We start from the raw sequence: 56238 nt of genomic DNA, 5'->3' as shown, positions 1-56238 counted from the left end.
GGTTCATTTCCGCCACCACTTCGCGGCCCATGCGCGTCAGGCCGGTGTCCTCGGCTTCGTAGCACCCCGAAGCCAGCAGCGACTGGTTGTTGTAGGTCAGTTGCATGAAGCGCAGGCCAAGACGGTGCAGAACCTCGACCAGACCGATGTCGTCCTCGATGCACGATGGGTTCTGCGCGCCAAAGAAGATTGCCGTTCGGCCGGTCTGGCGGGCGCGGTCGATATCCTCGGCCGTGAATCCCTGAAAGATCAGGTCTGGATGACGCTCGAACCAGCGGTTCCAGGCCTCGATGTTCAGCACGGTTTCACGGAAGTTCTCGTGATAGGTGATCGTCACGTGAACTGCGTCCACACCGCCCGCGCGCATCTGCCGGAAAATCTTCTCGGACCAGTTGGCGTATTGCAGCGCATCGATGACGGGCGTCATTCCGGGACTCCCGCGTGAACATAGGTGGTCTTGACGACCGAATAGAACTCGACAGCGTACTGCCCCTGCTCGCGCGGGCCAAAGGACGAGGCGCCGCGCCCACCGAATGGCACGTGATAATCGGTGCCGGCGGTCGGAAGGTTCACCATCACCGTCCCGGCTCGCATATTGGCGCGAAAATGGTTGGCGCGGGCAAGGCTGCGGGTCATGATCCCGGCCGTCAGCCCGAATTCGCTGTCGTTTGCGATGGCCAGCGCCTCGTCGTAGTCACTGGCCTTGATCACGCAGGTAATCGGCGCGAACATCTCTTCGCGGTTGATCCGCATGGCGTTCGTTGTCCCCGCAAAGACGGCAGGTGCCATGAAATACCCCTCGGTCGGCCGCTCCAGCCGGTCGCCGCCACAGATCAGTTCGGCACCCTCGGCCTTGCCGGCCGCGATGTAACCGAGGTTGCCCTCCAGCTGCGCCGCACTGACAGCCGGGCCGATCTGGGTGCCTTCCTCGAGTGCATGCCCCACTTTCAGCCCCCTTGCCGCAGCAGCCAGCTTCTCGACAAAGGCATCATGCACCTTTTCGTGCACGATCAGCCGCGACGCGGCGGTGCATTTCTGGCCGGTGCCGCCAAATGCCGCGTTGCTGCAATGGCTGACCGCCAGGTCCAGATCGGCATCATCCAGCACGATGATCGGGTTCTTCGACCCCATCTCCAGCTGGACCTTGGTCATGTTGCGCATCGCGGCAGCGGCAACCCCGCGCCCAACCGGCACCGAGCCGGTAAAGCTGATCGCGTCGATGCCCGGATGTTCGACCAGCCGCTGGCCGATCTCTCCACCCGGCCCCGCGAGCATCGAAAAAAGGCCCTCGGGGATATCCTGCCGGGCAATGATGCCCGCCATCGCCGCGGCGCTTGCCGGGGTCAGGTTCGCGGGTTTCCAGACAACAGCATTGCCGAAGGCGAGCGCCGGAGCGATCTTCCAGGCAGGCGTGGCAACTGGAAAGTTCCAGGGAGAGACAATAGCCACCACGCCCACGGGCTCGCGCCGTACATCGATCTCGATACCGGGCCGGACGCTCTGGGCATGATCACCGATCTGCCTGAGCGCCTCGGCTGCGAAATAGGTAAAGAACTGCCCCGCGCGATAGACCTCTCCCTTGCCCTCGGCAAGCGGCTTGCCTTCTTCACGGGAAATCAGCTCTCCGATCTCGGCCGACCGCGACATCAGCTCGGTACCGATCGCCATCAGGACATCGTGCCGCTTCTGAATTCCGGCGTCCCACCACAAACGCTGTGCCTGACGCGCAGCTTCGACAGAGGCGTCCAGTTGCGCAGCGCTGGCCTGTGCGTGCCTGCCGATGATATCCGAAAGATCCGACGGGTTCACGTTGGCGATGGTCGTTTCGCCGCCTTCCCAGCGTCCTGCAACAAGGTTTCGTGTCTCGATCGCCATTCCGTCCCCGGCCTTTCCGCTGGTGTTCATTTCCTTGTCAGCGCCTCGATCCGCTCGAACAGCGCATCATCAACCCCGACGCCCTCCTCTTCGATGCGGCGTCTGTTGTCCGCGCGCCGCCTTCCGGGCAGGCGTGCGCCATCCTGGGCCGTGATCGAAGCGCAAAGCCGCGTCATGGACGCCGCAAAGGCATCCCCGCCAAAAGCTTGCGGATCGATGGCGACAAAGAACTGCCCGGTGCCCGGAGGTCCGCCCTTCGTGCCGGAAAACGGGCTGGCCTCGGTGCTGAGATTGGCGCCGGACAACGCAGCGGCAAGGATTTCCGCCAGAAGCCCAACGCCGAAGCCCTTGTAGCCGCCTGCCGGCAGCATCGAACCCGCAAGAGCCGCGACCGCATCGGTGGTTTCGTTGCCCTCGGCATCCAGAGCCCAGCCTGGCTCGATCGGTTCACCTTGCCGGCTGCGCAAAAGGATCTCGGACTTGGCCACGACGCTGGCCGACTGGTCGATGACCAGAAGCGCGCCGCCGTCCCCGTCCGGCACCGCCACCGAGAACGGGTTTGTGCCGATCACTGGTTGCTTGCCGCCGGTCGGTGCAATCGACGCCGGTGCATGGGTAAAACAAAGACCGACAAGTCCCGCCTCGGCAATCCGTTCGGCGTGATGGCCCAGAACGCCGCAATTGTAGGAGTTGTGCACGCTCATGGCGGCGATTCCGCACCGCCGGGCCGCATTGGTGAACGCCTGCCACCCCGCGTCTATCGCGGCATGCGCAAATCCGTTGGCGGCGTCCACCCGAACCGCACCCGGGCGGGTTTCACTGACGGCGGGTGCGGCGTCCTTCGCGACTTTCCCACACTCCAGATGCTCGGCATAGATCGGTACGTAGAGCAGACCGTGGCTGCGGATTCCGTCGCGTTCGGCGAGCCGTGTCGACCGGGCCACAGAAGCCGCTGCCGCCATCGAAGCGCCGGCACTGGTCAATGCCAGTCTGGCCAGTTCCTCAACCTCATCGAGTGACAGCTTTCGTCTCATGCAGATTCCCCCGTGAGCCCTTTAGAAAGGATTGATCAGTTTAAGGCTATCGAATATTTTTTAATCCAATTTCAAACTTTCTGAAATATAAGGCGCCCGATGGTAAAGATAGACACTCTGCGGATCTTCGTTGCAGTCACCCGTCACGGAAACCTGCGCGACGCGGCTGACAAGGTTGGCCGGACTCAATCTGCGCTGTCGATGGCATTGAAACAGCTCGAGGCCGACCTCGGTGGTCCGCTCTTCGAAACAGACCGCAAACGCGACCTCACCGATCTGGGGCGTTTCGTGAGGGATGTCGGCGAGGATCTTGTACGGGAGCATGACAAGGCGATCGATCTGATCCAAGGCTATGCGCAGGGCCGCGTCGGACGCCTTCGCATCGCGTCGGTGCCCTCTGTCGCCGCTCTCATCCTTCCCGATCTTCTGCGTGCCTTCATGGAGGCCCATGAGGGCGCACAGATCGACCTCATGGACAGCGACAGCAGCAACGTCCGAACGATGGTTGCGTCCGGTGTCGCCGATCTCGGCATCGCCGGGCCAGCGCCCCAGGGCCAGACGCTGGAAGCGCGTCCGTTGTTCAGCGATCACCTGCATGTGATCTGTCGCGCGGATTCCGTTTACGCGCAGGCCAAGGCGGGGTTGTCCTGGAACGACTTGGCCAATGCGCCGCTTATCGCGAACCAAACCTTGGCGGTGACCGACCTGCCCGAGGCTGCGGCAATTGTCGCGAAAAGCCGACTGTCGGTCCGCAACATACTCTCGCTGCTTGCAATGGTTCGGTCCGGCATCGGGATAACCCTGCTGCCAGGCCTTGCAACCAGATCGCTGGATCCACCGTTGGTTGCCATCCCGATGACAGGTGCAGGCTGCACGAGAACGATCAGCCTTCTCTCGCGCAGCGGACGCGCGGAAAGCCCTCTATCCCGCGCCTTCCGGCAACACCTTGACGCGACAATCCGCAAGGTCGCACCTGACCTTGGGTTGAAGCCAAGGCTCTGAAGTCGAAAACCCGTGTGATTCATCGGGTAACGGCCACTCTCGGTGCGTGAAACTCCGGAAAGCGGGAACGCCGCCTCTGGTAGACATCGTACGTGCAGACCAGGGTCAGCGGGCTTGAGTGCAACCGTGACACCCCCTGCGCAAAGAAAAAGCCCCGCGTCTTGACGCGGGGCAGGAGGTCTTGCCAAGGGAAGCAAGCGGGAGGTTTTACCAGTGCATCGGGCCCTTGTCGTCAAAGGCATGGACCAGGAAATCGATAAAGGCCCGGACCTTGGGCTGGGTGAACCGGCCCGGCGGATAGACGGCATAGATGCCCTGGACCTCGTCAGGCAGCGAAGGCATTGCATCCTCGACCAGCCCCTTTTCCATCGCATCCGCGAACAGGTAGCAAGGCAGGTACGCGATCCCCAGGCCCGAGATCGCGGCGTTCAGCAGCGATTGGCCATCGTTCACGCTCAGCCATCCGGCGGTGCGCACCTGCCGCTTTTCCCCCGAAGGCGCGGTCAGTTTCCACACATTGCCCGATGACTGACTGGAATAATGCAAGAGCTTGTGCTCGTTCAAATCGTCGATCTTCTGCGGGCGGCCGTATTTCTCGAAATACTTAGGGCTGGCGATCATCCGCTTGGTGGTCTCGGTCAGCTTGCGGGCGCGCAGCGTGCTGTCCTCCAACTCGCCGATCCGCACCGCCATGTCGAACCCTTCGGAAATCAGTTCTACGTAGCGGTTGTTCAGCACCATGTTCACGGTGATGTCCGGGAATTCCGCCAGGAAGTCCGACAGGACCGGCGACAGGTGATTGACCCCGAAATCGGTTGCCACCGAAATCCTCAGCAGACCCGAGGGCGCCGATTGCATCGAGGTGACCAGCGCGTCCGCCTCTCCGGCATCGTTCAGCACCCGCCGGGCGCGGTCGTAATAGGCCAGCCCGATCTCGGTCGGCGACACCCGCCGCGTCGTTCGGTTCAGCAGGCGGGCGCCCAGACGGGCCTCCAGGCTGGACACATGCTTGGACACGGCCGACTTCGAGATACCCATCTTCTTTGCTGCATCGGTGAACCCGCCCTGGTCCACGACATTTGCAAAGGCTTCCATTTCTGTCAGTCGGTCCATTCCTGGTTCCTCGGCTGATTGCTGTACTTCAAGAGCCGTTTATCATTGGCAATCTGGGCGAGATCGGGGCAGAGCTGGGATAATATCGCGGTTTTGTCGCGGATCGTTTGCGTCGGGGAAACACGGAAACAATCGGGAAAAACCCGGGATCCTCAGAAACTGACGCTGATCAGATAGATCCACAGGGGCAGCGACACCGCGCTCAGCAGGGTCGATTGGGCAATCAGCGTGGCCACCAGTTTGCGGTCGGCGCCAAAACCCGACGCCAGCACATGCGCCGCAGATGCCGTCGGCAGGGCCGCAAACAGGATCACCACCGCAGCAAGACCGGTCTCGGCCTCCAGCAGGCGACACGTCAGCCAGACCACCGCCGGGGTCAACACCAGCCGCACCGTACAGAAATAGCCGTTGAACAGGTCCATCCGCGTCAAGGCACGCCAGTCCATGGTGGCGCCGATCGACAGCAGGGCGATCGGAATGGCGGCCTGCGCCAGCATCTGCGCCGGGGCGAGAATCGGATCCGGGATCTTGTACCCCGACAGGCCCACGCCCACCCCGGCGACCGAGGCCAGCAGAAAAGGGTTGAGGGCAACTTTCCGCACCGTGGCCCGCAGTGTAAGGTTTCCCCCCCGCGACAGCGCCGAGACCGCCAGCAGGTTGGCCACCGGAACCGCCATGCCGATGGCGACCGCCATCTGTCCGACATCGGCCAGATGCAGCGTTGGCATCGCGACAAAGGCCATGGCCGTGTTGAACCGCCAGCAGGTCTGCCAGGCTCCGGCAAAATCCAGAAACCGCTCGGGCCCGAGTCGACGGCCCAGATACCCCAGAATCAGCGCCAGCCCCAGCACCGCCCAGACGGCCGGGCCTAGGCGGATCACATCCTCTATCGCAATCGGCCGGTTACAGGCGGCAAAGAACAGCAAGGCGGGAAACAAGATCTCGAAATTGAGCTTGTCCAGCCCTTGCCAGGCCGCTGACGCCAGCCTGTCCCGGACTGCTCCACCCAGACCAACCATCAGAAAGCTGGGCACCAGCCCCATCAGGATTGTCGTGATCATGCCTACCCTAGCGCCCCACCGATTTGCGTGACCTTGCGTCCGCTCCCGCCGCTGCGCAAGCCCCCTCGCACGCGATGCATGGTCGATTCCACAGCGGCCTTCAGCTAGAATGAAACCAGTGTCCCAGCAACGAGGATCTGGTTATGAAGAGCTTTCTGGCAGCGCTTGGCATCGGCCTTCTGGCCACGACGGCCCTCGCCGGCGGCGATACGTCCGCCAACCCCGAGGCCAGCGTCTATTTCACCAATCTCGCGGACGGCGATACCGTCTCGTCGCCGGTTACGGTGATCTTCGGGCTCAGCGGCATGGGCGTCGCCCCCGCCGGGACCGAGGCCGAGAACACGGGTCACCACCACCTGCTGGTCGACCGCCCCCCGATGGGTCAGGGCGTAGACGGGGCCGAGGAATTGGCCAACCCGCTCCCCGCCGATGACCACCACCGCCATTTCGGCAAGGGCCAGACCGAAGTGACGCTCGACCTCGCGCCGGGCAAGCATACGCTGCAACTGGTGATGGGCGACCATTCCCACGTCCCGCACGCCACCCCGGTCGTGTCCGAGGTGATCACGATCGAGGTCAAGTAACGTGCAGATTTCGACGGGAGACGAATCGTCACCCGCAGACCTTGCCCCAAGCCCGGGCTCCACGCGACTCCTGCCTCACGCCAGTTCGCTGCAGAGGCAGAACCTTGACATCGCACAATCCAAGAAGTTCATTGCGCGCGCAGACCGGGCATGGCGCAAACCGGCTTCGGCCCCGCATGGAGACCCTACATGATTGCCATCATCTTCGAAGTGGAGCCCGCCCCAGGGCAACAGGACGCCTATCTCGATCTCGCTGGCCGGATGCGCGCCTTGCTCGACGACATGCCCGGCTTCATCTCGGTCGAACGATTCCAGAGCCTGACCAATCCCGGCAAGCTGCTGTCGCTCTCCTTCTGGGAGGATGAAGAGGCGGTCGCGCGCTGGCGCGAGCTTGCCGCCCATCGCGGCGCGCAGACCCGCGGCCGGGAGGTGCTGTTTTCCGACTACCGCCTGCGTGTCGCAGGCGTCATCCGCGACTACGGGATGACCGAACGGGACGAAGCCCCCGAGGACAGCCGCGCCCGCCACGGGTAACGCAAACGCAGCCAGTGCAAAACAAGGGTCAGGCAGGACGGGGCGCGGTCCGATCCGTGTGCCAGTCAATCCATGCCGGCATCGGCGCACAGCCTGGCCAGCACCGTCGGCGAATAATTTTTTACGCCGCCGCGTGCAAACATGTATTTCGCGATCCGCTCGGGGCCAGGCGCATGTCCCGCAGCGCACAAGTGAATCCGCGTACGCCGATTTCCATCTCGGGCCGCGACAAGCCCGGTTGCGCCTCGGCTACGATATTGGCAACCGAGCCTTGCGAGCCGGACTTGAAACTGGTGGCCTCGATCTTCGGCAGGACAGCAACCCGATTTCAACCTGCCGGCCGCTGACCGTACGCCGCTGGTCTCGCGGGGAAAGGGGACCGCGCACGCGTAATGCTGGTCCCTGGCCGCCGGATCGCCCGGTCGCAGACCGCCATCGCCGGTCAGGTCCAGATCAAAACCTTCGGTGTGCGATTAGGCCGGATCGCTGATCCGGAACCGGTAATCCGAGAACAGCGGAGCGCTCGACGACAGAGGCTCGTATTCAGCCCTATCCGACATGTTCTCGTCCAATTCTTGCACCCTACGGGAGAAATCCACCACGCAGCATCTGGCGCACAGTTCGATTCCGGCGGCGTTTGCGCTTCATCTTTTCCCAAATACTCCCGCCGGAGGCGAAGATTTTTCGTCGAAAAATCTTTCCCCCGCCCGGATCAGAAGGTCAGCGCCAGCCGGGTCCCCTGGTTTATCGCGCGCTTGGCATCCAGTTCGGCAGCGACATCCGCCCCGCCGATCACGTGGCAGGACACGCCTTTCGCCTCCAGCGCATCCGCCAGCGAGCGATCCGAAACCTGACCCGCGCACAAGACCACGGTGTCACAGGCGATCACGGTTGGATTCTCCCGCGCCTCGCCAAAGCTCACGTGAAGACCCGCGTCGTCGATTGCCTCGTAATTCACGCCGCCCACGAAATTGACGCCCTTCATCTTCAGTGTCGCGCGGTGGATCCAGCCGGTGGTCTTGCCCAGATCCCTGCCATGCGCCTTGGCCTTGCGCTGCAACAGCGTCACCTCGCGCACGGGCTTCGCGGGCTGTGGCCCCTCGGGCGCCAGGCCCGAGCGGTGCTGGGCCGGATCGGTCACGCCCCATTCCTTCATCCAGAGCGGCAAGTCGGTCGCCGGACTGTGACCCTCTTCCAGCAGGAACTCGGAGACGTCGAACCCGATGCCACCCGCGCCGATCACCGCCACCCGCTTGCCCACCGGCTTCTTGTGGCGCAGCACGTCGATATAGCTCAGCACATTGGCCCGATCCTGCCCCGGGATCGCCGGATCGCGCGGGCTCACCCCGGTGGCGATCACCACCTCGTCAAAACCCGCCAGATCGTCGGCGCCCACCGCACGTCCCAGTTCGACCTTGACCCCCAGATCGGCCAGCATCACCCGGTACCAGTCCACAAGGCCCCAAAACTCTTCCTTGCCCGGCACCTGCTTGGCCATGTTGAGTTGGCCGCCGATCTCGTCGGCCTTGTCGAACACCGTCACCGCATGGCCGCGCTGGGCTGCCGTAATCGCAGTCGACAGACCCGCCGGACCCGCACCCACTATGGCCACGGTTCTGGGCGCCGCCGCCTTCACCACGACCAGTTCCGTCTCATGACAGGCGCGCGGGTTCACCAGACACGAGGTCAGCTTGCCGCCGAATGTATGATCCAGACACGCCTGGTTGCAGGCGATGCAGGGCGCGATCCTGTCGCCCAGACCCGCGGCCGCCTTGTTGACGAAATCCGCATCCGCCAGCATCGGCCGCGCCATCGACACCATGTCGGCGCAGCCACTGGCCAGCACTTCCTCCGCCACTTCGGGCGTGTTGATCCGGTTCGAGGTGATGACCGGGATCGACACCTGGCCCATCAGCTTCTTCGTGACCCAGGCAAAGGCCGCGCGCGGAACGCTGGTGGCAATGGTCGGAATCCGTGCCTCGTGCCAGCCGATGCCGGTATTGATGATGGTCGCTCCGGCCTTCTCGATTTCCTTGGCCAGTTGCACCACCTCGTCAAAGGTCGAACCATTCGGCACCAGGTCGATCATCGACAGGCGGTAGATGATGATGAAATCACGCCCCGCCGCCTCGCGGGTGCGGCGCACCACCTCGATCGGCAGGCGCATCCTGTTCTCGTACGCCCCGCCCCAACGGTCGGTGCGCTTGTTGGTATGGGTGACCAGGAACTGGTTCAGGAAATACCCTTCCGACCCCATGATCTCGACCCCGTCATACCCCGCCTGCCGCGCCAGCACCGCGGCATTGACGATATCGCCGATCTGCTTCTCGATCCCCTCTTCGTCCAGCTCGGTCGGCGGAAACGGAGAGATCGGCGATTTCACCGGGCTGGGGGCCACGCATTTCGGCCCATAGGCATAACGCCCGGCATGCAGGATCTGCATCGCGATCTTGCCGCCCGCCTCGTGCACCCGCGCGGTGACGATGGAATGGTTCGCGACATCCTTCTCGCTGGTCATCATCGCGGCCCCGGGCAGGACCGAGCCTTCCATGTTCGGACCGATACCGCCCGTCACCATTAGCCCCACGCCGCCCCGCGCGCGGTCGGCATAGAATTCGGCCACCCGGTTCCAGTCGCGGGTCTCTTCCAGCCCGGTATGCATCGAGCCCATCAGCACGCGATTCTTCAGCGTGGTGAAGCCCAGGTCGAGCGGGGCCAGAAGATGTGGGTATGCAGTCATCGGAAAACTCTCCCTGTCGGATCTGCCGGCAAGAATTGCCGCCACCGCGCCGCCCTGTCACGCGAAACCCGACGTCACCCCCTTTGCCGCCGTAACGTCCCTTGCTAGAGAGGGACAGCCGCAAGGAAAGACACCCGATGACACCCGAAGAAATCGCCAGACTGCCCTATCGCCCCTGCGTCGGACTGGTGCTTATGAACGCCCGGGGCCACGTCTTCGTCGGCCAGCGCATGGATCAGAATACCGACGCCTGGCAAATGCCCCAGGGCGGCGTCGATGTCGGTGAAGACCCGTTCGAGGCCGCCCTGCGCGAGCTTTGGGAAGAAACCGGCGTCACCGCCGACCTGGTCGAACTGGTGGCCGAAACCGAGGGCTGGCTCCCCTACGATCTGCCGCAAGACCTGGTGCCACGTATATGGAAAGGACGCTATCGCGGGCAGGAGCAGAAATGGTATTTGTTCCGCTTCCTTGGCCGCGACGATCAGATCGACATCGCAACCGATCATCCCGAATTCAGCCGCTGGAAATGGCAGTCTCCCGACCGGCTCGTGGTCGAGATCGTACCGTTCAAGCGCGAGGTCTATCGGCAGGTGCTCCAGGCGTTCTGCACTTACTTGCAATAGCAGGATCGCAGACCAGGCCGCTGCGTTTAGATCGAACAGTGCGCCTGCGGCGCGCATTTTTTAGTTTTCTGTTGAGGGACGCTGTCCCTCAAACTCCCTGGAGTATTTTCGACCAGAAAGAAGCGAATGCCATTTTCCTGCTTCTTTCTGGTCGAAAATACTCCGGGGTGAATTGCCCGCAGGGCAAGAGGGGCAGCGCCCCTCCGCCGACACCGGGGTCAGAGCAGCCCATGTTCCCGCAGCAACTCCACCATGTTCGTCTCCGGGCGCGGTCCGATATGGCCGATCACCTCGCGGGCGCAGACATTGCCGATCCGGGCACAGGTCTCGTAATCGCGGCCCTGGGCCATGCCGAACAGGAATCCGGCAGCGAACTGGTCGCCCGCGCCGGTGGCATCGACCGGCACCACCTTTTCCACCGGAACGTCGATGCGTAGCGTGCCATCCATCACCGTCACCCCGTCGCCCGAGCGGGTACACACCACCAGCGGGCAGATGCCCGAGGTCAGCATCAGCGCATCGTCCAGATGGTCGGTCTCGAACAACGACTGGATCTCCGCCTCGTTGCCGATCACGAAATCCAGGTCGTGCTGGATCAGCGACAGGAAATCGGCCCGGTGCCGGTCGACGCAGAACGGGTCGGAAATCGCGATCCCCGCCTTGCCACCCGCCGCACGGGTTGCCCGCGCCGCCTCGCGGAATGCGGATTTACCGGCGTCATGGTCGAACAGATAGCCTTCGAGAAACATCAGCCTCGCATTGCCCGTCACCTCGCGCGGCACATCGGCGGAACTGAGCGTGGTCGAAATGCCCAGGTAGGTGTTCATCGACCGCTCGCCGTCGGGCGAGACGAAGATCATCGAGCGCGAGGTCGCCAGGTCGCCTGCCACCGGCGGGTTGACGAAGTCGATACCGCCCTCGTTCATCGCATCGGCATAGAAATGGCCCAGCGCATCGTCGCGCACCCGCCCGATGAACGCGGCATCCAGACCCAGCGCCCCGGCGCCCGCGATCGTGTTGGCAACCGAGCCGCCGGGCGTCTGCACCCGGTCCTTCATCGAGGCGTACAGCACCTCGCCCCGCTCCTGCTCGATCAGTTGCATGATCCCCTTCTCGATTCCCATCAGGTCGAGAAAGCTGTCGTCGGCTTGCGAGATGACATCGACAACCGCGTTGCCGATGCCGACGATATCGTAGGTCTTCATAGGGTCTTGTCCTCATATAGGCACAGGTCGCGGATGATGCAGGTGCCGCACATGGGCTTGCGCGCCTTGCAGTGATAGCGGCCATGCAGGATCAGCCAGTGATGGGCGTGCAGCTGGAAATCGGCCGGGACGTTGTCCTCGATGGCGCGCTCGACCGCGTCGACATCCTTGCCCGGGCAGATGCCGGTGCGGTTGCCGACGCGAAAGATATGGGTGTCCACCGCCTGCGCCGGCATTCGCCACCACATGTTCAGAACCACGTTGGCGGTCTTGCGCCCGACGCCGGGCAGCGATTGCAGCGCGGCACGGGAATTCGGCACCTCGCCGCCATATTGCTCGACCAGGATCCGGCTCAGTTTGATGACGTTTTTTGCCTTCTGCCGGAACAGGCCGATGGTCTTGATATGCTCGATCAGTCCCTCTTCGCCCAGCGCCAGCATCTTCTCGGGCGTATCGGCGATCCGGAACAGCGCGCGCGTGGCCTTGTTGACGCCCGCGTCCGTGGCCTGCGCGCTCAACGCGACCGCCACCACCAGCGTATAGGCGTTCACATGCTCCAGCTCACCCTTGGGTTCGGGATCGGCGGCCTGGAACCGGGTAAAGATCTCGCGGATCGTGTGGTAATCGAGTTGCTTTGCCATCCGGGCCTTAATGCCGCCCGTCGCTGCACCAGACAAGCCCAAAGATCGGTTTTGCCCCGCGTGGTACAAAACGGCAAGACCGGTCACCGGGGCGGGTACAAAACAGCACATTCCGGGTCGCTGACCGGTACAAAGACGCCTACATTCGATCTCGAAGGATGCGAGGTGTGCCATGAACGTCAGAACCGGAGAAGAGGGCTATCACTATGGCGTCATCCGCCGCGCGATCGAGTTGATCGACGCCGGTGGCGAGACGCTGTCGCTGGAGGATCTGGCAGCCCGGATGAACATGAGCCCCGCGCACTTCCAGCGTGTATTCTCGCGCTGGGTCGGGGTTTCACCCAAGAAATACCAGCAATACCTGACGCTGGGCCACGCCAAGGCGCTGCTGGAGGAACGGTTCACCCTGCTGGAGGCGGCCCAGAACGTGGGTCTCTCGGGCACCGGGCGGCTGCACGACCTCTTCGTCCGGTGGGAGGCGATGAGCCCCGGCGACTATGCCCGTAAGGGGGCGGATCTGACGATCTATTGGGGCTGGTTCGAAAGCCCCTTTGGCCCGGCGCTGGTCATGGGAACCGAACGCGGCATCTGCGGCATCGGCTTTGCCGCCGAGGCGGGGGCAGAGGCCACGATGGAGGATCTGCTGTCGCGCTGGCCACAGGCGGAATTTGTCGAGGACCCGATGCGCCTGCGCCCCTGGGCGCTCAGCGCCTTTGGCGCCGCCAGCGACCGGCTGGAGCCGGTACCGCTCTACCTGATCGGTGCGCCCTTGCAAATCAAGGTCTGGGAGGCGCTCTTGCGCATCCCCTCGGGCCAGGTCACCACCTATGGCGAACTGGCCCAATCCATTGGCCAGCCCCGCGCGGTACGCGCGGTGGGCACGGCGGTGGGACGCAACCCGGTCAGCTGGCTGATCCCCTGCCACCGCGCGCTGCGCAAATCCGGCGGCCTGGGTGGCTATCACTGGGGCCTGCCGGTCAAACGCGCCATGCTTGCCTGGGAGTCGGCGCGCAGCGAAGCGTGACGGGCCGGGCTTGCGCCAGAACGATGCGAGTTTGGGCGATGTTTCGCCGATTTTACCGCATTGCTGCTTGTTCGTACCGGACCCGGCGGTGATATACTGGTCCCAAGCATCACATCCCGAGCCAAACGGGAGCAGGAGCAGAAAGTGAACCCATGACCACTAAAAAACATACACTTGCAGCAGGGATGGTGGCCGTTCTGGCGCTGGGCGCCTGTACCGATCCGACTTCTCTGAGCACCAATGCCGACCCGAACAAGAATACCAAGACCGGTGCCATCGCGGGCGCCATACTGGGCGCCGGCGTCGGAGCAATCGCCAACGATTCCAATCCCGCGCTGGGTGCGCTCGCCGGGGCGGCCATCGGCGCCGCGGGCGGTGGGCTGATCGGAAACCAGCTGGACAAGCAGGCGGCCGAGTTGCGCCAGGAACTGGCCAATGACGGTATCTCGATCATCAACACCGGCGACCGGCTTGTCGTCACGGTGCCCAACGACATCACCTTCGACACCGACAGTTATACCGTGCGCCCGGCGCTGCAATCGGACTTGCGCAAGGTCGCGACGCATCTCGTGCGCTATCCCAGGTCGAACGTCCAGGTCATTGGCCATACCGACAGCGACGGCGATGCCGCCTATAATCAGGGCCTTTCCGAACGCCGCGCAAACGCGGTAGCCGACATCCTGCAATCGGGAGGCGTGACCTATGACCGGATCTCGACCATCGGCATGGGCGAGAACAATCCGATTGCCTCGAACCTGACTCCCGAGGGCAAGGCGCAGAACCGCCGGGTCGAGATCGTGATCATCCCGAAGTGATCCATTCGCAGGACTTGGAAAGGGGGCGCAACTGGCCCCTTTTTCGATTCTGGAACCTCCGCGCATATTCACACAAGGGTTGCGCGACGGCAAAGGTTTGGCAGCTTGGCCGCCCGCTCTAGGTTGAGGACGAGGAAATCAGGAGACCGACATGACCGACCTTACCCTTCTGGGCATCAGTGGCTCTCTGCGCCGCGAGGCCACCAACCGCAAGCTGATGCGCGAGGCAGCGCGCCTGTTCGCGCCCGACCGGTTCATCGAGGCCGATCTGAACCTGACGCTCTATGATGGCGACAATGAAAAGGCCGATGGTATCCCTGCCGAGGTGCAGGCGCTGGCTGACCAGATCGCCGCCGCCGATGCGGTGGTGATCTCGACGCCGGAGTACAACAAGGGACCTTCGGGTGTGCTCAAGAACGCGCTGGACTGGGTCAGCCGGACCAAGGGCAAGCCCTGGGCCGACAAGCCGGTTGCGGTGATGTCGGCGGCAGCCGGCCGATCCGGAGGCGAACGTTCACAGGCGGCCCTGCGCAGTTTTCTCGTGCCGTTCCAGCCCCGGCTTCTGACCGGGCCCGAAGTGCACCTGGCCGACAGTTCCAACCAGTTCGACGACCAAGGTCAGCTGATCAGCGAACAATACACGGCGACCCTGCAACGACTGATGGACAAGCTCCGCGCCGAGGCTCTGCGCTGAACCGAAAATTGTCGCAAACCGGCAAGCGCGGCGCCCAAAGCCGCGCCAGCCTGATCCCATCAGGCAACAGGGGGCCGGAATGCATAACAGCGCGCTTCATCCGAAATTCGGACGCATCATCCAAGACGTCGACCTGCGCGAAGTGACAGCCGATCACCTCTACCCCGAGATACGGGCGCTGTTCGAACGGCATTCGGCGCTGCTGTTCCCGGCGCAGTCGATCTCGGATACCGATCATACCCGGCTGGGCGAGTTGTTCGGACCGCTGGAAAACCGCGATGCGATGGCTGCCGGGCGCGACGTGGAATTCCAGGTCTCGGAACTCAGCAACCAGACGTCGGGCGGGCTGCGGGCGCATGACGACCTTCACATGCTGAACCTGCAATCCAACATGCTGTGGCACACCGACAGTACGTTCCTGCCCACCCCGGCGTTGATCAATATCCTGACCGCGCTTGTGGTGCCACCCTCGGGCGGCGAGACCGAGATCGCTTCGACCCGCGTTGCCTGGGCCGAGATGCCGGCACATCTACGCGAACGACTCAAGGATGCGGTGATCTGGCATCGGCTGTCGTACAGCCGCGCGAAACTCTCGGCCGATCTGGCCCGCCTGCCGGTGATGACCCGCTGGCCCGACCGGCCCTGGCGGGCGATCTGGCCCAACCCGGCCACCGGGCAAGAGGCGCTGTTCATCGCCTCGCACGCCTTTGCCATCGAAGGGCTGGGCCATGCCGAAAGCCAGGAGATCCTGGAAGAGGCGATCGCCTTCTGCACCCGGCCCGAATATGTCTACACTCATCGCTGGCAGGTGGGCGATGTGCTGATCTGGGACGAACGCGCCACCCTGCACCGGGGCCGTCCCTGGAACTATGATCATGAACGCACCCTGCGTTCGATCTGCTGTTCGGTGACCGAAGCCGACGGGCTTGCCGCCGTGCGGGTTCTGAATGCCTAGACCGGCAGGCCGGTAGCGCGCTCCTTCAGTCGCCGGTCGAACCGCCACATGCCCCAGGCGATGGGGATCAGCGCCAACCCGCCGATCACATAGGCCAGCGGCTCGTCGCCAAAGCTTTCGAACATCTGGGTATAGGCGTGGATCACCCCGAACACGAGCGAGGTGTTGAACAGCCCCCGGTTGCCGCGATGCGAGGCCCGGAACAACAGCGCCAACAGCGCCACCGCCCAGAGGATGGAATAGACATCTTCGGAAATGAACAGTGCGGTTTCGCGATAGGCGTCGCGCGCCCTTGTATAGGCATCCCAGGCGCCTTCGCTCCAGACCTCGGGTTCCGCCGGACCCCAGATCGTCTCGCCGATCACATCGCCCCAGAGCGAGCCGACCAGCGCACAGAGGTTGGCCACGACAAAGGCCAGCACCGAAAGAATGCGCGCGTGCCGCGCCACGCGCTCGTCATATCGCCCCGCCACCCAGACACAGGCCAGCAACAGTACCGCCATCTGAACGATCGAAAGCGTGGATTCCGGTGAATAGAACACATAGGCCGCGTGAAAATAGAAGGTTCCGGTATCCAGCATCTGCGCAAAGGGAGCAATGGCCAGCGCCGTGACCAGCCGCACGTCGAGCAGCCAGCCACCCCCCGCAAGCAGGACGGCCGTATAGAGATAGAACAGGCTTGCCGGCAGGCCCGATACATCGTTGTAGGCAATCAGGTAGCCCAGTCCGCCGACATGCATTGCCAGCCCCATCAGCGCCACGGCCCCGATGACAAAGCGTACGCCCATGAAGTCTCGGACAAAGACATAGGCCGCCACCCCCATGACCAGTCCGCCCAGGAGCGTCAGCGCCTGGCCCGCGATCTGTTCATGGTTCGACACCAGCTCGACCGTGCCGCCGCCGCAGAGCATTCCGCCCCCGATCAGCACCGCTGCATTGCCGAACATCCGAAATTCCTCGGTGCCGCGTGCCAGAACGCCGAGCCCCCCGGCCAGCAGCATCAGCCCCACCACGGATACCGCGAGCGGGTCCTGCAACCAGAAGATCAGCCCGCCAGTTGCCGACAGGATGCCCAGGCAAAGAACGGTGTTGATCCCCAGCGTCACCATCGCCTGCCGCGACCGCGCCTCGATCTCGCGCGCGGCTTCGGGCGTGATCACGCCATCAGCGACCAGGCCATCTGTATCTGCAACTGCGAACATTGTTCCCCTCCCCGGCGACCCGGCTGTCCCACAGCCTATCACCGAAAGGCCATCTTGAAAGCTGAATGCGCGGCAGACGGCCCGGAGTCACTTGTGCCGGCTGACCGCCGACCGTATCTAGACGCAAATCGGATGTGCAGGAGATACCCAATGTTCAAAGGACTCGGCGGTCTTGGCGACATGGCCAAGATGATGAAATCGGCGCAGGAATTGCAGACCAAGATGGCCCAGATGCAAGAGGATCTGAACAGTATGATGGTCACCGGCGAATCCGGGGCCGGGCTGGTCAAGGCCACCGCCAGCGCAAAGGGCGAGCTGAAGGGGCTCGACATCGACCCCTCGATCTTCAACAGCGACGACAAGGAAGTGGTCGAGGACCTGATCCTCGCCGCGATCAAGGACGCCCAGGCCAAGGCGGCCGAAAAGGCGCAGGAGGAAATGACTCGCCTGACCGAAAGCATGGGCCTGCCCAAGGACATCAAGCTGCCGTTCTGAAGGCGGTCGTTTCCTTTGTCGTGAACTGCGTGCAGGATCGCGGCAGGGCAGACACCGAGCAGGGAACAGGATCATGGCCGGATCGACCAAGGATATCGACGCGCTGATCGAATTGATGGCGCGTCTGCCCGGACTGGGGCCGCGCTCGGCCCGGCGCGCGGTGCTGCACCTGATCCGCAAGCGCGCGCTGCTGCTGACGCCGCTGGCCGAGCAGATGAACCGGGTCGCCGCCACCGCCCGCGAATGCCTCAACTGCGGCAATATCGGCACCTCGGACGTGTGCGACATCTGCACCGACGACCGCCGTGCCACCGGCGAGCTCTGCGTGGTCGAGGACGTGGCCGATCTCTGGGCGATGGAACGCTCGGGCGTGTTCAAGGGCCGCTATCACGTTCTGGGCGGCACCCTGTCCGCGCTGGATGGGGTCGGCCCCGAGGATTTGCGCATTCCGCGGCTGGCCGACCGGATCGCGGCCGAGGAGATCACCGAGGTGATCCTGGCCCTGAATGCTACCATCGACGGGCAGACAACGGCCCATTACATCGCCGACCAACTGGGTGGCCAGGTGCGGCTGACCTCGCTGGCGCAGGGCGTGCCGATCGGCGGAGAGCTGGATTATCTCGACGACGGCACCATCTCGGCCGCCATGCGCGCCCGCAAGGATCTCTAGTCCCGCCACCGAAAGGCGGGTACGCTGTCCGGGACCCCGATCCGGGGGCGCCTCGCAGAGAGGGCCGGGAATTGACAACAGGCAGTTTGCGCATCTTCTTGCCCGTGGCGATCCGGGGGCTGATGACGCGCCTTGGCCCACGCCTCGACACGGCAGCCGGCGCAGCCGTCGCGCAGACGGTCGACCTGAACCCCCGGATACCCGAGCGCATCAACGCCGGCGAAGCCTTCGACATCGGCCTGACCAATCCCGAATATGTCCCGGCCCTGATCGACCGCGGCCGGGTTGACGCGGCGACACACCGGCCCTTTGGCCGGGTACCGCTTGCCGTCGGGCGGCGGTCAGGACCGGAAACGCAGGTCCTCCGCGACGCGCCCGCAATCTCCGAGCTTTTCCGAAAGGCCGAAAGCATCGCCTATACCGGCGCGGGGACCAGCGGACGCATGTTCCTGAACGCGGTTGCACGACTGGGACTGCCGGAAACCGTGGCCTCCAAAAGCCGTCCTATGGGTGGCGGCGAACCCGTAGCTTCGGTCGCGGCAGGTGAAACCGAACTGGCCGTCGCGCCTCTGACCACGATCCTGTCCACGCCGGGCATCAGTCCTGCCGCCGTGTTTCCCTCCGGCTTCGGCACCGACATCGACATGTCGGTGTTCCTGGCCATGTCACCCGGTTCGGGCGCGGCGGCCGTTCTCGACCTGCTGACGACAAGCGTGCTGGATGAAGAGCTCGCGGCGGCAGGCATCCAGCGCTTCCGCCTAGAATGACAACCCTGGTCAGTTTGCCGGCTGTCGCGGCAGGGCATCGGCCTTCGTTGTGCAAACACGCCGATAAGCGGTTGCGCAATACCCTCTCCGATCCGGCGAAATCACGTGATTTCTAGAAAATAATGAAATCGGCTTCGGTGAGCGATGCCACAGAAACACCGTCCAATGTCAGAGTGTTTCCAAACAGGTCGGTAATGATTGCACTGCCACCGAATTCGCTCAGCTGGTTCTGTTGCAGGTTCGCAAAATCAACAATCCCTGGCACGCCGGAAAGGTCGATCCGATCTGACCCTGCCGAAAAATAATAAACGATGTCGGAACCATCCGAGAAACGGATGACATCCGAACCCGGTCCCGCAAAGATCCGATCATCGCCCCACCCACCGTCGATCGTGTCATCGCCCGCCGCGCCGTAGATGGTGTCGTTGCCGTCGCCGCCCTCGATCTGGTCGTTGCCCAGCCCGCCGAACAGCTGGTCGTTGCCAAACCCGCCGTTCAGAACGTCATTGCCCTGGCCTGCGCCGATCTGGTCATTGCCGTCGCCGCCGTCGAGCGTGTCGTTGTCGTCGGCGCCCCAGAGCTCGTCGTCGCCGGCGCCGCCCGACAGGCTGTCGGCCCCGTCCGCACCGCCCAGCGTGTCGTTTCCGGCGCCGCCGTCGAGCGTGTCGGCCCCGATCGCGCCCCAGAGCTCGTCGGCATCGCCGCCGCCCGACAGGCTGTCGTTGCCGGTCGATCCGCCCAGCGTGTCGCTTCCCGCGCCGCCTTCGATGGTGTCGTCCCCGAACGAGCCCCAGAGCCCGTCATTGCCATCGTCGCCGTGGATCTCGTCATTGCCGCCGGAGCCGCCCAGCACATCGTCGCCGGCGCCGCCCCAGATCGTGTCGTCGCCCGCCGCGCCATAGGCTTCGTCATTGCCCGCGCCGCCCAGCAACAGGTCGTTTTCCGTGGTGCCGCCCAGCAGGTCGTTGCCATCGCCGCCGTCGAGCGTATCCGCACCCGGACCGCCATAGAGCGTATCGTCGCCCCCCAGCCCGGAGATCGAGTCGTTGCCCCCAAGCCCCCATATCAATTCGGTCCGCCCGGACCCCATGATCGTATCGTTTCCGTTCGTCCCGATACGCTCGATCGGTGGCAGGCTCAGGCCATTGTCATAGACCCAGACACTCTGGCTGGTGAACGCCAGGATTTCCTCGACACCGTCGTTGTCGAAATCGACCAGCGCCAGCGCCTCGTTCGAGCCGCCTATGGTCTGATCGTCAGACCCCGGAGAGAAACGTCCGCCTTCCTGATAGAAAATCCTGTGGCTGTTGGGAAATTGCATCTGCACCAGAAGGTCCAGGTCTCCATCTAGATCGAGGTCGGAAAAGAACAGCCTTGATCCCCAGCCGTTCGGGTCGTTGGCCCCCACGAAATCGTGGGGGTCGAACCAGTCCGTCGTGCGATCGCTGAATTGTCCATCAGGCTGCTGGATCAGAACCTGAATGGCAACCCGCGTGTAGAAGGGGTCGGCATCGGTCAGCAGCATGACGATATCGGGCCTGTCGTCGCCATTCAGATCGGTGACCTGGATATCGAGCGCAATCGACTGATCCAGCGTGGTCTGCGCAGGAAGCTGGGTCATCGCGAACCCGAAACCGTTCCACCGCGCGATCTGGCTGCTCAGCCCCGGCGCAATGTTCTGGTCGGCACCCAGGATAAGTTCGTCGATATCGTCGCCATCCAGGTCGGCAATCGCCGATGTCGTGTAGGTACGAACACCGTGAAGAGGCAACGCGTCGAAGCTGGGCGTGCCATCCGGGTTTACCGAAACGATATAGGCCGGGTCTACTCCGAGATTGCCCACGAAGACGTCCGTCACTCCGTCTCCGTTCAGATCGCCCGACGCGATGGAATGGGTGAAATCCGTGCCGCGCGAATACTCGGCGCTTCGATCCACCCAGCCCCCTTGGCCATCGGACATGAGTACCGTGTTCACCTGGCCGGGAAAGGGATGAACATCGAGACCATGGTCGGCGACGAAAATGTCGTCCCAGCCGTCTCCGTTTAGATCATCCACGATCAGGCCGCGGCCAAAATCGACCTGCGGGAGAGCGCTCCCGCCGATCTGGCCTGCGATATTGGTCAAGGTACCGTCGAAACCGATTTCCAGAATCGGAAGATCCTGCCATTCGCCACCAGGTACGGTAAACCGTGTCAGGACGATCTCGGGCAACCCGTTTCGATTCAGATCCGCAGCCTGTGCCCAGCCTACATAGCCAATATCAAAGTTCAGGTAGATGTCCGTACTGTAGGTGAACACGCCCGCTCGCTCCCGGTTCTGCATTTTTGCCGGATTGTTCACAAATTCACGGCATCACGCAAGCATGCGGCCCTGCAAGCGAGAACCGGGATCGGGCCGGTTCGATCAGAACAGGAAATGATCGGATGTCAGCTGAGCCATCGAAACCCCCGCCAGGGTCATGGAATTCATGCCGTCCGTTATCATCGTACCTCCCCCTGCCTCGGTCATATGGTTGGCCTGAAGGTCTGCGAACCCCTCTATGCCGCTCGCAAATCGAAGATCCACAATATCCCCTGTTGGCGTGGCCTGGAAATCGAGCACCAGATCCGCACCATTGCCAAAGACGAAGACGTCCCGGTCAAGTCCGCCGGTCAGACTGTCATCCCCCGCACCGCCATAGAGCGTATCGTCGCCGGCCCCGCCGCGCAGTTCGTCCTGCCCGTCTGCGCCGAAAATGACATTATTGCCAGCACCACCCCAAACGGTGTCATCGCCGCCTGCGCCGGCCGCGCGGTCGTTTCCGGCACCCGAGAAAACAAGGTCGGCGCCATCGCCGGCCCACAGATCATCGGAACCGTCGGCACCGGCGATGGTGTCGTTGCCAGCGGCGGCAAAGATCGTGTCGTTGCCGGCGCCACCCCAACCCTGATCGTCCCCGGAGCCCAGACCGATCGCGTCGTTGCCATCGGATCCGCCCACCGTGTCGGCGCCGCCTCCGGCAAACAAGCTGTCGCTGCCAGGGCCGCCCCATATCTCGTCTTGTCCGGCGCCGGTCTGTACGCTGTCGTTCCCCGCGCCTGCAAACACGGTGTTATCGCCGGAAAGATCTTCTATTTCGTCGTCGCCGTCATGCCCGGCCAGAAGATCGTTGCCCCCGGAACCGAACAATGTGTCGGCGCCGCCGCGCCCAAGAACCGTATCGTTGCCGGACAGGCCATCCAGAAAATCGCCCTGCGGTCCACCGGACAACCGATCGTTGCCGGCCGTCGGCAAGGACCCTGACTGCGCAAGCGTTGCAACCTCGATCACGCCATTGCTGAATTGCAGGAATTCGACACCCTGGAGGAAATCCACCCCTTCCGAGGATGTGACGACCACGGTTTGGCCGTTCCTTTGAATGGTGGCCATGCCGCTATGAATTGAAAATGCGGCGCGATCGGTTCCCTCCTGGCCAACCAGGGTGTCATTGCCCAGACCGCCCCACAATGTGTCATTACCGGACTGACCGTGGATCTGGTCAGCTCCGGCGCCGCCGAAAAGCGCGTCATTGCCTGCTCCGCCATAGAGTTCGTCCGACCCTTCGCCGCCGGAAAGCGTATCCCGGCCGATGCCGCCGAACAGGAAATCGCCGCCGCCGAAACCACGCAGAATGTCGTTGCCTTGCAGGCCGTACAGGCCATCCTCCCCGTCACCGCCGTCCAGTACGTCCGCGAAATCGACAAGTCCGGGTGCTTCGTCCCCGAATTCGGTGTTGGCGAACAACGCTCCGAAATCGACTTCGTCAGCCAGTGTGGCCAGCACGTTTTCCAGGTTCTGGCGTATGGTCTCGAGTCCGTCGGAGACAACGCCGATCAACTGCTGCGTCGCCGACTGCAGGGTCGCCAATGCACCAAACAGCGGTTGCAGTGCGGACAGCATGGCGTCCTGCACAGGATCGAACACCCGGTCTATGTCGATGCCCAGACTGCGAAGAATGGAAAAGACCAGATCTTCGACAAAGCCGGAAATCGCCGAAAACACCCCCGAAATGGCTTCGATCACGTCGAGCAGATTGGTGTCGGGAAAAGGCCAGGGAAGATTCACGTCGACATCGAGTGCGTCCAGAATGCGGTTGGCGGTGTTGGCCGCTCCGCGAAAGACCGACAATGCCCGGTCCAGATCGGCCCTGACGTCAGCCAGATTCGGCAGAAGGGTTTCGATGTCGTCCACTGCCACGGTTACCTGGTTCAGCGCGGACCGCATCGGTTCGACCAGCGCATCACGCTGTTGGAACCAGCGTTCGGCGCCTTCGACATAGTCGGACAGGCGGGTGTCCAGTTCGGTCCCGGAAGGGACCTGTTCGGACCCGAAACTGGCGGACAGGGCTTGTGCCTCGTCCACGCGCACGCCGGTTGCAATTTCGAAACCCGCAAGCGTCACAGAAGCGGTGGACCCCGCCTCGGACAAAACCGTGACCAGATTTTGGGCAGGTTGCCAGGACAGGTCCAACGCAGCAAGAATGTCGGCCTGGGCATCAATTGTGCCCGACACGCTGTTGGCGACCCGATCCAGTTGCCGGATGGCGGTGCCGATGCCATAGGGGATAGACCCTAGCAACCGAACGACCGCGTTCGGCAGGTCGATCAGGTCCGCCCGATCACGCAAGAGGGTCTCGAGATTGCCCGGTAACGCCAGAACCCGGTCGGCCGTCTGCAGCCCTGCGTCCAGCACCAGCAGAAAGCTTCCCAAATCGGAAAGATCCTCGGAAACCTGAGACGTGGCCTGCAGGTACTCTTGTGTACTCGTCATAACAACACCCTAAGAACTATGAACTCCACTAAACTGTGTCTGAATACCACAAATTCGGCATTTACGCGATTGTACAAGAACCTGTGCCCCGTACCGCACGAGGTTGAGTTTGACTTGCAAAGGGCCTATTTCGGCTTCGATACTGCGCAAAGGACATTTCCGTGGCAAATCACCTGTACAAGAACGACCTGCCCGACGGGCTGGACCTGGGTCCCATAGTGGCGATCGATTGCGAGACCATGGGGTTAAACCCGCATCGCGACCGGCTGTGCGTGGTCCAGATGTCGGGCGGCGACGGCAATGCCCATATCGTGCAGGTCGAAAAGGGCTCGACCAGCGCGCCCAACCTCTGTTCCATGCTGGAAAATCCGAATGTACTGAAGTTGTTTCATTTCGGACGCTTCGATATCGCAGCATTGTTCAATACCTACAAAACGCTGGCGGCCCCGGTTTACTGCACAAAGATCGCCAGCCGGCTGGTACGCACCTATACCGATCGGCACGGGCTGAAGAACCTGACGCAGGAATTGCTGGGCATCGACATCTCGAAGCAGCAGCAGATGAGCGACTGGGGCGCCGAGACCCTGACCGAGGCGCAACTGGATTATGCGGCATCGGACGTTCTGCACCTGCACCGCCTGCGCGAGGAACTGAACAAGCGGTTGGAGCGCGAGGGGCGCGCAGATCTGGCGCAATCCTGTTTCGACTTCTTGCCAACTCGTGCCAGACTGGACTTGGAAGGCTGGCCCGAAATCGACATCTTTGCGCACTCATGACCGACATGGAATCCTTTCTGTCCATTGCCCGCCAGGTCGTTCTGGACGAGGCCCGTGCGCTGGACGCGCTGGCCGACAGCCTGGACGAGGACTTTGCCAAGGCCGTCGACCTGATCCTGAATACCAAGGGCCGGGTGATCGTGTCGGGCATTGGTAAGTCGGGTCATATCGGGCACAAGATCGCGGCCACGCTCGCCAGCACCGGAACACCCGCCTATTTCGTGCATCCCGCCGAGGCCAGCCATGGCGATCTGGGCATGGTATCCGGTGGCGACGTGGTACTGGCGATCTCGAACTCGGGCGAGGCGCCCGAACTTGCAAACCTGCTGGCCTTTACCCGCCGGTTCGGCATCCCGCTGATCGGGCTGTCGAGCAAGCCCGAAAGCTCGCTGATGACGCAGGCCGATGTGCATTTGCGGATCCCGTCGCTGGGCGAAGCCTGCGGTTTCGGCATGGTGCCCTCGATCTCGACGACCCTGACGCTGGCGATGGGCGATGCGCTGGCTATCGCCCTGATGAAGTTCCGCGATTTCCGCCCCGAGAACTTCCGCGTGTTCCATCCCGGCGGCAAGCTTGGCGCCCGGCTCAGCCGGGTGTCGGACCTGATGCATACCGGCGATGCCGTGCCGCTGATCGCTGCGGAGACCCGGATGAGCGAGGCGCTGCTGGAAATCAGCCGCAAGGGGTTCGGCGTGGTCGGCGTCACCGATGCCGAAGGACGCCTGACAGGTATCGTCACCGATGGCGACCTGCGGCGGCACATGTCCGGCCTGCTGGACAAGACGGCGGCCGAGGTCATGACTCGCAACCCCACGACCATCACACCCGATGCCCTCGCCGAGGAAGCGGTGGCAATCATGAACGCGCGCAAGATCACCTCTCTTTTCGTCGTGGACGAGGCCGATCCGGGCAAGGCGAAGGGCCTGTTGCACATTCACGACTGTCTGCGGGTTGGCCTGGGATAAGCCATGGCGAAAGATCGCTACTCGCGCATGGTTAAATTGCTGAAGGTGATCCTGCCTCTGGCGGCGTTGACCCTGTTGTCGGCGGTGTTCCTTTTGTCGCGCGGGGTCGATCTGGGCTCTCCCATTCCATTCGCCGAGGACGAGATTGCCGAACGCACCCGCGACCAGCAGGTCACCGGCCCGTTCTTTTCGGGCGTCACCCCGCAGGGCGAACAGATCCAGGTACAGGCGGAACTGGCGCGTCCGGGCGGGCCGGATTCGCGGGGCGAAGCAATCGATCTGTCTGCCGAGATCCGTCTGGAGAATGGCAGGCTGATCACGTTGCGGTCGGACGTGGGGTCCCTGGAACTGGATCGTGACATGGCGAACTTTTCCGGCAACGTGGTCATGACCACTTCGGATGGCATCCGCGTGACTACAGAAGAACTCAACACCGCGTTGAGCGGCGTTTCGGGAAACACGCCCGGGGCAGTAAACGGAACCGGCCCGATCGGAGAATTTACCGCAGGTTCAATGGAAATAGGGGCTGAAAACGAAGGCGGACCCATCCATATTCGTTTCAAGAATGGCGTGAAACTGGTATATGATCCGAAAACGTCAGAAAGATAACCTGTGATCCATTTTCGCGCGTTGACAATCGGCATCCTCTTGACGCTTGGCTCGGTCGCCGCCCATGCGCAGGGCGCCAATGTGGCTTTTGGCGCGATCAAGGCGGACCCGACGCTGCCGGTAGAGGTCACCTCGGATACTCTGGACGTGAACCAGGCGGACGGTTCGGCCGAGTTCAAGGGCAATGTTCTTGTTTCGCAAGGAGAAATGCGTCTCTCTGCCCAGCGCGTTCTGGTTATCTATCGTCAGGAACGATCGGGCATCGAGCGGCTGGAAGCGACCGGTGACGTGGTTCTGGTCAGCGGCCCGGATGCGGCACAGGCACAGCGAGCGGATTATACAATCGATTCCGGCATCATCGTGATGACCGGAGATGTCCTTTTGACCCAGGGCCAGAATGCGCTGACGTCGAGCAAGATGACGGTGAACCTGATTTCCGGCACGGCGCAGATGGTCGGCCGGGTCAAGACGATCCTGAACCCGGAAAACAAATGATGACCCGACCTGCTCTGACCGTAACCGAGGGGTCATCGGGCCTTAGAATCGAGAAGCTGCGAAAATCGTATCGCAAGAAGACCGTTATCAGGGACGTGTCCATGACCCTGGGTCGGTCCGAGGTCGTGGCCCTTCTCGGCCCGAATGGTTCAGGCAAGACCACCACATTCTATTCTATTGCCGGTCTGGTCTTTCCCGAAGCGGGCAAGGTCATCATTGATGGTCAGGTCGCAACCACCTTGCCGATGTACCGCCGCGCCCGGATGGGAATCGGGTACCTGCCGCAGGAAATGTCGATCTTTCGCGGCCTGAGCGTCGAGGACAACATTCTCGCGGTGCTCGACGTTACCGAAAAGCACCCCCACAAGCGGCGCGAAAGACTCGAGGAACTCTTGTCGGATTTTTCCATCGAGCACCTGCGCCGGGCGCCCGCGCTGGCGCTGTCGGGCGGCGAACGGCGCCGGGTCGAGATCGCGCGCTGTCTGGCGGCCGACCCCAAGTACCTGCTTTTGGATGAGCCATTTGCCGGTGTGGACCCGATCAGCGTAGGGGATATCCGACATTTGGTGTCGGACCTCAAGAACCGTGGCATCGGCGTTCTGATCACCGATCACAACGTCCGCGAAACTCTCGAAATCGTGGACCGTGCCTATATCCTGCACGACGGACAGGTCCTGATGTCAGGTAATCCCGAGGAAGTCGTGGAGAACGAAAACGTCCGGCGGGTTTACCTGGGAGAGAATTTTCGCATCTCCTGACCCGCGACCCGGCTTTCCGGACGCAACAGAGGAAAATCCGTCGCAGACCCGTGCTTGTGATTGACAGTACGCGCGTCTCTTGCCTCAATAGAGCTATGGCAAAGCTGCGGTTCGAAGCTGTTTCTGGTCACCCTTTCGAGGAAGGGAACAAACGTCCACAATCCGAAACTTTGTCAATTCCCGTCACCCAAGAATAACAGGCGCACCGTATATCGCGGTGTCAATAGGGGTGAAATTTGTGAAGGAGATCACATGCGTTATCAAATCAGCGGAAAGCAAATCGACATAGGTGCCGCCTTGCAGACTCATGTCGAGGCTGAACTGGGAGAAGTCGTATCCAAATACGCGCAACGCCCAACTGACGCTCAAGTCGTGTTTTCCCGCTCTGCCCATGAATACGTGTGCGAAGCAACCGTGCACCTGTCGACCGGCTTGACCGCCCAGGCAAAGGCGCATGCCAACGAGATCTACGCTGCCTTCGACAGCTGCTGCGAAAAGATGGACAAGCAACTGCGCCGCTACAAGCGCCGGCTGAAAGATCACCACAAGGATCGGTCCGAGCCGGTTGAACTCTATGGGGCAGCATCCTATATCCTCGCGTCTGATGAAACTGACGCCGAGGCCGAGCCTGACTCTCTGCAACCGATCATCGTGGCCGAGATGGAAACCAAGATTCCCTCGCTTTCGGTCGGCGAAGCCGTGATGCAGATGGAATTGGCCGGAGCCCCGGTTCTTGTGTTTCGAAACGAGAGCAAGGATGGGTTGAACGTCGTATACCGTCGCGAAGACGGCAATATCGGCTGGATCGATCCATAAACCGCAAGATTTGACCAGACATGCCTCCGCCCTGTGCGGTGGCATGTCCGAGGAGCAAGAACATATGGAGCTTTCGAGCATCCTTAAGCCGAAAGCGGTCCGAGTGATTGGCGCCGCTTCGAGCAAGAAGAGATTGTTTCAAGAAATCGCGGACTTGGCTGAAAGTGCCCTGAGTATGAACGCTCAGGAAACGCTGGAAGCATTGCTGGAACGGGAAAGCCTGGGCCCGACCGGAGTCGGCCATGGCGTGGCTTTGCCGCATGCCAGAATTCCCGGGCTCGAGTCCGTCGCCGGCGCATTTATCATGCTTGAAAAACCCTTGGACTTCGGCTCCGTCGACCGGCTTCCGGTCGACCTGGCCTTTTCCCTGTTCGCACCTGAAGATGCGGGCGCCGAACATTTGAAAGCTTTGGCATTGGTGTCGCGGACCCTACGGGAGCAAGCTATTTGCACCAAGCTGCGGGCCAATCCGGATCCCAACAAGATCTACGCGATTCTTACCGAATCACATCCCCTTCAGGCGGCCTGACTCTCATTCTGAATGAAAAAAAAGGACCCCGGCGGGGTCCTTTTCCATTTGTAACGTGGCGTCGATCTCAACCGCCCATTTCCAGGGCCCACCAGATCTTGCCGTTGTTTTCCTGAAACCATGCAAAGCCCATGTTGACCGCCTTCGGGTCCAGTATCACGGAACGCGGGCCGGGTTCTTCCATCCACGCGGCAAGCGTTTCAACCTCAGTCTCGTAAGTTTCCGAAATTGCTTCGCCCAGGAACACGCCCGGATAACCGGCGCGCACGGCCCGGTCGATCGGAGAGGACCCGTCGGAGCCAAAGTGCCAGGGGCGGTTCTGCACCGACATGTCACGAGCATGGGTAGCCGCAGCTGCATTGAGTTGTGCGTTCAGCTGCACTGGCGCAAGCCCGGACGCCTGCCGCAGAGCATTGACAGAGTCGAGCATCCTGAACTGGAGCGTCGCCGGATTTCCCCGGATCTTGTAGGCCTTGGGCAAGGGTTTGCCATCCGAGCCAAGAGTGCTCGGTCCGGTGTCGGTACAAGCCGCCAACCCAAGAAAGCAAATCACCAGCAGGGAGATTAGTCGCGCCATGGTTTCACCAATTGTATCTTCGCGCCTTGAAATAGCGTCAGACACGCCACGATGCAAATCATGTCCATTGCCGGGGGCACAATAGATCGCGAGATCGCGGTTTGATTTGCGACCGCCGCACGACAGCCATATGATTGGACCGTCTCGTAGTATTAGCGTAAAGGTCAGATCTCATGGTCAAGAAGATTTCGAAACTCTCGACCCGGCGCACATTTCTGATTGGTGCCGCATCCTCTTTCGGCATGCCCGCGCTGGCCCAGTATATTCCAGACGATCCCACCCGTCCCGCACCTGAGCCCGAAGCGCCGGTGCGGCGCAACATTTCGAGTTTCAAGGCGCTGTCCTGGCAGCCCTATTTCTCGAACACCCGCAATGGTGCAATTCTCGTGGATACGGTGTCGCGCGCCTTGCACTTCTGGTCGGATGACCAGAGCGTATACAAGCTCTACCCCTCGTCGGTGCCACTGACCGATGACATGACGCGACGCGGCCGCACCAGCGTGATTCGCAAGGTTGTCGGGCCAAGCTGGTCGCCAACGCCCTCGATGAAGAAACGAAACCCGGAATGGCCCGATTACATTCCGCCGGGGCCGGACAACCCGCTGGGCACACATGCTTTGTACCTGAGCTGGCAGTACTATCGGATCCACGGAACACACGACACCCGCAAGATCGGTCGAAGATCATCGAACGGATGCATAGGCCTGTACAACGAACATATTTCCGAACTGTTCGAATTGACCAAAGTAGGCACGCAAGTGTTGCTAATTTGACGACATTTCAGCACTCAAAGGGGTGAACACCACAACAACCGTTTGCATTCGAACCGGATAGCTGATTAGAAAAACTCACGAGGTAAGTCTTGGGTGCGCGGTTCACATATTGGAGAATCGCGCAAATACTGGAGGTTAACATGAAGAAACTCGTTCTCGCTGCTGCTCTTTCCGCCGCTGCTTCGACCGCATTCGCCGGCAACCTGTCGGAGCCGGTCGTTGAAGCACCGGTCATCGTCGAAGAGACCCAGAGCTCGTCGAGCGGCATCCTGCTGCCGCTGATCCTGCTGGTTCTGGTCGGCGTTGCAGTTGCAGCCAACAACTAAGCGATAGGCCTCTGGCCAATCACGAGAAAGGCGGTGGGTCCCCCACCGCCTTTTTCTTTTGCAGCAGGGGCCTGCGGATCAGAGTTTTTTAGGGAATACCCCATAACCTCAACGCAATGCGTCGCTTCGCGCTCTTTTGGCATGCGCAATACTGGATACTTCGGCTATTCCCCCCGAAAAACTCTAGTCCAGCCAGCCGCGCAGGTTGTCTTCGACCACCTTGGCCAAAGCTCCGATATGGGCATCCTCGTCGTTCAGACAGGGGATATAGGTAAAGGTTTCGCCCCCAGCATGTTCGAAGCTTTCGCGAATCTCTTCGTTGATCTCTTCGAGCGTTTCGATGCAGTCGGCGGAAAACGCAGGCGCGATGACGGCGATGTTCTTCTTGCCCTGCCGCGCCAGTTCGGCAACGTGCTCGACGGTATAGGGCTTTAGCCATTCCTCGGGGCCGAACCTTGACTGGAAGGTCGAGACGATGCGTGATTCGTCCCATCCAAGACGTTCGCGCAACAGCCGCGTGGTCTTGGCGCATTGGCAGTGATACGGGTCGCCCTGCATCAGATAGCGCTCGGGCATGCCGTGATACGAGCAAACCAGCACATCGGGTTGCTGGTCCATTGCCGCATAGGCCCGTTCGACCGACTGCGCCAGCGCGTCGATATAGGCAGGCTCGTCGAAATAGGCGGGCACCGTCCGGGCGGAGGGCTGCCAGGTTTCCTCCATCAGCGCGCGAAAGAACTGGTCATTGGCCGTGGCGGTCGTGGCACCGGCGTATTGCGGGTATAGCGGAAAGAACAGGATGCGGTCGCAGCCTTCGGCGACCATCTGGCGCACCTTGGACCTGGTCGACGGATTGCCGTACCGCATGCAGAAATCCACCATCACATTATCGCCATAGCGTTCGACCAGCGCTGCCCGCAGCTTTGCTGTCTGGTCCTTTGTGATGCTCATCAGCGGGCTTTCACCCTTGTCATGATTCCAGATGGATTTATAGGCCGCACCCGAGCTGAAAGGGCGCTTGGTCAGGATGATCGCCTGCAGGATCGGCTGCCATTTCCAGGCCGGATAGTCGATCACACGCTTGTCCGACAGGAACTCGTTCAGGTAACGCCTCATGGGCCAGTAGGTGTAGTCGTCAGGTGTGCCGAGATTGGCGATCAAGACGCCGACACGCCCCATCTTGACCTTGGGATGGTCGGTCGGGGCATGGGCAGGGCGGGTAGCATCGAACATATCTGGCTTCCTGAATTCTATCGGTTTCGACCTGAGATAACCGGATATCCCCCGCCGTCAATCCGGCAAACCCTTCTCTTCGGAACCCAGAGCCGCGGCAAGGCGCATCTGGGCCGATCCGGGCCGGAGGGGTTTCGGCTGGCTTTCGTCCGGCGCCCAGCCGGTCAGGCAGATCAGTTCGAACGTGGCAGGCAGCCGGCCTTCGGGCGTTGAATGCTGTTCCGTGTAGAGCGCCGCCGCACGGTCGAACACAGCCCGGCGTGTGGGGCGACGCAGACGTGCCGATAGCGCATTGGTTTCCCCCATGGCGCGCAGGTCGTGCATCAGGTGGAACAGGTCGCGGTATTCCGCCGTCAGGCTCAGGTTGTCGGCGACAGGGAGCGCGAGGCCCGCGCGCTGCAGCAGCGCGCCAAGATCGCGGATCTCGCCCATCGGTGCGATGCGCGGGCTTAGCCCGCCTGTGACCTCGGCCTCGGCCTGGGCAAGCACGGCGCGCAGTTCCGAAAGCGTCTGCCCACCCAGGCATATCGCCAGCAACAGTCCATCGGGGCGCAGCGCCCGGCGGCACTGTATCAACTGACCTACCGGATCGTTAGCCCAGTGCAGCGCCATCGCGTGCACCACGAGATCGCAACTCGTCTCGGGCAGCGCGAGGACATCGTCGTCGCCGACCATCCGGGCCCCGGCGAAGGCTTCGTCCCAGATACGCGGAAAGGGCGTGACGACCGCGATATCCGTAAAGCTTCTGTTAACCATGGAGAGACGATCCTGCACTTCGTCCAGCGCCGCATTGTGCAGGAACAGCGCGTCTTCTCGGCTCCGCCGCCGGCGCGCGGCAAGAGCGGCACGATCGACCAAAACGGAAGTGGTCTGACTACTTGGTGGTTTCATGAGGCGCACCTAACCCATGTGGCAGAAAATTCAAACCGCGATCAAGACAATCTATCCCCCGCGCTGTCTTGGGTGCGGTGATCTGGTCATCTCCGACTTCGGCCTGTGCGGCACCTGCTGGCGGGACACCCCATTCATTGATGGAACTGTCTGTGAAAGCTGTGGCGCGCCGCTGATCGGGGCCGCCGACGGGCACCGGATCGAATGTGACGACTGCATGGCACATCCCAGACCATGGAAGGATGGACGATCGGCCCTTCTTTATACCGGGCGGGCGCGGCGCATGGTGCTGGCGCTGAAACATGGCGATCGGCCCGAACTGGCACGGCCGGCCGGTCTGTGGATGGCACGGGTGGCAAAACCGCTTCTGCATGAGGGGATGCTGATCGCACCAGTGCCTTTGCATTGGTCACGGCTGGCGCGGCGGCGGTACAACCAGTCGGCCCTGCTGGCCCAGAGTGTCGGGCGTATCACCGGCTTGCCTGTCTGTCCTGACCTGCTGTTCCGCGCCGTGGCGACACCGATGCTGGAGGGGATGACGGCGGCGCAGCGAGGCGAGGTTCTGGACAATGCCATCGCCGCACATCCGCGCCGCAAGCACCGGATGGCGGCGCGGGACGTGTTGCTGGTCGATGACGTGATGACCTCGGGCGCGACGTTCGGGGCCTGCGCCCGGGCCTGTCTGGATGCGGGAGCGGCTCAAGTTTTCGTATTGGCTCTGGCACGGGTGACTCGCGATACCTAGATGTGCTGAATTCCCGATCCGAACTGTCGCAAAACCTGTCTCCACTTTTTCGGGAAATGCTCTAGATTGTCGCAAACCCGAAGGACCGATACATGAAACCTGTCGAAATCTACACCTCGCCGCTCTGCGGTTATTGCCATGCGGCCAAGCGTTTGCTGACCAAGAAGGGCGTCGAGTACACGGAAATCAACGTGCTCGCCAATCCGGGCCGCAAGCCCGAGATGATCGAGCGTGCAGGTGGTCGCCGGACAGTTCCGCAAATCTTCATCGGAGACACCCATGTTGGCGGGTGCGATGACCTGTTCGACCTTGAGCAAGACGGTAAACTCGACCCGATGCTGGCCAGCTGATGAAAACCGCGCTGCTGCAGATAAGCTCTTCGGACGATCCGGCCGAGAACCTGGCAATGGTCCGGACCATGATGGCCGAGGCTGCCGCACAGGGCGCCCGATGGGTGTTGACGCCCGAGGTGACGAACTGTCTCTCGACCAGCACCACGCGTCAGCGAGAGGTCTTGCAGCACGAAGAGGACGACATCACGCTGGCGGGCCTTCGGGCTCAGGCGGCAGAGTTGGGGATATGGCTGCTGATCGGATCGCTTGGGATCAAGACCCATGACGCCGACGGGCGTTTCGCCAACCGGTCGTTCATGATAGGGCCGCAGGGGCAGATCGTAGCCCGCTACGACAAGATCCACATGTTCGATGTACAGGTCACCGAGACCGAGACCTTTCGCGAATCGGCCAACTATCGCCCAGGAAATCGGGCGGTTCTGGCCGAGACCGATTTCGGCAAGGTGGGTATGACGGTCTGTTATGACCTGCGCTTTCCGCATCTGTACGCTGCCCTGGCGCAGGCGGGTGCGCGCATTATGACGGTTCCGGCGGCCTTTTCACCCGTTACTGGTGCAGCCCATTGGGAACCCTTGCTGCGCGCGCGGGCGATCGAGACCGGCTGCTGGGTACTGGCGCCGGCACAGACCGGCGAGCACAAGCTGAGCCGTGGCAAGCCGCGCCGCACCCATGGCCACAGCCTTGTTGTTGCGCCCTGGGGTGAGGTGCTGATCGACGCAGGCACCGATCCCGGCATTCACTTTTTTGAAATGGATGATAAACCTGTTACAGAAGCCAGGCGCAGAGTCCCGAGCTTGACTCATGTACGCGCGTTCGACGGACCCTGACCCAGAAATTGAAATGACTGATGAAACTCATGCCTTGGCAGTGGCGCTGTTCAGCGAGATCCTGACGGCAGATCAGCTGTTGCGTAACCGGCTGAGTCGGATTCTGCCCAAGGGCATGGAAATTTCCCATTTCTCGGTGCTGAACCATCTGGTTTTCGTTGGCGGAGAACGAACTCCGGCACAACTCGCCAACACCTTTCACGTGACACGCGGCGCGATGACCAACACCTTGGCCAAGCTGGAATGGGCCGGTTACATCCATATCCGCCCCGACTGGGACGATGCACGCCGCAAGATGGTGGCAATCAGCCCCGCAGGGCGGCAGGCCCGCGATCAGGCGATTTCGATGATCGCTCCCCTGATCAACAAGGTCGTCGGCGAATTGGGTTCCGAACGTGTGCGGCTGACCCTGCCGGTCTTGCGCGATCTTCGGCTGAAGCTTGAAGCAGAATAACACACCCGTTCAAACATTGCCGGGTTAACGGCAGGCCCCTTCAGGCGGGATCAGGATCATTCCGCAGGACGAACGCCTGCAATACGCCCATTTCGAAGGCGATCCTCCCTATAGGTATTTTCAAAGCAACGTCGCAGATCGCGCCGCCACTGCCGCGATAATCATTGCCGTCCAATGCCCTGGACAGGAGCAGGACTGGAACATCTTCATGCTTCAGCCGGATCAGGGCCAGGAAATCAAAGATCTCGTCATCGTCCCGCGTTCCGTCCATCATCACGACGAGCAACGAACAGTCATCATGCTTGCGTTCAAGCATGCCCAGAGCGTGGTCCATGTTCTTGCTGGTGACTACGTCGGCGCCAAGGTCTTCGAGCCAGCCCGCAACATGGCCGGTGGCGCGCCAGGAGGTTCCGACAACCAGTACCGACCGACCAAGAAGGAGACCCGGACCAATCAGGTCCATTGCCATGCCCAGCAGTCTCGCTGGTGGATTGAAGTCATCTTTCGACGGCGGAACTTTGCCGGACGCAAAGTCGTTCTCGCTCGACTGGTCGTTTGCGAAAGCGGCCTTGCGGCCCGGATGCAAGGGTGGCTTCAGCCAAGCCTTCATCCAGCCGAGCAGTGAACCGGAACAATCGGGACCAACTGCAAAGTGTCTCATTCTTGATCTGCCTCGATATGTTTTGTTTTTCTTAATTCTAGAAAAGAAGGTCAGCACGACAACCTGTCCGCAAGATCAACCGGACAGCTATTACGTAGATGAGAAATATACTTTTGAGGTGCCGCTCACATATCGGGACGCCAAAGGCCCGCCCCTCCGAGCGGCAACTCAGGCAAAGGGGTCTTCCATCGGGAATTGGGCGACAAGTGGAGCCTCGCGGCAACTGCAAGGTCGCCTGCGATTCAGCCCCGTCCGGGATTGTGCCCGTTACCGCTTTACACTGGCCGTCACGTAGTTGACGCTCAGGTCACGGTCTGAAATCGACCATTTCCACGAAATCGGGTTGAAGACGAATCCCTTGCGGTCGACCGGCTCCAGCCCGGCCTGCCGCAGCAGGTCGAACAGCTCGTCCGGGGTGATGAATTTTGACCATTCATGTGTGCCGCGCGGCAGCCATCGCATGACGACCTCGGCTCCAAAGATCGCCATGGCATAAGACTTGGGGTTGCGGTTTATGGTCGAACAGATCTGCAACCCGCCAGGTTTCAGGAGTTGCTGTGTGGCGGTCAGATAGGACAGCGGGTCGGAAACATGCTCGACCACCTCCATGTTCAGCACCACGTCGAATTGTTCGCCTTCAGCCGCCAGAGCCTCGGCCGTGCTGTGGCGATAGTCTATTTGCAGACCGGATTGTTCCGCGTGGATCCGTGCGACCGGCAGGTTGCGTTCGGCCGCGTCGGCACCGACAACCTCGGCTCCCAGCCGGGCCATCGGTTCGCTGAGAAGACCGCCGCCGCATCCGATATCCAGCAGCCGCAACCCGGCAAACGGCTTGTCCCCTGTCAGGTCGCGGTCGAATTCACCCGCGATTTGTCGCGTGATGTAATCCAGACGGCACGGGTTAAGCATGTGGAGCGGCTTGAATTTCCCGTGCGGGTCCCACCACTCTGCGGCCATCACCTCGAATTTTGCGATCTCGGCCGGGTCGACCGTGTTCGGATGCACTTGCATTCCTGTCTCCGTATGCTCTTTTACCCTTTGCGGACTATATAGGGCTGTAATGGACAAGTACCCGGACCAAAAGCGCGCAGTGCAGTTTCTGTACCCGCCGATCGACGCGTTCGATCAGCGCATGCTGGGCGTTGGCCAGGGGCACCAGATCTACGTGGAACAATGCGGAAATCCGGACGGAATTCCGGTTGTCGTGCTGCATGGCGGCCCCGGCGGCGGGTGCAGCCCGGCGATGCGCCGCTATTTCGACCCGGCGGTCTATCGGGTGATTCTCTTCGACCAGCGCGGCTGTGGCCGATCACGGCCGCATGCCTCGGTCGAGAACAACACGACATGGCATCTGGTCGCCGACATTGAACGAATCCGTCAGGCGCTGGATATCCAGGACTGGATCGTTTTTGGTGGAAGCTGGGGCGCGACGCTGGCGCTGATCTATGCCCAGACCCATCCCGAGCGTGTGGCCCAGCTGGTCCTGCGCGGGGTTTTCCTGATGACTCAGGCCGAACTGGACTGGTTCTATGGCGGTGGCGCCGGGAAGTTCTGGCCCGAGGAGTGGGCGCGGTTTTCGGCGCCGATTCCGGATGAGGAACGCGGCAACATGATTGCCGCCTATCACAAGCGCCTGTTTTCGGGCGACATTGCCCAGGAAATCCGCTTTGGCCGCACCTGGTCGGCCTGGGAGAACGCCCTGGCCTCGATCCACTCGCACGGGACAGCCGGCGAGAGCCCCGGCGATTATGCCCGCGCCTTTGCACGGTTGGAAAACCATTACTTCATCAATGACGGTTTTCTGGAGTTTGACGGCCAGATTCTGGCCAACATGGGTCGTATCTCTCACATTCCGGGTTATATCGTTCAGGGGCGTTACGACATGATTTGCCCGCCGACCTCTGCCTGGCGTCTGAGTGAACTCTGGCCCAACGCCGATTTGCGCATGGTGCGAAACGCAGGCCACGCCTTGTCGGAACCAGGCATCAGCGCCGAACTGGTTCGAATCATGGACGGTATAGCCGAGGGCTGGACATGACACGCATAGACCGCCGCGCTCTTTTTGCTTCAGGCGCCGCCGCGGCGCTGCTGGCCTCGGCCGGCATGTCGCTGGCCGACAGGCCCAGTCCGGGCGGCGCGCTTCGCCTCGCCGTGCCACGCGATGACAGCCTGGAACTCATCGCCAGAGGCGCGGTGTTCGATACGCTGACCGAAGTTGCGCCCGACGGAACCCTGCGGGGAGAGCTGGCCATCGGCTGGCAATCAGATGCAGACGCTCGGGTCTGGTCCTTTGACCTGCGCAACGATGTTCTGTTCCATGATGGCGCCGACCTGGGGGCAGAGGACGTGGCCGCTGTGTTGGCCGAAATCGGATTGGCAGAGGCGATGAGCGCCCATCGTGTGCGCCTGGAACTCGCCGAGCCCAATCCCGGGCTGCCCTTTCTTCTGGCCGACAGCCGCTTTACCATTCCCCGCGCCGGGGCGCAGGTTTCCCCGCTGGAAAAGGCAAACGGAACAGGCTGTTATCGGGTCGAGCGCGCCCAGGACGATCGCCATTTTCTGGGCCGCAAGGTCGAAGGGCACTACAAGGCCGGGCAGGCCGGTTGGGCGGACACGGTCGAGGTGATCGTGATACCGGATGCCGCCGTGCGGGCCGAGGCGCTGCGCGACGGTTTCGTCGACGTGGCCGCCCTGCCAATGCCCGAAGGGCTCCGTGGCCGCGCCAGGTTCCGCTATCACCCGTCCGAGGACGATATGGCCCTGGCGGCCGCCGATACCGTCGGCCTGCCCCGCCGCATCGGCACCCGCGGCGCGTTGGACGACGGCCGCATCGCGGAACGGTGGTGGTTGGCGTAGACGGGCAGGCCGGCTTTGCGGCAGGACCCCTTGCAGACTCATCCCATCCCGCGTATATGGCTTGATAACAGCGGCGCGTCGGGCACTGGCCTGGGGTTCCACCGGATAGATCGACGGGCCGCGCGCCCGTTTTTTTGTACCCGGAGTTTGGGTAAGACACGAGATGACCAACACCCTGATAGCAAAGGCTGCCATCGACCGGCGCCTGGCCGAGATCGTCGGCCCCGTGATCGAGGATCTCGGTTACGAACTTGTGCGAATCCGCCTGATGAGCGGCAAGACCACGACGCTGCAGATCATGGCCGACAAGCCCGATGGCGGGATCGAGGTCGATGACTGCGCCGAAATCTCGAACGCGGTCAGCGCGACGCTGGATGTCGAGGACCCGATCCTTGACGCCTATACGCTGGAAGTGTCGAGCCCCGGCATCGACCGGCCGCTGACCCGGCTGAAGGACTTCGAGATGTTCGAGGGCTACGAGGCCAGGATCGAGACAACCGAACTGATCGACGGCCGTCGCCGGTTCAAGGGCGAACTGGCCGGTGTCGAGGGCGACGAGGTGCTGATCAATCTCGACCAGAACGGCGAGACGGTGACCATCGGCCTGCAATTCGACTGGCTGAGCGATGCCAAGCTGGTGCTGACCGATGAATTGATCCGGGAGATGCTGCGCCAGCGCAAGGCCGCTGGCGTGCTGAACGAAGAGCAATTCGACGAAATCGTAGAGGAATCGCCCGAGACGGGTGAAGAGACCATGGCCCTGGACGGGTCCGAAGAGGAGACGAAGTGATGGCAATCACCTCTGCAAACCAGCTGGAGCTGTTGCAAACCGCCGAGGCCGTGGCCCGCGAAAAGATGATCGACCCCGGTCTGGTGGTCGCGGCGATGGAAGAAAGCCTCGCCCGCGCCGCCAAGAGCCGCTACGGCAGCGAGATGGACATCCGCGTCAAGATCGACCGCAAGACCGGCCGCGCGACCTTTACCCGCGTACGCACCGTGGTCGCCGACGAGGATCTGGAGAATTACCAGGCCGAGATGACCGTCGCGCAGGCGCGTCAGTACATGGAAAACCCGACCGTCGGTGATGTCTATGTCGAGGAAGTGCCGCCGGTCGAGATGGGCCGGATCGCCGCGCAATCGGCCAAGCAGGTGATTCTGCAAAAAGTGCGCGAGGCAGAGCGCGACCGCCAGTACGAGGAATTCAAGGACCGGGCCGGCACCATCATCAACGGTGTCGTCAAGCGCGAGGAATACGGCAACGTCATCGTCGACGTGGGCGCCGGCGAGGCGATCCTGCGCCGCAATGAGAAGATCGGCCGCGAAAGCTATCGCCCGAACGACCGCATCCGCTGCTATGTCAAGGATGTGCGCCGCGAGCCGCGCGGGCCGCAGATATTCCTGTCGCGCACCGCGCCGGAATTCATGGCCGAGCTGTTCAAGATGGAAGTGCCCGAGATCTACGACGGCATCATCGAGATCAAGGCCGTTGCCCGTGACCCCGGTTCGCGCGCCAAGATCGCGGTCATTTCGTATGACAACTCGATCGACCCGGTCGGCGCCTGCGTCGGTATGCGCGGCAGCCGCGTGCAGGCGGTGGTGAACGAGCTTCAGGGCGAAAAGATCGACATCATCCCGTGGAACGAGGATCAGCCGACCTTCCTGGTGAATGCGCTGCAACCGGCTGAAGTGTCCAAGGTGGTTCTGGACGAAGAGGCCGGCAAGATCGAGGTGGTGGTGCCCGAGGAACAGCTGAGCCTCGCCATCGGCCGCCGCGGCCAGAACGTGCGCCTGGCCAGCCAGCTGACGGGCCTGGACATCGACATCATGACCGAGGCCGAGGAATCGGCACGCCGCCAGAAGGAATTCGAAACCCGGACCAAGCTGTTCATGGAAACGCTGGATCTGGACGAATTCTTTGCCCAGTTGCTGGTGTCCGAAGGGTTCACCAACCTTGAAGAAGTCGCCTATGTCGAACTGGACGAGCTGTTGGTGATCGACGGGGTCGACGAAGGCACCGCCGAAGAGCTTCAGGCCCGCGCCCGCGATTATCTCGAGGCACAGGCCAAGGCCGCACTGGACAATGCCCGCGCGCTGGGCGCCGAGGACAGCCTTATTGAATTCGAAGGGCTGACACCCCAGATGGTGGAGGCGCTGGCCAAGGATGGCGTCAAGACGCTTGAGGATTTCGCCACCTGCGCTGACTGGGAACTGGCCGGCGGCTGGACCACGGTCGACGGGCAGCGGGTCAAGGATGACGGCATCCTGGAGCCCTACGACGTTTCGCTGGAAGAGGCGCAGGACATGGTGATGACCGCCCGCGTGATGCTGGGCTGGGTCGATCCCGAAGACCTGCAGCCCGATGCGGACGACATCGAAGGCGAGGAAGGCGACGAGGAGGCCGGGGCCTGATCCCGGGCCCCGCGGAGACGAACATGACCCGTGGCGGTGCAACAAAGGACCGGTCGGAAGGCCCAGAACGCAAGTGCATCGCCACAGGCGAGGCGCAGCCGCGCCACGGGCTGATCCGCTTCGTGGCCGGCCCTGACGGACAGGTGGTGCCGGACATCGCGGGCAAGCTGCCGGGCCGGGGCACCTATGTTGCCGCCGACCGGGCCGCGCTGAAGAAGGCCGTGGACAAGAAGCTGTTTGCCCGCGGCCTGAAAATGCCGGTCACGGTACCGGCGGATCTGGTGGACGAGGTCGAGCGGCAGCTGATCCGCCGGGTGGTCGAGACGATCAGCCTGGCCCGCAAGTCGGGCGCGGCGGTTTCGGGGTATGAAAAGGTCAAGACCTGGCTGGACAAGGAAGAGGCTTATGTGCTGATCCAGGCCGCCGACGGGTCGGGCCGGGGCAAGTCGAAACTGAGTACACCTCATTTCGGCAAGTACATCGGCTGGCTCACCGCGGATGAATTGGGCATGGCCTTTGGCCGCCAAACAGTGATACATGCGGCGCTGGCCTCTGGTGGACTCGCCAAACGTGTTGTAGAGGAAGCGCAACGCCTGAAAGGGATGCGCAAAACGGATGACGGCGGCAAGGGCCGCGCGGAAGGGTAAGAAGCTTTATGAGCGATACTGACGGCAAGAAGACATTGGGTCTGCGTGGGGGTTCCCGTCCCGGGAACGTGAAACAGAGTTTCAGCCACGGACGGACCAAGAATGTCGTGGTGGAAACCAAACGCAAGCGCGTGGTGGTCCCCAAGCCGGGCGCCGGAAAGCCCACGTCCGGTGGCGGCGCACAGTCGGGCGATCCGTCGCGCCGTCCGGCTGGCATTTCCGATACGGAAATGGAACGCCGCCTGAACGCGTTGAAAGCAGCCAAGGCCCGTGAAGCCGAGGAAGCCGCGCAGCGCGAGGCCGAGGAACTGGCGCGCGCCGAAGAGCGCGAACGCCGCCGGGCCGAACAGGAGGCCAAGGAGCGCGAACAGCGCGAGGCCGAGCAGCGCGCCCGTGAAAAGGCCGAAGAGGAAGAGCGCCAGCGTCAGGAAGCCGAAGAAGCTGCCAAGCGCGCCGCCGCGCGTGCGGTCGCCGAAAAGGAAGCACCCAAGGCGGAGCGGACGGAACGTGCTCCCGCAGCGCCACGGACCGACGCACCCGAAGGCTCCCGCAAGGTGGACCGTGAACGCGAACGCGACCAGCGCCAACCTCGCGGCAAAGGCCGAGAGGACGGACGGAGGTCGGGCAAGCTGACGCTCAGCCAGGTTACCGACGGGGAAGGCGGACGCCAGAAATCCCTTGCTGCAATGAAGCGCAAGCAGGAACGCGCTCGTCAAAAGGCGATGAGCGGGTCGGCCGAGCGCGAAAAGGTCATCCGCGAGGTTCAGTTGCCCGAGGCCATCGTGGTCTCGGAACTGGCCAACCGTATGGCCGAACGTGTCGCCGACGTGGTCAAGGAACTCATGAAAATGGGCATGATGGTCACGCAGAACCAGACCATCGACGCGGACACCGCCGAACTGATCATCGAGGAATTCGGCCACAAGGTGGTTCGTGTTTCCGACGCCGATGTCGAGGACGTCATTACCGATGTCGAGGACAAGGACGAAGATCTGAAGCCGCGCCCGCCGGTCATCACCATCATGGGCCACGTCGACCACGGCAAGACTTCGCTTCTGGATGCGATCCGCAACACCAAGGTCGTTGCCGGCGAAGCCGGCGGCATCACCCAGCACATCGGCGCCTACCAGGTTGAGACCAATGACGGCGTGACGCTGACCTTCCTTGACACTCCGGGTCACGCGGCCTTTACCTCGATGCGTTCCCGTGGCGCTCAGGTGACGGATATCGTCGTTCTGGTGGTGGCGGCGGATGACGCCGTGATGCCGCAGACGGTGGAGGCGATCAATCACGCCAAGGCCGCAGGGGTTCCGATGATCGTTGCGATCAACAAGATCGACAAACCCGACGCCAACCCGACCAAGGTGCGCACCGACCTTCTGCAGTACGAAGTGGTTGTCGAAGCGATGTCGGGCGAAGTGCAGGATGTCGAGGTTTCCGCAAAGACCGGAGAAGGTCTGGACGAATTGCTCGAAGCCATTGCGCTGCAGGCCGAAATTCTCGAACTCAGAGCCAATCCCGACCGTCCGGCTCAGGGCGCGGTGATCGAGGCGCAGCTGGACGTCGGCCGTGGCCCGGTTGCCACCGTTCTGATCCAGAAAGGAACACTGCGCCAGGGCGACATCTTTGTTGTGGGCGAGCAATACGGCAAGGTCCGTGCGCTCATCAACGACAAGGGAGAACGTGTAACCGAAGCCGGGCCTTCGGTTCCGGTCGAGGTGCTGGGCCTGAATGGCACACCCGAGGCGGGCGACGTCCTGAACGTGACCACCACCGAAGCGCAGGCGCGCGAGATCGCCGCCTATCGGGAACAGGTCGCCAAGGACAAGCGCGCCGCCGCCGGCGCAGCCACCACGCTGGAACAGCTGATGGCCAAGGCCAAGGCCGACGAGAACGTCGCCGAACTGCCGATCCTGGTGAAGGCTGATGTGCAGGGTTCCGCCGAAGCCATCGTTCAGGCGATGGAAAAGATCGGTAACGACGAGGTGCGCGTACGCGTGCTGCATTCTGGCGTTGGTGCGATCACCGAAACCGATGTGGGTCTCGCGGAAGCATCCGGAGCACCGATCATGGGCTTCAACGTCCGCGCCAATGCCACCGCGCGCAATACCGCGAACCAGAAGGGTGTCGAGATCCGCTACTATTCGGTGATCTACGACCTCGTGGATGACGTCAAAGCGGCCGCGAGCGGCCTGCTGAGCGCCGAGATCCGCGAGAACTTCATCGGCTATGCGACGATCAAGGAAGTGTTCAAGGTGTCCGGCGTCGGCAAGGTTGCCGGCTGCCTGGTTACCGAGGGCGTCGCCCGCCGCTCTGCCGGCGTCCGCCTGCTGCGTGACAACATCGTGATCCACGAAGGCACGCTGAAGACGCTCAAGCGGTTCAAGGACGAGGTGTCCGAGGTCCAATCGGGCCAGGAATGCGGCATGGCCTTCGAGAATTACGACGATGTCCGCCCCGGCGACATCATCGAGATCTTCGAGCGCGAGGAAGTCACACGTACCCTGGCGTGATCCTTCGGGAAAGAGACTTGAGGGCGGTCCCATGGGGCCGCCCTTTTTCTTTCCTGCGGGTCGCTTCACAAACATGGAAAATTGAACAAAAGAGGCGAGGATGACCTTGGTTCATCCTCGCCTGCAAGACCGTTGTGAGTGATGGTCTTTAAACTTTATTGTCTGTTTCAGGCGGCTTTTGCCTGAACCGGCTGACCAGTAAACACCTGATCACCTACCCTTATGGATATCCTTCCATCCGCATGATTGCGAACGAAGATACCCTGAATGAGCACGGAACTGCCCACAGCAATTGTCCGCAACATGCCATATCCTCCCCACAGAATTTGACATGTAAAATTTACAACAGAACGCCAGGCAATTCACATCAAATATTTGTAGAAATTCCGCGTTTTCCAAAACAAAACCACAAAATGTTGTTGATTGAAATGCTGCAATCGCGAAATATTCGGCATATTCACGCACATAACGGGCCTTTAGTCCAAAAATGTGCGCTTAAAGCCAGTCCCTCAGAATCGGGATCAGCGGCACATCCGCTGGCGGCATCGGGTATTCCCGCAAGTCCCGGGCGCGCACCCATTTCAATGCCTGACCTTCGCGGGATTGCGGAACGCCCTCCCATTTGCGGCAGGCAAAGAGCGGCATGAGCAAGTGAAAATCGGGATAGGAATGACTGGCAAAGGTCAAAGGCGCCAGGCATGAGGCCCAGGTGTTGATCCCGAGTTCTTCGTGCAACTCGCGGATCAACGCCTGCTCGGGCGTTTCGCCCGGCTCGACCTTGCCGCCCGGAAACTCCCACAGTCCCGCCATCGACTTGCCTTCCGGGCGCTGCGCCAGCAGCACCCGGCCATCCACATCGATCAGGGCGACGGCAGAAACCAGAACGGTTTTCACGACCGGTAATCCGCGTTGATCTCGATGTATCCGTGGGTCAGATCGCAGGTCCAGACGGTCGCCTGCCCGTCGCCCAGCCCCAGATCGACCCCGATCACCAGTTCCTGCCCCTTCATGTAGGCGGCGGCTTCGGCCTCCTGATAGTTGGGGCTGACCCAGCCTTTCTCGGCCACCAGGATATCGCCGAAGGAGATGCTGAGCAGATCACGGTCGGCGGCGGCACCGGATTTTCCGATGGCCATGACCACGCGGCCCCAGTTCGGGTCCTCGCCGGCGATGGCAGTCTTGATCAGCGGCGAATTGGCGATGGCCATGGCGTGAACCTTGGCATCGGCATCGCTGGCCGCGCCTGTCACCCTGATCTCGACGAATTTCGTCGCACCTTCGCCATCGCGCACGACCTGCTTGGCCAGATCCAGCATCACTTCTTCGAGTGCGGCTGCAAACTCGGCGTTCCCGGTGGCATCAACGCCCGACGCGCCGGTTGCACACAAGAGCAGCGTGTCCGACGTCGAGGTATCGCTGTCCACCGTGATGCAGTTGAATGTCCGGTCGGTCATTGCCGACAGCATCCCCTGCAAGGCCCCCTGCTCAACAAGGGCATCGGTGAAGATGTAAACCAGCATCGTCGCCATGTCAGGTGCGATCATCCCCGAACCCTTGGCGATACCGGCGATCTTGACGATCTTGCCGCCAATCCCGACCATTCGGCATGCCCCCTTGGGGAAGGTGTCGGTGGTCATGATGGCCCGCGCGGCCTCTTCCAGGGCATCCGGCCGCAGTGCCGCGTTCAGTTCACCCAGCTTGGCCACGATACGCTCGTGCTTCATCGGTTCGCCGATGACGCCGGTAGAGGAGGTAAAGACCCGCTCGACCGGCACGCCGGTGACTTCGGCCACCGCGCGGGTGACCTCGGCCACCGAAGTCTGGCCGTAATGGCCGGTGAAGGCATTGGAGTTTCCAGAGTTGACGACGATCGCCGCCGGCCCGTCGCTGGCGCCGCCGATCTTTGCCTGGCAATCCAGAACCGGTGCCGAACGGGTCGCTGACCGCGTGAACACGCCGGCGACCGAGGTGCCGGGATCCATCACCGCCATCATCACGTCGGTGCGGCCCTGGTAACGCACGCCCGCCGCGACGGTCGCCAGACGCAGGCCGCCGATCTCTGGCAAGGACGGGAAACTAGCAGGCGCCAGCGGGGAAACCTTGGTTATCTTGGCCATTTCAGGGGATCACTCCTGCACGAGTTCGAGTTGGCGCAGCACGTCCGGAGTAATGCCGCTGAGATGGGGTTTTTCGATATTGCCGTCACTGGTCAAATCGGCCAGCCGCGCCTCGACGGCGTCCTGCTGGATCTGCGCGGCCAGTTCGTCGCGCACCTCGTCGAGTTCCGGTGCGGTGGACTTGCGCTTGTCATTGAGCTTGATGACATGCCAGCCAAACTGGGTCTGTACCGGCGCAGATACGTTACCGACCTCGAGCGCCATCACCGCCGCCTCGAATTCAGGCACCATCGCGCCTGCACCGAACCAGCCCAGCTCGCCGCCGTTCGGGCCCGACGGACCGGTCGATCTCTCGCGCGCGGTGGCGGCGAAATCGACACCGTTGTCGAGCAACTCCTTGACGGCCTTGGCCTCGTCCTCGGACGGCACAAGAATATGAGAAGCGTTGAACTCGTCCTCGCCGAAACCGTCGGCATATTTTGCGTCATAGGCCGCCTGAAGCGCCTCGTCCGTCGTGACCGATGCCATGATCTGTTCGATGGTCTCCCCGGCCAGCAGCGAGCGTTCCTCGTTTTCCAGAGACAGCACGACCTGAAGGGGCGTGCGTCCCCCTTGCACCTGCTTGAGCAAAGTCTGCTGGATCAGCTGGTCCAGGATACCTTCGAACAGGACCTCGTCGGGCAGTTGCTGGTACTGCTGCGGCAAGGTGGCCCGCGCGATGATCATGTGGCCCAGGGTGATCTCTTCACCATTGACGCGGGCGACCACGGTGTCGGCCTCGGCCTTGGTCTCGGAATGCGCCGGCAGGGCCATGACCAGCGCAAGCGCCAGCGATGGCAGGAAAGTGAGACCTTTGGGCATTGAATTCATCCTATTCTCAGGCCGCGACTGGGCACGGCGTTGACACTCTGGAGCCTGCCGCTTACATCGCTTGAAGCCTTTGACAGGACCGCCTTCACCCCCCGTATCTATGGGTTGCGCACATGGCGGGCAAGCCTGTCGTAACCATGACAGAACAGATCCGCTGGAGTGCATATGCTGGGACTTGGAACGCTTGCCAAAAAGGTGTTCGGAACACCGAACGACCGCAAGATCAAGGCAACCCGCCCGCTGGTCGCCCGGATCAACGCGCTGGAAGAGGAATTCGCCAAACTGTCCGACGACGGGCTGAAGGCAAAGACCGAAGATCTGCGCAAACGCGCGCTGGCAGGCGAAAGCCTGGATGACCTTCTGCCCGAGGCGTTCGCCAACTGCCGCGAAGGCGCCAAGCGCGCTTTGGGGCTGCGCGCCTTTGATGTGCAGCTGATGGGCGGCATCTTTCTGCACCAGGGCAATATCTCGGAAATGAAGACAGGTGAGGGCAAAACGCTGGTCGCGACCTTTCCGGCCTATCTGAACGCGCTGACCGGCAAGGGCGTGCATGTGGTCACGGTGAACGAATACCTGGCCAAGCGCGACTCGGAATGGATGGGCAAGGTGTTCGCGACGCTCGGCATGACCACCGGCGTGATCTGGTCCGGCCAGCCCGACGACCAGAAGATGGCCGCCTATCGGAGCGACATCACCTATGCCACCAACAACGAACTGGGTTTCGACTATCTGCGCGACAACATGAAGGGCGACCTGAACGAGGTATACCAGAAGCATCACAATTTCGCGATTGTGGACGAGGTCGACTCGATCCTGATCGACGAGGCGCGCACGCCGCTGATCATCTCGGGCCCGGCGCAGGACCGTTCCGACCTTTATGTCGCCATCGACGCGCTGCTGCCTTCGTTGTCGGACAGTCACTATGAGATGGACGAAAAGTCCCGCAACGTCACCTTTACCGATGAAGGCAACGAGTTCCTCGAGGCCCAACTGGTCGCGCGCGGCCTGCTGCCCGAGGGCCAGTCGCTCTATGATCCCGAAAGCACGACCATCGTGCACCACGTCAACCAGGGACTGCGGGCGCACAAGCTGTTCCAGCGCGACAAGGACTACATCGTACGCGACGGCGAAGTCATTCTGATCGACGAATTCACCGGCCGGATGATGCCGGGCCGCCGCCTGTCGGACGGTCTGCATCAGGCTATCGAAGCCAAGGAAAACGTCCAGATCCAGCCCGAGAACGTGACGCTGGCCAGCGTGACCTTCCAGAACTATTTCCGGCTCTACGACAAGTTGGCCGGCATGACCGGCACCGCGCTGACCGAAGCCGAGGAATTCGCCGAGATCTATGGCCTGGGCGTGGTCGAGGTGCCCACCAACAAACCGATCGCGCGCAAGGACGAGGACGACCAGGTCTATCGTACGGCGACCGAGAAATACGCGGCCATGATCGCCGAGACCAAGAAGGCACATGAAAAGGGCCAGCCGGTCCTGCTGGGCACCACCTCGATCGAGAAGTCCGAGATGCTGAGCCAGATGCTGAGCAAGGAAGGCATCGCGCATAACGTCCTGAACGCCCGCCAGCACGAGCGCGAGGCACAGATCGTGGCCGAAGCGGGCCGGTTCGGCGCGGTGACCATCGCTACCAACATGGCCGGTCGCGGCACCGATATCCAGCTGGGCGGCAACGTCGAGATGAAGGTGCTGGAGGCGCTGGCCGAAAATCCCGATGCCGACCCGGCCGAACTGCGTGCCCAGGAAGAGGCCCGGCACGCTGAAGAGAAACAGAAGGTTCTGGAGGCCGGCGGCCTGTTCGTCATGGCCTCGGAACGGCACGAAAGCCGCCGCATCGACAATCAGCTCCGCGGCCGCTCGGGCCGTCAGGGCGACCCCGGGCGCACGGTGTTCTACCTGAGCCTCGAAGACGATCTGATGCGCATCTTCGGATCGGAGCGGCTCGACAAGGTGCTGACGACGCTGGGCATGAAGGAAGGCGAGGCAATCATTCACCCTTGGGTGAACAAGTCGCTGGAGCGCGCGCAGGCCAAGGTCGAAGGCCGCAACTTCGACATGCGCAAGAACGTGCTGAAGTTCGACGACGTGATGAACGATCAGCGCAAGGTGATCTTCAGCCAGCGGCGCGAGATCATGGCGGCCGAGGATCTGTCCGAGATCGTGGCCGACATGCGCGAACAGGTGATCGACGACCTGATCGACGAATACATGCCGCCCAAGAGCTATGCCGACCAGTGGAACACCGAGGGGCTGTATGCCGCCGTGATCGAGAAGCTGGGCATCGACGTGCCTGTGATCGAATGGGCCGCCGAAGAGGGCGTGGACGACGACGAGATCCGCGAACGACTGGTAAAGGCCAGTGGCGAGTTCATGGCGCAGAAGGCTGCCGATTTCGGATCCGAGAACATGCGCAACATCGAAAAGCAGGTGCTGCTGCAGACCATCGACAGCAAATGGCGCGAACACCTGCTGAAGCTCGAACACCTGCGGTCGGTCGTGGGATTCCGCGGCTATGCCCAGCGCGACCCGCTGAACGAGTACAAGAACGAAAGCTTCCAGCTGTTCGAAGGGCTTCTTGACGGTCTGCGCGAAACCGTGACGCAACAGCTGTCGCGGGTGCGCATGCTGTCCGAAGAGGAACAGCGCCAGATGATGGCCCAGATGATGGCCCAGCAGGCACAAGCGCAGCAGGCCGGCCAGCGTGCCGAGCAGATTGCCGAAGCCAAGGCATCAGGCGATGCGCGACCGGGTTTTGACGAAACCAACCCGGACACCTGGGGCAATCCGTCGCGTAACGACCCCTGCCCCTGCGGCTCGGGAAAGAAGTTCAAGCATTGCCACGGCCGGCTGGCCTGACACCCGGCAGAGCTGACACAATGACTCCCACAGGCGGCCATATCTTGGCCGCCTTTGTTTTCGACACTGCTCGCGGTCTATCAGGTGAGGAGTGGGGAAATGGCGCAGAAGAGTCGCAAGATCCTGACAGCAGGCGGAACCGTGCTTTGTGCGGCACTGATCGGATTCCTGATGCAGCAAAACGCCGCCCGCGAGGCGCGGCAGATGGCCCCGCGGCAATCCGTGGTTCAGCAGGCAGTTCAGCAACCCGAAACCGCGATCGCGCCCGAAGACCATGCTGTGACCCGCGCCGTGGGCCTGTCCCTTGCCGCCGCATCGATAGAGATGAACCAGCCTGTCCGCTTGCCCGCCCTCGCCCTGGAACAGGCCAGCCCGTTTCTGGTAAAGGGCGAGGTTCTGCCTGAAACCCCGCCCGACCCTTCGGAGCCTCGGCTGGGCTGTGCAGTGCAGGCGGTGGCCGTACCGGCCCCCATGGCCAGCGCGCGACTGTCGGTGTCTGCACCTTGTTACGGCAACCAGCGTGTGAGCGTGCATCACAGCGGACTGATCTTCACCGATACGACTGATGACGCCGGAAACCTGGCTGTCAACGTCCCGGCAATGTCGGCCAGCGCGGTATTTGTGGTGGCCTTTCAAAATGGCCGCGGGACCGTAGCGGTGACGGAGATCGAGGATTTCGACCAGGTGGCGCGGGTCGCGATACAGTGGTCGGGCGCCCCCGGTTTCCAGCTGCACGCCCGTGAGTTCGGAGCATCCTACGGAGAACCGGGCCACGTCTGGGCGGATGGCGATGCCGGAGGCCAGGGCCAGGTGACTCGGCTGGGCCAACCAGACAGCTTTGCCCCGCAATTGGCCGAGATCTACAGCTTTCCCGTTTCGGACAGCGACCGGTCCGGCAGCATCGCACTGTCGATCGAAGCCGAGGTGACAGCACGGAATTGCGGGCGCGACATCTCCGCGCAGTCGCTCGAACTGCGCGGCGACGGATCTCTTGCAACTCATGATCTGGTCTTCTCAATGCCGGATTGTTCGGCCGCTGGCGATTTTCTGGTGTTGAATAATCTGGTCGAAGACCTGAAGATCGCCGCCAAGTGATCCGCAGGTAATTTCAGGTATCCCATGATTTGGCTTCGTGCGGCGGCTTTCGCCGCACTTTCATTTGCAACAGCGGTCCCGGCCAGTGCGCAGGACATCACGCTCACCTCGCATGACGGCAAGGTCGAGATCACCGGCAACTTGCTGGGCTTCGATGGCGAATTCTATCGTGTCGAGACGCGATACGGAGAACTGACTGTGGACGGGTCAGGCGTGACGTGCGACGGCCCTGCCTGCCCCAGCCTGACCGATTACGTGGCCGAACTGACGCTCAGCGGCTCCTCCACGATGGCCGAGGTCCTGCTGCCCGCCCTGATCGAAGGTTTTGCCTTGCGCAACCGTTACCAGACCCGGCGCGAATCGCAGGATGACACCCGGTTCAGCTATTTCCTGATGCAGAACGATCCGGCCCGTCCGCAGGCGGTATTTTCCTTTCGTGTCACCACCACGGACGAAGGTTTTGCCGATCTTCTTGCCGACGAGGCCGATCTGGTGATGGCGCTGCGGGAAATCCGCCCCGAGGAACGACGTCGTGCACTGGAAATCGGCCTTGGCGACATGACAGACAACAATCGATCCAGAGTTCTGGCGCTCGATGCGATGGTTCCCGTCGTCGCCCCGACCAACCCGGTGCAGAGCATCTCCATGCCCATGCTCGCACGCGTTTTCGCCGGTGAAATCCTCAATTGGGCCGAACTCGGTGGCCCCGACGCGCCCATCGCCCTTCACCTGCCCACCTCCGGATCGGGCCTTGTGCAGGCGGTCGAGGATCGCCTGCTTGCACCGGTGGGCAAGACGCTGCCCACGGATGTCATTCGCCACGCCCGCTCGAGCGAGCTGTCGCGCGCGGTAACCATTGATCCGTTTGCAATCGGGATTGCGAGCTTTGCCGAAACCGGCACCGCGCGGCCGCTGACCCTTACGGGCGATTGCGGCTTCTCGCTGGCCGCCACCCGCCGCAGCATCAAGACCGAGGATTACCCGCTCAACTCGCCAATGTTTCTCTACATGCCTGCGCGCCGCCTGCCCAAGGTTGCGCGCGAGTTCCTTGCGTATATGCGCAGCCCGGCAGCCCAGATCGTGATCCGGCGGGCGGGTTTCGTAGACCAAGCTCCGGAACTCATCCCCATTGCCACCCAGGGGAACCGGCTGGCCAATGCCATTGCCGCCGCCGGTGAAGAAGTGCCCCTGTCCGAACTGCAACGGCTGATCGCCACAGTATCGGGCCTGCAGCGGCTCAGCCTGTCGTTCCGGTTCGAAACCGGATCCTCGCGCCCCGATGCGCAGTCTCGCACCAATATCGTGCAATTGGCACAGGCGCTCGAAAGCGGCGCCTACGACGCGCGCCGCCTTCTGTTCCTTGGATTCAGTGATGGCGAAGGACCAGCCCAGGGCAATGCCCGTATCGCCCTGAAGCGGGCCGAAGCGGTGCGCGACGCGGTGCTCGAGGCCGCCGAAACCCTTGATCCCGGGAAAATCGATATTTCGGTCGACGCATTCGGCGAAGCCTTGCCCATGGCCTGCGACGACAGCGAATGGGGCCGCCAGGTCAATCGCCGGGTCGAAGTCTGGGTAAATTGATCCCTTAATCTTTTCCCAAATACTCCGGGGGCGCCAACAAAATTCGACGAATTTTGTTGGCCGGGAGCAGCGCGCCCCCCTTTTTCATGCGGCATCCTTTCGCAAAGGTCCTGTTTCCACTTTTCGCGATGCGCCTTACAAATACCCTTCGGACCGGAAACTCAGTTCCACTGATTTGCCGATGATCAGGTGGTCATGCAACGTCAGCCCCAAAGCCTCGCAAGCCGCCCGGATGCGCATCGTCATGTCGATATCCGCCTGCGAGGGCGAAGGGTCGCCCGAGGGGTGATTGTGTACCAGGATCAGGGCTGAGGCGTTCAGTTCCAGCGCGCGTTTGGCCACCTCGCGCGGATAGACCGGCACGTGGTCCACCGTACCGCGCGCCTGCTCCTCATCCGCGATCAGGACGTTCTTGCGATCGAGGTAGAAGACCCGGAATTGCTCGGTCTCGCGATGCGCCATGGTGGTGTGGCAATAGTCCAGCAGTGCATCCCAGCTGGAAATCACCTGCCGCTGCATCACCCGCGCCCGCGCCATGCGGTGTGCGCTGGCCTCGAGGATCTTCAGATCGGTGATCACCGCCTCGCCCACGCCCTTGACCTCGGCCAGCCGTTCCACCGGTGCCGTGAGCACCCGATTGAAGTCGCCGAACGTGTCCAGCAGCAGCCGAGCCAACGGTTTCACGTCCTGCCTCGGGATCGAGCGGAACAGCACCAGTTCCAGCAGTTCGTAATCCGGCATCGCCGTCGCCCCGCCTGCCATGAACCGGTCGCGCAGGCGCTTGCGGTGGTCCCGGATATAGGACGGCAACCGCCCCGAGGGCAGCGGCATCTCCGGTGCTTCGTCCATATCGAACAGCATCGGGGCCTCGGAAAGTCCTGGCTGGCGCATGGCCGGCAGCCTTGCAGAGAATCGGTTTCCGAGAGGTTAACGCTCTCCCGCCATCCGCCGTGTCGCGCGCCGCATCGCCAGATGCAGCAGCACCGACAGAACGCCCAGCGTCAGCATGGCGGCGAACATCAGGTCGGTTTTCGCCCGGCCATTGGCCAGGAGCATCAGGTAACCCAGTCCTTTGGAAGCCCCCACCCATTCCCCGATCACCGCGCCGATCGGCGCATAGACCGCGGCCAGCCGCAGGCCCGAGGCCAGCTGCGGCAGCGCCGCCGGCACCCGGATATGCCAGAGAACCGCGCGCGGGCTGGCCTGCATGGTGCGGGCGAGGTCCAGATACCCCACCGGCGTGCGCATCAGCCCGTCGAAAAACGCCGCTGTGATCGGGAAATAGATGATCAGAACCGCCATCGCCACCTTGGACCAGAGGCCATAACCGAGCCACAGCGTCAGGATCGGCGCCAGCGCAAAGACCGGCAGCGCCTGGGTAAAGACAAGCATCGGCTGCACCAGCACCCGTGCAATCCGGGAACTGGCCAGTTGCAGCGCGGTCGCAACACCCAGCACCGCACCGCAGGCCAGGCCGATCAAGACCTCCAGCGCCGTCACGGCCGTATGTTCGGCGATCAGCCAGCGGTTCTGCCACCAGGTCTCAGCGACCAGAACAGGGCCGGGCAGGATAAAGCGCGGCAGGTCTGTGAGACCTACCACAGACTGCCAGATCGCGAGAGCAAAGACCGTTGCCGCAAGGGCCGGAAACCAGCGTGTCATCGCCCGCCCTCCCGCAACATCCGCATCAGCGCGCCTTGGCATTCCAGCGTTTCGGTATCATCCACCGCGCGCGGCATCCGCGCGGTCGGCGGAGCGACCGGAGTCAGCCCCCCGCCGGTCATCACCTGGATCGAATGGCCCAACCGCGCCGCCTCGGCCGGGTCATGAGTTACCAGCAGCACCGTCCGCCCGGCGAGCAGCTCGGCGGCAAGCTCCTGCATGTCCGCACGGGTGCGCGCGTCGAGCGCCGAGAACGGCTCGTCCAGCAGCACCACCGGCTTGTCCTCCATCAGAGTACGCGCCAGCGCCACCCGCTGTCGCTGACCGCCGGAAAGCTCTGCCGGGCGCTTGGCCGCATGGTCGGACAGTCGAACCCGGCGCAGCAGATCGTCCAGCCGGGCGCGATCCACCTGTTCACCACGCAGCCGCGCGCCCAGCGCCATGTTCTGCGCCACCGTCGCCCAGGGCAAGAGCAGGTCATCCTGCGACATATAGGCCACCCGTTCCATCACAGGGGCGCCGTCCGAAGCGGTGATCGTTCCATGAAACTCCGCTCCCGTTTCCAACCCCGCGATCAGCCGCAGCACTGTCGACTTGCCGACGCCGGACCCACCCAGCAGGCAGGTCCATCGCGCCGCCTTGAGTGACAGTGTCAGCGGCGCGAAAAGCGGTGCGCCATCAATGCTGGCGCTGCCGGTTACGGTGATGGCAGGGGCGGGTGTCACGGGGTCAGTCCCATCTGCCAGAAGTTGACCTCGAGCTCGGTCGCGGTGCAAAAGGTCCGGCACAGACGCTCCCAGCGCGGCGAGGATTCGAAATCCGCCCCAATTCGCCGTGTCAGGGCCTGATCCATCAATTCACCGACCGCCTTGCATGCGGATTGATACTCGGATCCGGCATAGGTGTCGATCCAGCCCCTGTAGCTCTCGCTGGTCGCCTCGACCACCAGTCGCGCGCCGATCTCGCCATAGCCCATGACGCAGGGCGCCAGTGCGGCCAGCAGATCGGCCAGGTCGCCGCTGTACCCGGCCTCGAGCACGAAGCGGGTATAAGCCAGATTTTCGGGCCGTTCCGGGGTGGCAAACAGCTCATCCCGCGAAATCCCCGACGCCTCGCACACCCCGATATGGAGCTGCATTTCCTCGGCCACCAGCGCGTTGACGGTAGCGACGGCGGCCAGCATCTCGGCATGGGTTTCGCTCTTGACCACGGCCAGCGCCCAGGCGCGAGAGAAATGGATCAGGAACACGTAGTCCTGCCGCAGGTAATGCAGGAATGCATTGCGTGGCAGGGACCCGTCCTTCATCCCCTCGACAAAGGCGTGGCGGGTGTAGTCCCGCCACGGCTGGCCGGCCGCTCTGCGCATCCGCCCGAAGGCGCGGCCATAGTCGGGAGCGGTCATTCGGCGGTCACGTCAATGGTGATGGCCGAGACCGGGTTCACGCTGTCGATCAACCCGCTGTCCTTGAGGAAATTCTCGAACCGGGCATAGCGGCCCGCGTCGAACCCGGCCGGGCGCAGGGAAAAACGCGGCAGCGTATCCGCCCAGGCGCGCTTGTTCAGTTCGTCCTGCAACTCGGGCGAGGTGGCGGCGAAGATCTCCCAGCTGGCCTGCGGGTTGTTGACGATGAACTGCGTCGCCTTCTCGGTCGCCTCAAGGAAGCGCGCGATCTTGTCGGCATCCATCCGCTCGGGATTGGCGACATAGATCAGCTCGTCATAGGACGGCACGCCCTCTTCCTCGATATAGAAGCAGCGGCCCTGCACCCCTTCGATATCCATCTGATTCAACTCGAAATTCCGGAAAGCCCCGATGACTGCGTCGACCTGGCCACTCATCAGCGCGGGCGACAGCGAGAAGTTGACGTTGATCATCTCGACATCGCTCAGGGCAACGTCATATTTACCCAGAACCGTGGTCAGGATCGCCTCTTCGACCCCGGCGACCGAGAAGCCTATCTTCTTTCCCTTGAGGTCGGCGGGCGATTTGATCGGGCCATCCTCGA

57 protein-coding genes (2 of these 57 cut by a window edge) are annotated in these 56238 nt (G+C 62.3%); 33 read left to right on the top strand and 24 right to left on the bottom strand.

The window, feature by feature from the left end; translation table 11 throughout:
• The 3 genes in view from BLT75_RS13960 to BLT75_RS13950 are tightly spaced (each overlapping or abutting the next) and all read right to left on the bottom strand, a layout consistent with a single transcriptional unit that may run on beyond the window.
• A protein-coding gene (locus BLT75_RS13960) for a membrane dipeptidase (RefSeq protein ID WP_093032746.1) crosses the window boundary here: on the bottom strand, positions 1-427 show its 5' portion. It extends 578 nt beyond the left edge of the window; 427 of the gene's 1005 nt are visible here — the first part of the coding sequence; the start codon lies at positions 425-427; the stop codon falls past the left edge of the window.
• Positions 424-1905 carry an aldehyde dehydrogenase family protein gene (locus BLT75_RS13955; RefSeq protein WP_425441140.1) on the bottom strand — a complete coding sequence of 494 codons (1482 nt, stop codon included), beginning with the start codon at positions 1903-1905 and terminating at the stop codon, positions 424-426. Before BLT75_RS13955 ends, BLT75_RS13960 begins: the two co-directional genes overlap by 4 nt.
• Positions 1902-2909 (bottom strand): Ldh family oxidoreductase, encoded by a 1008-nt coding sequence (locus BLT75_RS13950; RefSeq protein WP_093032743.1) that lies wholly within the window; start codon positions 2907-2909, stop codon positions 1902-1904. The genes BLT75_RS13955 and BLT75_RS13950 overlap by 4 nt, the downstream gene beginning before the upstream one ends.
• A 99-nt stretch (positions 2910-3008) precedes the next feature.
• Between BLT75_RS13950 and BLT75_RS13945 the strand changes: the two genes are divergently transcribed.
• Complete coding sequence (locus BLT75_RS13945; protein ID WP_093032740.1) at positions 3009-3911, top strand: LysR family transcriptional regulator; 903 nt, start codon at positions 3009-3011, stop codon at positions 3909-3911.
• Positions 3912-4118: 207 nt separating this feature from the next.
• Here the strand turns inward: BLT75_RS13945 and BLT75_RS13940 are convergent, their stop codons facing one another.
• Both BLT75_RS13940 and BLT75_RS13935 read right to left on the bottom strand, forming a co-directional pair.
• The gene (locus BLT75_RS13940; RefSeq protein ID WP_093032737.1) at positions 4119-5024 is read right to left on the bottom strand and encodes a LysR family transcriptional regulator; all 906 of its coding nucleotides are present in this window, start codon (positions 5022-5024) and stop codon (positions 4119-4121) included.
• Positions 5025-5176: 152 nt separating this feature from the next.
• Positions 5177-6085, bottom strand: coding sequence for an AEC family transporter (locus BLT75_RS13935; RefSeq protein WP_093032734.1), 909 nt, complete (start codon positions 6083-6085; stop codon positions 5177-5179).
• A gap of 143 nt (positions 6086-6228) precedes the next feature.
• On the opposite strand from BLT75_RS13935, the gene BLT75_RS13930 reads away from it, so the two are divergent.
• Entirely contained in the window at positions 6229-6669 is a 441-nt protein-coding gene (locus BLT75_RS13930) for a DUF4399 domain-containing protein (protein ID WP_093032731.1), read from the top strand.
• A 189-nt stretch (positions 6670-6858) separates the two neighbouring features.
• Positions 6859-7203, top strand: a complete 345-nt coding sequence (locus BLT75_RS13925; protein WP_093032862.1) for an antibiotic biosynthesis monooxygenase family protein — start codon at positions 6859-6861, stop codon at positions 7201-7203.
• Positions 7204-7915: 712 nt separating this feature from the next.
• On the opposite strand, the gene BLT75_RS13920 is transcribed toward BLT75_RS13925, so the two are convergent.
• Positions 7916-9943, bottom strand: coding sequence for an NADPH-dependent 2,4-dienoyl-CoA reductase (locus BLT75_RS13920; RefSeq protein ID WP_093032728.1), 2028 nt, complete (start codon positions 9941-9943; stop codon positions 7916-7918).
• Positions 9944-10080: 137 nt separating this feature from the next.
• Between BLT75_RS13920 and BLT75_RS13915 the strand changes: the two genes are divergently transcribed.
• Entirely contained in the window at positions 10081-10566 is a 486-nt protein-coding gene (locus BLT75_RS13915; protein ID WP_093032726.1) for an RNA pyrophosphohydrolase, read from the top strand.
• Between the two features lie 218 nt (positions 10567-10784).
• On the opposite strand, the gene BLT75_RS13910 is transcribed toward BLT75_RS13915, so the two are convergent.
• Together BLT75_RS13910 and nth are read right to left on the bottom strand one after the other, a co-directional pair.
• Positions 10785-11771, bottom strand: coding sequence for an adenosine kinase (locus BLT75_RS13910; protein ID WP_093032723.1), 987 nt, complete (start codon positions 11769-11771; stop codon positions 10785-10787).
• Positions 11768-12412, bottom strand: coding sequence for an endonuclease III (gene nth / locus BLT75_RS13905; RefSeq protein ID WP_093032720.1), 645 nt, complete (start codon positions 12410-12412; stop codon positions 11768-11770). The genes BLT75_RS13910 and nth overlap by 4 nt, the downstream gene beginning before the upstream one ends.
• Positions 12413-12584: 172 nt before the next feature.
• Between nth and BLT75_RS13900 the strand changes: the two genes are divergently transcribed.
• The 4 genes from BLT75_RS13900 (at position 12585) to BLT75_RS13885 (ending at position 15900) form a co-directional block, all read left to right on the top strand.
• The gene (locus BLT75_RS13900) at positions 12585-13436 is read left to right on the top strand and encodes a methylated-DNA--[protein]-cysteine S-methyltransferase (protein ID WP_093032717.1); all 852 of its coding nucleotides are present in this window, start codon (positions 12585-12587) and stop codon (positions 13434-13436) included.
• A 152-nt stretch (positions 13437-13588) separates the two neighbouring features.
• The gene (locus tag BLT75_RS13895) at positions 13589-14251 is read left to right on the top strand and encodes a YiaD family glycine zipper/OmpA-like lipoprotein (RefSeq protein WP_093032714.1); all 663 of its coding nucleotides are present in this window, start codon (positions 13589-13591) and stop codon (positions 14249-14251) included.
• Between the two features lie 151 nt (positions 14252-14402).
• Positions 14403-14945 carry an NADPH-dependent FMN reductase gene (locus tag BLT75_RS13890; RefSeq protein ID WP_093032711.1) on the top strand — a complete coding sequence of 181 codons (543 nt, stop codon included), beginning with the start codon at positions 14403-14405 and terminating at the stop codon, positions 14943-14945.
• Between the two features lie 79 nt (positions 14946-15024).
• Complete coding sequence (locus tag BLT75_RS13885; protein WP_093032708.1) at positions 15025-15900, top strand: TauD/TfdA dioxygenase family protein; 876 nt, start codon at positions 15025-15027, stop codon at positions 15898-15900.
• Here BLT75_RS13885 and BLT75_RS13880 read toward each other — a convergent pair.
• Complete coding sequence (locus BLT75_RS13880) at positions 15897-17102, bottom strand: hypothetical protein (RefSeq protein ID WP_093032705.1); 1206 nt, start codon at positions 17100-17102, stop codon at positions 15897-15899. The genes BLT75_RS13885 and BLT75_RS13880 overlap by 4 nt on opposite strands.
• Before the next feature lie 150 nt (positions 17103-17252).
• Between BLT75_RS13880 and BLT75_RS13875 the strand changes: the two genes are divergently transcribed.
• From BLT75_RS13875 to BLT75_RS13865, 3 genes are all read left to right on the top strand, one after another.
• Positions 17253-17597 carry a YbaB/EbfC family nucleoid-associated protein gene (locus BLT75_RS13875; protein WP_093032702.1) on the top strand — a complete coding sequence of 115 codons (345 nt, stop codon included), beginning with the start codon at positions 17253-17255 and terminating at the stop codon, positions 17595-17597.
• Positions 17598-17670: 73 nt separating this feature from the next.
• Positions 17671-18267: a recombination mediator RecR gene (gene recR, locus BLT75_RS13870; RefSeq protein ID WP_093032699.1), complete on the top strand. Its 597-nt coding sequence runs from the start codon at positions 17671-17673 to the stop codon at positions 18265-18267.
• Between the two features lie 71 nt (positions 18268-18338).
• Positions 18339-19034 (top strand): ABC transporter substrate-binding protein, encoded by a 696-nt coding sequence (locus BLT75_RS13865; protein ID WP_143028562.1) that lies wholly within the window; start codon positions 18339-18341, stop codon positions 19032-19034.
• A 112-nt stretch (positions 19035-19146) separates the two neighbouring features.
• Here BLT75_RS13865 and BLT75_RS13860 read toward each other — a convergent pair whose 3' ends face one another.
• A complete protein-coding gene (locus tag BLT75_RS13860) occupies positions 19147-21333 on the bottom strand; it encodes an FG-GAP-like repeat-containing protein (protein WP_176828021.1) in 2187 nt (728 codons plus the stop codon).
• A 105-nt stretch (positions 21334-21438) separates the two neighbouring features.
• Positions 21439-23823 (bottom strand): calcium-binding protein, encoded by a 2385-nt coding sequence (locus BLT75_RS13855; protein WP_093032682.1) that lies wholly within the window; start codon positions 23821-23823, stop codon positions 21439-21441.
• Between the two features lie 161 nt (positions 23824-23984).
• Between BLT75_RS13855 and BLT75_RS13850 the strand changes: the two genes are divergently transcribed.
• From BLT75_RS13850 to BLT75_RS13820, 7 genes are all read left to right on the top strand, one after another.
• Positions 23985-24599 (top strand): ribonuclease D, encoded by a 615-nt coding sequence (locus BLT75_RS13850; protein WP_093032679.1) that lies wholly within the window; start codon positions 23985-23987, stop codon positions 24597-24599.
• Complete coding sequence (locus BLT75_RS13845; RefSeq protein WP_093032676.1) at positions 24596-25564, top strand: KpsF/GutQ family sugar-phosphate isomerase; 969 nt, start codon at positions 24596-24598, stop codon at positions 25562-25564. The genes BLT75_RS13850 and BLT75_RS13845 overlap by 4 nt, the downstream gene beginning before the upstream one ends.
• A gap of 3 nt (positions 25565-25567) precedes the next feature.
• Complete coding sequence (locus tag BLT75_RS13840; protein ID WP_093032673.1) at positions 25568-26173, top strand: hypothetical protein; 606 nt, start codon at positions 25568-25570, stop codon at positions 26171-26173.
• Between the two features lie 3 nt (positions 26174-26176).
• Positions 26177-26668: an LptA/OstA family protein gene (locus BLT75_RS13835; RefSeq protein WP_093032669.1), complete on the top strand. Its 492-nt coding sequence runs from the start codon at positions 26177-26179 to the stop codon at positions 26666-26668.
• The gene (gene lptB, locus BLT75_RS13830) at positions 26668-27426 is read left to right on the top strand and encodes an LPS export ABC transporter ATP-binding protein (protein WP_093032859.1); all 759 of its coding nucleotides are present in this window, start codon (positions 26668-26670) and stop codon (positions 27424-27426) included. The genes BLT75_RS13835 and lptB overlap by 1 nt, the downstream gene beginning before the upstream one ends.
• 252 nt (positions 27427-27678) lie before the next feature.
• A complete protein-coding gene (gene hpf / locus BLT75_RS13825) occupies positions 27679-28242 on the top strand; it encodes a ribosome hibernation-promoting factor, HPF/YfiA family (protein WP_093032666.1) in 564 nt (187 codons plus the stop codon).
• Positions 28243-28306: 64 nt separating this feature from the next.
• Entirely contained in the window at positions 28307-28771 is a 465-nt protein-coding gene (locus BLT75_RS13820) for a PTS sugar transporter subunit IIA (RefSeq protein WP_093032856.1), read from the top strand.
• Positions 28772-28838: 67 nt separating this feature from the next.
• On the opposite strand, the gene dalA is transcribed toward BLT75_RS13820, so the two are convergent.
• Positions 28839-29348 carry a divisome-associated lipoprotein DalA gene (gene dalA / locus BLT75_RS13815; RefSeq protein ID WP_093032663.1) on the bottom strand — a complete coding sequence of 170 codons (510 nt, stop codon included), beginning with the start codon at positions 29346-29348 and terminating at the stop codon, positions 28839-28841.
• 173 nt (positions 29349-29521) lie between these two features.
• Between dalA and BLT75_RS13810 the strand changes: the two genes are divergently transcribed.
• Positions 29522-30121: a L,D-transpeptidase gene (locus BLT75_RS13810; RefSeq protein WP_093032660.1), complete on the top strand. Its 600-nt coding sequence runs from the start codon at positions 29522-29524 to the stop codon at positions 30119-30121.
• Between the two features lie 140 nt (positions 30122-30261).
• Entirely contained in the window at positions 30262-30447 is a 186-nt protein-coding gene (locus BLT75_RS13805; RefSeq protein WP_093032657.1) for a hypothetical protein, read from the top strand.
• Positions 30448-30630: 183 nt separating this feature from the next.
• Here BLT75_RS13805 and hemH read toward each other — a convergent pair whose 3' ends face one another.
• Both hemH and BLT75_RS13795 read right to left on the bottom strand, forming a co-directional pair.
• On the bottom strand, positions 30631-31680 hold the full coding sequence (hemH, locus tag BLT75_RS13800) for a ferrochelatase (RefSeq protein ID WP_093032653.1): 1050 nt from the start codon (positions 31678-31680) through the stop codon (positions 30631-30633).
• Between the two features lie 57 nt (positions 31681-31737).
• A complete protein-coding gene (locus BLT75_RS13795; protein ID WP_093032650.1) occupies positions 31738-32571 on the bottom strand; it encodes a methyltransferase domain-containing protein in 834 nt (277 codons plus the stop codon).
• A 16-nt stretch (positions 32572-32587) separates the two neighbouring features.
• Between BLT75_RS13795 and BLT75_RS13790 the strand changes: the two genes are divergently transcribed.
• From BLT75_RS13790 to BLT75_RS13775, 4 genes are all read left to right on the top strand, one after another.
• On the top strand, positions 32588-33316 hold the full coding sequence (locus BLT75_RS13790) for a ComF family protein (protein WP_093032636.1): 729 nt from the start codon (positions 32588-32590) through the stop codon (positions 33314-33316).
• Between the two features lie 92 nt (positions 33317-33408).
• The gene (gene grxC / locus BLT75_RS13785; RefSeq protein ID WP_093032633.1) at positions 33409-33666 is read left to right on the top strand and encodes a glutaredoxin 3; all 258 of its coding nucleotides are present in this window, start codon (positions 33409-33411) and stop codon (positions 33664-33666) included.
• Positions 33666-34496, top strand: coding sequence for a carbon-nitrogen hydrolase family protein (locus BLT75_RS13780; protein WP_093032631.1), 831 nt, complete (start codon positions 33666-33668; stop codon positions 34494-34496). The genes grxC and BLT75_RS13780 overlap by 1 nt, the downstream gene beginning before the upstream one ends.
• Before the next feature lie 13 nt (positions 34497-34509).
• Complete coding sequence (locus tag BLT75_RS13775) at positions 34510-34950, top strand: MarR family winged helix-turn-helix transcriptional regulator (protein WP_093032626.1); 441 nt, start codon at positions 34510-34512, stop codon at positions 34948-34950.
• A gap of 40 nt (positions 34951-34990) precedes the next feature.
• Here BLT75_RS13775 and BLT75_RS13770 read toward each other — a convergent pair whose 3' ends face one another.
• Both BLT75_RS13770 and ubiG read right to left on the bottom strand, forming a co-directional pair.
• Positions 34991-35668 (bottom strand): response regulator, encoded by a 678-nt coding sequence (locus tag BLT75_RS13770; RefSeq protein WP_143028561.1) that lies wholly within the window; start codon positions 35666-35668, stop codon positions 34991-34993.
• A gap of 210 nt (positions 35669-35878) precedes the next feature.
• The gene (gene ubiG, locus BLT75_RS13765) at positions 35879-36622 is read right to left on the bottom strand and encodes a bifunctional 2-polyprenyl-6-hydroxyphenol methylase/3-demethylubiquinol 3-O-methyltransferase UbiG (RefSeq protein WP_093032620.1); all 744 of its coding nucleotides are present in this window, start codon (positions 36620-36622) and stop codon (positions 35879-35881) included.
• A gap of 49 nt (positions 36623-36671) precedes the next feature.
• Between ubiG and pip the strand changes: the two genes are divergently transcribed.
• The 6 genes from pip (at position 36672) to infB (ending at position 44036) form a co-directional block, all read left to right on the top strand.
• Complete coding sequence (gene pip, locus BLT75_RS13760; RefSeq protein WP_093032618.1) at positions 36672-37649, top strand: prolyl aminopeptidase; 978 nt, start codon at positions 36672-36674, stop codon at positions 37647-37649.
• The gene (locus BLT75_RS13755) at positions 37646-38467 is read left to right on the top strand and encodes an ABC transporter substrate-binding protein (protein WP_093032616.1); all 822 of its coding nucleotides are present in this window, start codon (positions 37646-37648) and stop codon (positions 38465-38467) included. Before pip ends, BLT75_RS13755 begins: the two co-directional genes overlap by 4 nt.
• Before the next feature lie 163 nt (positions 38468-38630).
• Positions 38631-39257, top strand: a complete 627-nt coding sequence (gene rimP / locus BLT75_RS13750; protein WP_093032613.1) for a ribosome maturation factor RimP — start codon at positions 38631-38633, stop codon at positions 39255-39257.
• Positions 39257-40876 (top strand): transcription termination factor NusA, encoded by a 1620-nt coding sequence (gene nusA / locus BLT75_RS13745; RefSeq protein WP_093032610.1) that lies wholly within the window; start codon positions 39257-39259, stop codon positions 40874-40876. The genes rimP and nusA overlap by 1 nt, the downstream gene beginning before the upstream one ends.
• A gap of 23 nt (positions 40877-40899) precedes the next feature.
• Entirely contained in the window at positions 40900-41523 is a 624-nt protein-coding gene (locus BLT75_RS13740; protein WP_093032607.1) for an RNA-binding protein, read from the top strand.
• Between the two features lie 8 nt (positions 41524-41531).
• Positions 41532-44036, top strand: a complete 2505-nt coding sequence (gene infB, locus BLT75_RS13735; RefSeq protein ID WP_093032591.1) for a translation initiation factor IF-2 — start codon at positions 41532-41534, stop codon at positions 44034-44036.
• Between the two features lie 495 nt (positions 44037-44531).
• On the opposite strand, the gene mutT is transcribed toward infB, so the two are convergent.
• From mutT to BLT75_RS13720, 3 genes are read right to left on the bottom strand one after another with little or no spacing between them, the layout of a single operon-like run.
• Positions 44532-44930 (bottom strand): 8-oxo-dGTP diphosphatase MutT, encoded by a 399-nt coding sequence (mutT, locus tag BLT75_RS13730; protein ID WP_093032588.1) that lies wholly within the window; start codon positions 44928-44930, stop codon positions 44532-44534.
• Entirely contained in the window at positions 44927-46153 is a 1227-nt protein-coding gene (argJ, locus tag BLT75_RS13725) for a bifunctional glutamate N-acetyltransferase/amino-acid acetyltransferase ArgJ (protein ID WP_093032583.1), read from the bottom strand. Before argJ ends, mutT begins: the two co-directional genes overlap by 4 nt.
• Before the next feature lie 9 nt (positions 46154-46162).
• Positions 46163-47014, bottom strand: a complete 852-nt coding sequence (locus BLT75_RS13720; protein ID WP_093032582.1) for a peptidylprolyl isomerase — start codon at positions 47012-47014, stop codon at positions 46163-46165.
• A 174-nt stretch (positions 47015-47188) separates the two neighbouring features.
• On the opposite strand from BLT75_RS13720, the gene secA reads away from it, so the two are divergent.
• The 3 genes from secA (at position 47189) to BLT75_RS13705 (ending at position 52570) form a co-directional block, all read left to right on the top strand.
• A complete protein-coding gene (secA, locus tag BLT75_RS13715; protein ID WP_093032581.1) occupies positions 47189-49894 on the top strand; it encodes a preprotein translocase subunit SecA in 2706 nt (901 codons plus the stop codon).
• Between the two features lie 99 nt (positions 49895-49993).
• Positions 49994-50989 (top strand): hypothetical protein, encoded by a 996-nt coding sequence (locus tag BLT75_RS13710; protein WP_093032580.1) that lies wholly within the window; start codon positions 49994-49996, stop codon positions 50987-50989.
• A gap of 24 nt (positions 50990-51013) precedes the next feature.
• Positions 51014-52570, top strand: a complete 1557-nt coding sequence (locus BLT75_RS13705; protein WP_093032579.1) for a substrate-binding domain-containing protein — start codon at positions 51014-51016, stop codon at positions 52568-52570.
• Positions 52571-52705: 135 nt separating this feature from the next.
• Here the strand turns inward: BLT75_RS13705 and radC are convergent, their stop codons facing one another.
• The 5 genes in view from radC to BLT75_RS13680 are tightly spaced (at most 36 nt apart) and all read right to left on the bottom strand, a layout consistent with a single transcriptional unit that may run on beyond the window.
• The gene (gene radC, locus BLT75_RS13700) at positions 52706-53461 is read right to left on the bottom strand and encodes a RadC family protein (protein WP_425441139.1); all 756 of its coding nucleotides are present in this window, start codon (positions 53459-53461) and stop codon (positions 52706-52708) included.
• A gap of 36 nt (positions 53462-53497) precedes the next feature.
• Positions 53498-54232: an ABC transporter permease gene (locus BLT75_RS13695; RefSeq protein WP_093032577.1), complete on the bottom strand. Its 735-nt coding sequence runs from the start codon at positions 54230-54232 to the stop codon at positions 53498-53500.
• Entirely contained in the window at positions 54229-54957 is a 729-nt protein-coding gene (locus BLT75_RS13690; RefSeq protein WP_093032568.1) for an ABC transporter ATP-binding protein, read from the bottom strand. Before BLT75_RS13690 ends, BLT75_RS13695 begins: the two co-directional genes overlap by 4 nt.
• Positions 54954-55634 carry a thiaminase II gene (gene tenA / locus BLT75_RS13685; protein ID WP_093032565.1) on the bottom strand — a complete coding sequence of 227 codons (681 nt, stop codon included), beginning with the start codon at positions 55632-55634 and terminating at the stop codon, positions 54954-54956. Before tenA ends, BLT75_RS13690 begins: the two co-directional genes overlap by 4 nt.
• Positions 55631-56238 carry the 3' portion of an ABC transporter substrate-binding protein gene (locus BLT75_RS13680; protein ID WP_093032563.1) on the bottom strand. 328 nt of this gene lie beyond the right edge of the window, so only the last 608 of its 936 coding nucleotides appear in the window; its start codon lies beyond the right edge, outside the window; its stop codon occupies positions 55631-55633. The genes tenA and BLT75_RS13680 overlap by 4 nt, the downstream gene beginning before the upstream one ends.

The sequence above is a fragment of the Ruegeria marina genome (assembly GCF_900101475.1).
Lineage (GTDB): Bacteria > Pseudomonadota > Alphaproteobacteria > Rhodobacterales > Rhodobacteraceae > Ruegeria_B > Ruegeria_B marina.
This window is presented reverse-complemented; position numbering and strand designations above follow the sequence as displayed.

Coding starts and splice junctions, on each gene's coding strand:
- BLT75_RS13920 (WP_093032728.1), bottom strand. CDS start 9,943: ATGACTGCATACCCACATCTTCTGGCCCCGCTCGACCTGGGCTTCACC.
- BLT75_RS13695 (WP_093032577.1), bottom strand. CDS start 54,232: ATGACACGCTGGTTTCCGGCCCTTGCGGCAACGGTCTTTGCTCTCGCG.
- hemH (WP_093032653.1), bottom strand. CDS start 31,680: ATGTTCGATGCTACCCGCCCTGCCCATGCCCCGACCGACCATCCCAAG.
- BLT75_RS13890 (WP_093032711.1), top strand. CDS start 14,403: ATGACCGACCTTACCCTTCTGGGCATCAGTGGCTCTCTGCGCCGCGAG.
- BLT75_RS13805 (WP_093032657.1), top strand. CDS start 30,262: ATGAAGAAACTCGTTCTCGCTGCTGCTCTTTCCGCCGCTGCTTCGACC.
- BLT75_RS13880 (WP_093032705.1), bottom strand. CDS start 17,102: ATGTTCGCAGTTGCAGATACAGATGGCCTGGTCGCTGATGGCGTGATC.
- BLT75_RS13775 (WP_093032626.1), top strand. CDS start 34,510: ATGACTGATGAAACTCATGCCTTGGCAGTGGCGCTGTTCAGCGAGATC.
- ubiG (WP_093032620.1), bottom strand. CDS start 36,622: ATGCAAGTGCATCCGAACACGGTCGACCCGGCCGAGATCGCAAAATTC.
- secA (WP_093032581.1), top strand. CDS start 47,189: ATGCTGGGACTTGGAACGCTTGCCAAAAAGGTGTTCGGAACACCGAAC.
- BLT75_RS13810 (WP_093032660.1), top strand. CDS start 29,522: ATGGTCAAGAAGATTTCGAAACTCTCGACCCGGCGCACATTTCTGATT.
- hpf (WP_093032666.1), top strand. CDS start 27,679: ATGCGTTATCAAATCAGCGGAAAGCAAATCGACATAGGTGCCGCCTTG.
- BLT75_RS13895 (WP_093032714.1), top strand. CDS start 13,589: ATGACCACTAAAAAACATACACTTGCAGCAGGGATGGTGGCCGTTCTG.
- BLT75_RS13935 (WP_093032734.1), bottom strand. CDS start 6,085: ATGATCACGACAATCCTGATGGGGCTGGTGCCCAGCTTTCTGATGGTT.
- argJ (WP_093032583.1), bottom strand. CDS start 46,153: ATGGCCAAGATAACCAAGGTTTCCCCGCTGGCGCCTGCTAGTTTCCCG.
- radC (WP_425441139.1), bottom strand. CDS start 53,461: ATGCGCCAGCCAGGACTTTCCGAGGCCCCGATGCTGTTCGATATGGAC.
- BLT75_RS13710 (WP_093032580.1), top strand. CDS start 49,994: ATGGCGCAGAAGAGTCGCAAGATCCTGACAGCAGGCGGAACCGTGCTT.
- lptB (WP_093032859.1), top strand. CDS start 26,668: ATGACCCGACCTGCTCTGACCGTAACCGAGGGGTCATCGGGCCTTAGA.
- BLT75_RS13855 (WP_093032682.1), bottom strand. CDS start 23,823: ATGACGAGTACACAAGAGTACCTGCAGGCCACGTCTCAGGTTTCCGAG.
- dalA (WP_093032663.1), bottom strand. CDS start 29,348: ATGGCGCGACTAATCTCCCTGCTGGTGATTTGCTTTCTTGGGTTGGCG.
- BLT75_RS13740 (WP_093032607.1), top strand. CDS start 40,900: ATGACCCGTGGCGGTGCAACAAAGGACCGGTCGGAAGGCCCAGAACGC.
- BLT75_RS13925 (WP_093032862.1), top strand. CDS start 6,859: ATGATTGCCATCATCTTCGAAGTGGAGCCCGCCCCAGGGCAACAGGAC.
- BLT75_RS13840 (WP_093032673.1), top strand. CDS start 25,568: ATGGCGAAAGATCGCTACTCGCGCATGGTTAAATTGCTGAAGGTGATC.
- BLT75_RS13875 (WP_093032702.1), top strand. CDS start 17,253: ATGTTCAAAGGACTCGGCGGTCTTGGCGACATGGCCAAGATGATGAAA.
- rimP (WP_093032613.1), top strand. CDS start 38,631: ATGACCAACACCCTGATAGCAAAGGCTGCCATCGACCGGCGCCTGGCC.
- recR (WP_093032699.1), top strand. CDS start 17,671: ATGGCCGGATCGACCAAGGATATCGACGCGCTGATCGAATTGATGGCG.
- BLT75_RS13705 (WP_093032579.1), top strand. CDS start 51,014: ATGATTTGGCTTCGTGCGGCGGCTTTCGCCGCACTTTCATTTGCAACA.
- BLT75_RS13900 (WP_093032717.1), top strand. CDS start 12,585: ATGAACGTCAGAACCGGAGAAGAGGGCTATCACTATGGCGTCATCCGC.
- BLT75_RS13915 (WP_093032726.1), top strand. CDS start 10,081: ATGACACCCGAAGAAATCGCCAGACTGCCCTATCGCCCCTGCGTCGGA.
- BLT75_RS13955 (WP_425441140.1), bottom strand. CDS start 1,905: ATGAACACCAGCGGAAAGGCCGGGGACGGAATGGCGATCGAGACACGA.
- BLT75_RS13795 (WP_093032650.1), bottom strand. CDS start 32,571: ATGAAACCACCAAGTAGTCAGACCACTTCCGTTTTGGTCGATCGTGCC.
- BLT75_RS13820 (WP_093032856.1), top strand. CDS start 28,307: ATGGAGCTTTCGAGCATCCTTAAGCCGAAAGCGGTCCGAGTGATTGGC.
- tenA (WP_093032565.1), bottom strand. CDS start 55,634: ATGACCGCTCCCGACTATGGCCGCGCCTTCGGGCGGATGCGCAGAGCG.
- BLT75_RS13780 (WP_093032631.1), top strand. CDS start 33,666: ATGAAAACCGCGCTGCTGCAGATAAGCTCTTCGGACGATCCGGCCGAG.
- BLT75_RS13930 (WP_093032731.1), top strand. CDS start 6,229: ATGAAGAGCTTTCTGGCAGCGCTTGGCATCGGCCTTCTGGCCACGACG.
- nth (WP_093032720.1), bottom strand. CDS start 12,412: ATGGCAAAGCAACTCGATTACCACACGATCCGCGAGATCTTTACCCGG.
- grxC (WP_093032633.1), top strand. CDS start 33,409: ATGAAACCTGTCGAAATCTACACCTCGCCGCTCTGCGGTTATTGCCAT.
- BLT75_RS13885 (WP_093032708.1), top strand. CDS start 15,025: ATGCATAACAGCGCGCTTCATCCGAAATTCGGACGCATCATCCAAGAC.
- nusA (WP_093032610.1), top strand. CDS start 39,257: ATGGCAATCACCTCTGCAAACCAGCTGGAGCTGTTGCAAACCGCCGAG.
- BLT75_RS13910 (WP_093032723.1), bottom strand. CDS start 11,771: ATGAAGACCTACGATATCGTCGGCATCGGCAACGCGGTTGTCGATGTC.
- BLT75_RS13950 (WP_093032743.1), bottom strand. CDS start 2,909: ATGAGACGAAAGCTGTCACTCGATGAGGTTGAGGAACTGGCCAGACTG.
- BLT75_RS13940 (WP_093032737.1), bottom strand. CDS start 5,024: ATGGACCGACTGACAGAAATGGAAGCCTTTGCAAATGTCGTGGACCAG.
- BLT75_RS13790 (WP_093032636.1), top strand. CDS start 32,588: ATGTGGCAGAAAATTCAAACCGCGATCAAGACAATCTATCCCCCGCGC.
- pip (WP_093032618.1), top strand. CDS start 36,672: ATGGACAAGTACCCGGACCAAAAGCGCGCAGTGCAGTTTCTGTACCCG.
- BLT75_RS13945 (WP_093032740.1), top strand. CDS start 3,009: ATGGTAAAGATAGACACTCTGCGGATCTTCGTTGCAGTCACCCGTCAC.
- BLT75_RS13845 (WP_093032676.1), top strand. CDS start 24,596: ATGACCGACATGGAATCCTTTCTGTCCATTGCCCGCCAGGTCGTTCTG.
- infB (WP_093032591.1), top strand. CDS start 41,532: ATGAGCGATACTGACGGCAAGAAGACATTGGGTCTGCGTGGGGGTTCC.
- BLT75_RS13755 (WP_093032616.1), top strand. CDS start 37,646: ATGACACGCATAGACCGCCGCGCTCTTTTTGCTTCAGGCGCCGCCGCG.
- BLT75_RS13720 (WP_093032582.1), bottom strand. CDS start 47,014: ATGCCCAAAGGTCTCACTTTCCTGCCATCGCTGGCGCTTGCGCTGGTC.